Genomic DNA, 56871 nt, shown 5'->3' with positions numbered 1-56871 from the left:
GCATGCCGGTGCCAGCTGCCGGGCGGCCTATGGTGACGAGTTGCTGCGCTCGGCCAATGGCCTGGGGCCGGCATTTCGTCCGGGCTTCAACCTGGACATGTTGCTCAGCTTCCCGGCCGGCATGGCCCGGCATTGGCTGCTGCGCCGCGATGTCATCATCGAAGCCGGTGGTTTTGCTGTGGAGTACGCAGGGGCCTTGGAATTCGAGCTGATCTTGCGCTTGATCGAGCAGGGCGGTTTGACCGGCTTCGGCCATATCGACGAGCCCCTGGTCATCACCGATGCCCCTCGGCTCGAGGATCAGCCGGCGGAGCGCGCGGCCATCCTGCGGCATCTGGCCAGTCGCGGTTATCAGGCCGAGCTGCTGCCGCACTTGCCGGGTCGCTACCGCATCCGCTACGGGCATCAGACCCAGCCACTGGTCTCCATCATCATTCCGACCAAGGACCAGTTGCCGATCCTGCAACGCTGCGTGGAAAGCCTGCTGGAGAAGACCCGCTACCCGCACTACGAACTGCTGATCGTCGACAACAACAGCGAAACCCCCGAGGCGTGCGAGTGGCTGGCCGGTATCGAAAGCCTGGGCGAGGCGCAGTTGCGCGTGTTGCGCTATCCGCACCCGTTCAACTACGCGGCGATCAACAACATGGCCGTGGCCCATGCGCGCGGCGAGTACCTGGTGCTGCTCAACAACGACACCGCGATCATCCGCGAGGACTGGCTGGACGAATTGCTCAACCACGCCCAGCGCCCCGAGGTCGGCATCGTCGGTGCCAAGCTGCTCTACCCGGACGGGCGCATCCAGCACGCCGGGGTGTTGCTCGGCCTGCGCGGCCCGGCCGATCACCCTTTTATCGGCGAGCCGATGGACGCGCCCGGCTATATGCAGCGCTTGCAGATCGATCAGAACTACAGCGCGGTGACCGCCGCCTGCCTGATGATCCGCAAGTCGGTGTATGACCAGGTGGAGGGGATGGACGAGCAGGCGTTCAAGGTTTCCTACAACGATATCGATCTGTGCTTGAAGGTCGGTGCGGCGGGTTATCTCAATGTCTGGACGCCCCATGCCGTGCTGTTGCACGAGGGCAGCGTCAGCCAAAAGAAAGTCGACCCGGCCTCGTTAGAGGCCAAACGCAAACGCTTCGCCGGCGAGCAGGACGCCATGTACGCCAAGTGGTTGCCGGTGCTGGCCAGCGATCCGGCCTATAACCGCAACCTTTCATTGAATGGTAAAGGCTTTGAAATCGAGCCGGACCCCGGTCTGACCTGGCGGCCGCTGTCCTGGCGGCCGTTACCCGTGGTCCTGGCGCACCCGGCCGACCCCTGGGGTTGCGGCAACTACCGCATCATCAAACCGTTCCAGGCATTGCGCGACGCCGCGCTGGTCGATGGCATGCTCTCGGAAGGTTTGCTGCAGGTGGTCGATCTGCAGCGCTACGACCCCGATGTGATAGTGCTGCAGCGGCAGATCGGTGATGAGCGGCTGGAGGCCATGCAGCGTATCAAGCAGTTTTCCCGGGCCTTCAAGGTCTACGAGCTGGACGATTACCTGCCCAACTTGCCGATCAAGAGCTTCCACAAAATGCCCAAGGACATTATCAAGTCGATGCGCCGTGGCCTCAGCTATGTCGACCGTTTCGTGGTGTCCACCGCGCCGCTTGCCGACGCATTGTCCGGTTTTCACCCGGATATCCGGGTGATCGAGAACCGCTTGCCGGTGGAGTGGTGGCAGGGGCTTTCCAGTCGGCGTCAGCGCGGGCACAAACCCCGCGTGGGTTGGGCCGGCGGCATTGGGCACAGGGGCGACCTGGAGTTGATAACCGATGTGATTCGCGAATTGGCAGGCGAGGTCGAATGGGTGTTCTTCGGCATGTGCCCAGAAAAAATTCGTCCTTACGTGCATGAAATCCACGTAGGTGTCGATATAGATGATTACCCCGCGGCGCTGGCCGCTCTGGATCTCGATCTGGCGCTGGCACCGGTCGAACAGAACCTGTTCAACGACTGCAAGAGCAACCTGCGTCTGCTCGAATACGGTGCCTGTGGTTATCCGGTGATCTGCAGCGATGTGCTGTGCTACCGCGGTGATTTGCCGGTCACCCGGGTGAAGAACCGCTTCAAGGATTGGGTGGATGCGATTCGCATGCACATCAACGACCTGGATGCGACGGCTGGGATGGGCGATGAACTGCGCGCTCAGGTAATGGATAAGTGGCTGTTGCAGGGGCGCAATGTCGAAGCCTGGCGTGCAGCCTGGTTACCAGACTAGGTTCTGGCGGGTTTGGATGAGCCAGAATGGGCCGCAATGATTGCAAAATGCCTGTCGGAAACTCGGCAATTCCGCTTTTTTACCACTTTTCCGATGCTAACTTATTGTCGGGAAAGCAGAAAAAAACTTCAGGCAAGTTTCTAAAGCTTCCCCAAGGAGCGCCGATACAAAGTACGAATGCGAACTCAATGGGGCGTCTGAGCAAAAGCAGACCCAAAGCTCGCAGGCTCAGACAAACTAAGTAGCACGGTCCTTTGGAGGCAATACCATGGCCCTTACAGTCAATACCAACGTAGCGTCACTCAACACTCAGCGTAACCTCAACTCCTCGTCCAAAGGTCTGGATACTTCGCTGCAGCGTTTGTCCACCGGCTTCCGCATCAATAGCGCCAAAGACGATGCCGCTGGTCTGCAAATCTCCAACCGCCTGACCAGCCAGATCAATGGCCTGAACGTAGCGGTACGTAACTCCAACGACGGTATCTCCCTGTCGCAGACCGCTGAAGGTGCTCTGCAGCAGTCCACCGGTTTGCTGCAGCGTATGCGTGACCTGGCTCTGCAATCGGCCAACGGTTCCAACGGCGCAACCGAGCGTGCCGCTCTGCAAGGCGAAGTTGCCCAGCTGCAACAAGAACTGGATCGCATCGCCGACACCACCAGCTTCGGTGGCCGCAAGATTCTCGATGGTACCTTCGGCTCCCAGAGCTTCCAGGTTGGTGCAAACGCCTACGAGACCATCAACGTATCGATCGGCTCGGCCGATGCCAGCCGCATCGGTGTCAACCGTTTCGATAGCTCTGGCGTTGCTGCCGCCGCATCGGCTTCGGGCTTCAGTGACCTGAGCGCCTCCGGTCAAGGCTACCAGGGTGCCAGCGGTACCATCACCGGCAAACTGGGCACCGCGGATTTCAGCTACTCCGCAGGCTCCAGCGCTCGTGACGTTTCCCAGGCGATCAACAGCAAGTCCGACACCACCGGTGTCACCGCTAACGCCCGCACCGTAGCGCAGCTGTCCGGTGTGTCCAGTGGTACTACATCCTTCACCCTGTACGGCTCGAACAACGCCGACGCCGATTCCGGTGTGACCATCTCCGCCAACATCACCGACGCCACCGACCTTTCGGCCCTGGCTGACGCGATCAACAAGGAAACCGGCAGCACCGGTATCGCCGCACGCTCCTTGGGCGACACCATCGAGCTGGTCAGCGAGCGCGGCGACTCGATCATCATCGACGCCTTCCAGGATGGTGCCGGGGATGGCGCCACCCTGCAGTCCTACGACTTCGAAGGGACCGAGGCAGGTGACGTGATCGGTGCGGCGGCTACCATCGCAGCAGCAGGCGGTGCCCGCGCTGACGGTGTGGTTCGTCTCGAAGCGGCAGATGCCTTCTCGATGACCAACCTGGATGCCACCCTCGGTACTGATGGCTTCAGTGAGCTGAACTCGGTAGCGGATATCGATATCAGCACCGCCGAAGGCGCTCAGAACGCCCTGGGTGTGGTCAACGGTGCGATCTCCAACATCGACAGCCAGCGTGCCCAGCTCGGTGCGGTACAGAACCGCTTCGAGAACACCATCTCCAACCTGCAGAACATTGCAGAGAACGCTTCGGCTGCCCGCAGCCGGATTCGCGACACTGACTTCGCTGCGGAAACCTCGGAGCTGACCAAGAATCAGATCCTGCAGCAAGCCGGCACCGCGATTCTGGCCCAGGCCAACCAGTTGCCACAGGCTGTACTTAGCCTGCTCGGCTAAGGGCAAAAGCGCTAGACTGCGGGGAGAAGGGCTCAGCTCTTCTCCCCGTTCCCTCTTTGTGAGGAGAAATTTATGGACATCGGCTCAATACAGAAACCGCTTATTCAGGTCGCAACTCGCGAGTCTGCGCGTTTAGCACCGGACGAAGCCACACGAAACAAGGCTTCGTCATCGGGCGCAAGCGAGATTGGCGAGGAGCCGGTGACCGGCACGTTCAAGCCCGGAACAGCGGTTGAGGGCGGTAACGCCAGCCGCGAGCAGCTAGAAGACGCCGTCGCATCCATCCAGGATTTTGTGCAGTCGGTTCGCCGCAGCATCAATTTCTCGGTGGAAGAAACCAGTGGCCGAGTCGTGGTCAAGGTTACCGATGCGGGCTCTGGCGATGTGATCCGGCAAATACCTTCTGAAGAAGCCCTGCAATTGGCAGAGAATCTTTCGGAGGTCCGCAGTTTGTTGTTCAAAGCTGAAGCCTAGCGTTTCGCTGGCACGGCTTTTGACTGCGTAATACCTATTGGCATTGCGCCGTCACTATTTTGGCGAGGTGAATCATGGTCGGGATTACGGGCGTAGGCTCAGGAATCGATATCGACAGTATCGTAAAGGCTCTGGTCAATTCGGAGCGCGCTCCCAAGGAGCTGCAGCTAAACCGACTTGAAAAGACCACCACCTCGCGTATCTCTGCTCTCGGAAGTCTGCGTTCGGTTGTTGGTGAACTCAGTTCGGTGCTGCAGAGCCTCAATAAAGCTTCTGCATTTCAAAAGCAGACGGTTTCCTCCTCCAGCTCATCGGTGCTCACGGCGACCGCCAGTGGCGACGTGCCGGTCGGTAAGTTCAGCCTGCAAGTGCAGCAGCTCGCGTCCGGCAGCAAGGTGGCGTTGTCTTCGGTCACCGGCGGTTCGGCGGCCACCTTCAACTCTGGCTCGCTTACCGTTAGCGTTGGCACCAGTAGCTTCGATGTGGATATCAACGACAGCAACAACAGCCTGCTCGGTGTGCGTGATGCGATCAACACTGCAGGAGCGAGTACAGGCGTCAGCGCCAGTATCGTTACCGACGCTTCCGGCTCGCGTCTGATCCTCAGCTCTTCGAAAACTGGTGAGGGCAACGATATCCAGATTGCCGCGAGCCAGGACGGCGTCACTCAAGGTGCCAACGCGCTGAATGCATTGACCTTTTCCGCGGGCAACAGCACCGCGCAACTGCCACTGGTGGCGGGCGGAGCGGCAGCGACCTTCAAGGCCGGCACGCTGAATATCGACAGTGGAGCGGTCAACCTGGCCGTGGCCATAGGTGCGGACGATTCGCTTGATACGATCCGTCAGAAAATCAACACCGACGGGGCGGCTCAGGGTATCAGCGCCACGATCGAAACCGTCGATGGCGGCTCGCGTCTGGTCATTCAGTCGAGCAACGGCGAGGATCTCAGCGTTACGGCGACCACCGATGATTTGAGTACCGGCGATAACAGCCTGACCACCCTGGCGTCCACCGTCGACAGTGACAGCAAATCGATCGATACGGCGAAATCCGCGATGTTCACCGTCGATGGCTTGTCGGTGGTGAAGCTGAGCAACACCGTCGACGACGTGATCGAAGGCATCACCATCAATCTGGTCAGCGCACAGTCGGCCGACGACATCGCGGCGAATAAGACCATCGACATCACGGTCGCCCAGGATAAGGGTACGGTTCGTGGCAACCTGCAAAAGTTCGTCGACACCTATAACAAGCTGGTGCAAACCACCAATGAGCTGACCACAGTCGTGCCCGTTGGCGAAGGCAAGGCACCCGTGACCGGCCCGCTGCTGGGCGATACCTCGATCCGTAACCTGCTCAGCGGGATGCGCAAGGAGCTTGTGCAATTGGGCGACAGCCTGGGTGTGCAATCGCTCGCCGAGCTGGGTATTACCACCCAGAAAGATGGCAAGCTGAGTATCGACTCGGCGAAGCTGGACAGCGCGCTCGTTGGCAAGTACGACAAAGTCTCCGAATTTCTCTCGGGAGAAGGCGGTTTGATGGGCCGCCTGGAAGCCGTGGTTAAGCCTTATCTGGGGACTGATGGGGTATTCCAGCAGCGCGAAAACGGTCTGCAAACCACCATCAGTAGCATCGACAAACAACGTGAAGCGCTGACCCTGCGGATCGAGAAGGTACAGGCGCGTCTATACGCCCAATACAATGCCATGGACTCCTTGGTCGGCCGGCTGAAGCAAACCAGCGAAAGCCTGGCCAATCAACTGGCCAGTTTGCCGGGCTTCGTGAAAAAGGATAACTAATGAACAAGCACCCCATCGACACTTACAAGCAGGTCAAGACCAGCCACGATGTATCGCCGTATCGCACCGTGCAGATGCTGCTCGATGGTGCCTTGCAGCGAGTGATGTTGGCCAGGCACGCTCAGCTCGAAGGCGATACCGAGATTCGTGGTATGGCGGTGGGCAGCACCATCACCATTCTGGGTGCCTTGCAAGCAGGTTTGGATAAAAAGCTGGGCGGCGAAATTGCCGAGAACCTCGACTCTCTTTACGACTATATGACCCGCCGACTGGCCGGTGTTGCGCTGGACGACACGCCGCGCACCCTGGACGAAGTCCAGGCCTTGTTGGGGCAGATCAAGGCTGCCTGGGACGCCATCGGGCCAGAAGTGGAGCCCACTGCGGCAAACTGATTTCAGCGTTAAAGCTTTAGGCTGCAGCGCCGATACCCAAGGTATCCAGCATGCAGAATAGCGAGAGCGACAATGAACGCGATGGCGGCCCTCAAGCAATATCAAACCGTTAACACTCAAGCTCAGGCCGTTGATGCCAGCCCCCATCGTCTGATCCAGATGCTGATGGAAGGCGGTCTGACCCGTATCGCTCAGGCGCGTGGTGCCATGGAGCGTCAGCAGACGGCAATGAAGGGCGAGTTGATCGGCAAGGCCATCGGCATCATCGGCGGTCTGCGCGAAGGGCTGAATCTCGAGCAGGGTGGTGAGGTGGCTGCCAACCTGGATCGTCTGTATGAATACATGGCCAATCGCTTGCTTGAAGCCAATGTGCAGAATGACATGGCACCGCTGGACGAAGTGGCGGGCCTGTTGCGTAATGTGAAATCCGGCTGGGATGTCATTGGCCAGTAATGACGTTTCAGGTCTGAGGAGTAGGTTCATGAGTTCATCCGTCCAGCGACTGCAAGAGACCGGCACTGCCTTGCGCACTGCACTGGCTACACAGGATTGGGCTGCCATCGGCGAGCTGGATCTGCAGTGCCGGCAAGCCGTGGATGAGGCCATGGTCGAGGCGTTAAACGATGAAGGGGCATTGCGTGCGCGTATGCAGGAACTGCTGGATCTTTATCGTGAACTGGTCAGCGTATGTCAGGCCGAGCAGCAGCGGCTGTCCCGCGAGCTGCTGCAATTGAACCAGTCCCAACAGGGGGCCAAGGTTTACCAGCTGTTCGGTTAAGCGTGCCCCGGTTGCTTGAGGCGCAGCTATTCGCTGTAACAGGCACAGTTGAGCACCTGTTTTCCAGGTGGCCAGTCCTGGCTGCCTGTATCGATTGAATTCCCTTCTTTGCTAAAAGCGCCGCTTGATTATTCTTCAAGCTAAGCAAAAAAATCACGCCATAAAATTGACTAGCAACAGAAAATTGACTTAACTAGTGGCCAATTACTGGCGCTTGGCTGGGCGGCTTGAGGGTACCAGGCGCATTTTTTCACTCCAGGATTCGATAAATATTATGTGGCGTGAAACCAAGATTCTCCTGATTGACGATAACAACGAGCGCCGTCGAGACCTGACGGTGATCCTGAGTTTTCTCGGTGAAGACTATCTGGCCTGTGACAGCGCTAGCTGGCGTGAAACGGTGGCCGAGCTTGAGTCCAGCCGCAGCGTTTTGAGCGTGTTGTTGGGCGAGGTGCAGGCGAAGGGCGGCGTGCTGGAGATGCTCAAGCAGGTGGCGGCCTGGGATGAATTTCTACCGACCCTGTTGCTCAATGAGCAGGTGGCACCTGAATGGCCTGAGGAACAGCGCCGCAGCGTGCTGGCGACCCTGGATATGCCCCTGAGCTACAACAAGTTGCTCGACTCCCTGCACCGCGCCCAGGTCTACCGGGAAATGTATGACCAGGCCCGTGAACGTGGTCGTCAGCGCGAGACCAACCTGTTTCGCAGCCTGGTCGGTACCAGTCGGGCCATCCAGCAGGTGCGGCAGATGATGCAGCAGGTCGCCGATACCGAGGCCAGCGTGCTGATTCTGGGCGAGTCTGGCACTGGTAAGGAGGTGGTGGCGCGCAACCTGCACTACCACTCCAAGCGTCGCGAAGCGCCTTTTGTGCCGGTCAACTGTGGCGCGATTCCGGCCGAGTTGCTGGAGAGCGAACTATTCGGTCATGAGAAGGGGGCTTTTACCGGGGCCATTACCAGCCGCGCCGGCCGTTTCGAACTGGCCAATGGCGGCACCCTGTTTCTCGATGAAATTGGCGATATGCCGCTGCCCATGCAGGTCAAGCTGCTGCGTGTGCTGCAGGAGCGCACCTTTGAACGGGTGGGCAGCAACAAGACCCAGAGCGCCGATGTGCGCATCATTGCCGCCACCCACAAGAACCTCGAGAAGATGATCGAGGACGGCACTTTCCGCGAAGACCTCTACTATCGCCTGAATGTCTTCCCGATCGAGATGGCCCCGCTGCGCGAGCGTATAGAAGATATCCCGCTGTTGATGAACGAGCTGATCTCGCGCATGGAGTTCGAGAAGCGCGGTTCGATCCGTTTCAACTCCGCCGCCATCATGTCGCTGTGTCAGCACGACTGGGCGGGCAACGTGCGCGAGCTGGCCAACCTGGTCGAGCGCATGGCGATCATGCATCCCTATGGGGTCATCGGCGTGGGCGAGTTGCCGAAGAAGTTCCGTCATGTCGATGACGAAGACGAGGGCATGGTGGCCAGTCTGCGCGACGAGCTGGATGAGCGCGCCACCCTGATGGCCGGCTTGCCGGGTGTCGATTCGGTGGCCATGCTGCCGCCCGAAGGGCTGGACCTGAAGGACTACCTGGGCAACCTGGAGCAGGGCCTGATCCAGCAGGCACTCGATGATGCCAGTGGTGTGGTGGCGCGTGCCGCCGAGCGTCTGCGCATTCGTCGCACGACCCTGGTGGAGAAAATGCGCAAGTACGGCATGAGCCGCCGCGACGAGGATGGCCTGGACGATTAAGACCCGCATGCCGGCGAAATCGTCAGTGACTTGGCGTTTGCCACCCCGATAGAGCCGAAGGTTTGACACTGCCTTCGGCTTTGTTTTTTAAGGCATTGATATATAAGGATTATTTTTTAGGCACGGGTATTGCTATCTCTCTTGCAACTGACTGTCTGATGACGGCTCGCTGCGCGAGAGAGAATGATGAACATCCACCCTAAAACTCCCGAACAATCCGAAGCGGCTCCCGCGCCGGTCGAGCAGGCCAGCCGTGAAGGGCTTGAGCAGGCCTTTGCCCTGTTCAACCAGATGTCGACCCAGCTCAGTTCTTCCTACAGCATGCTTGAAGCCCGGGTTACCGAGCTGAAGGGGCAGCTGGCCCTGGTCAGCGCCCAGCGTATGCAGGAACTGGCCGAGAAGGAGCGCCTGGCTAACCGCTTGCAAAGCCTGCTGGATCTGCTGCCGGGCGGGGTTATCGTCATCGATGGCCAGGGAGTGGTGCGGGAAGCCAATCCGGTGGCGCGCAACCTGCTCGGACAACCCCTGGTGGGCATGCTCTGGCGTCAGGTGATTGCGCGCAACTTTGCCCCACGCGAAGACGACGGCCATGAAATCTCCCTCAAGGACGGCCGGCGTCTGTCGATTGCCACCCGCTCGTTGCGCGCCGAGCCCGGGCAGCTGGTGTTGCTTACTGACCTGACGGAAACCCGCCGCCTGCAGGATCAGTTATCCCGTCATGAGCGCCTGTCCGCCCTGGGGCGCATGGTCGCCTCCCTGGCCCATCAGATCCGTACTCCGCTGTCGGCGGCGCTGATCTATGCCAGCCATTTGACTGAGCAGGTGCTGCCGGTCGAGCAGCAGCAGCGTTTTGCCGGTCGCCTGAAAGAGCGCCTGCACGAACTCGAGCACCAGGTGCGCGACATGCTGATCTTCGCCCGGGGCGAGTTGCCCCTGCCGGATCGTATTGCCCCCGGGGCGTTGTTCGAGGCGCTGCGTGCTGCAGCCGAACCCCATGTGCAGGGCATGCAGGTACGTTGGCAGTGCGATAGCCGCGAGGGCGAGCTGCTGTGCAACCGCGACACCCTGGTCGGCAGTCTGCTCAACCTGATTGAAAATGCCATTCAGGCCGCCGGACGCGAGGCGCGGCTCAAGGTGCACCTGTACAGCCGCGGGCAAGTCCTGCGCCTGTGTATCAGCGACGATGGGCCGGGTATCGACCGCGCCACCCTGGCGCGCCTCGGCGAACCCTTCTTTACCACCAAGACCACGGGTACCGGGCTCGGCCTGGCGGTGGTCAAGGCCGTGGCGCGCGCGCACCAGGGCGATGTGCAGCTGCGCTCGCGTCCGGGACGCGGTACCTGCGCCATTCTGACGTTGCCGCTGCTTGGCGCGACGCACCCCTTGATTCAGGAGTAAACAGCCATGGCTGCCAAAGTTTTGCTGGTCGAAGACGACCGCGCCTTGCGCGAGGCGCTGGCCGATACCCTGTCGCTGGGCGGGCATGCCTTTCGCGCGGTGGATTGTGCCGAAGCAGCCCTGCTGGCGATTGCCGAGGAGCCCTTCGGCCTGGTGGTCAGCGACGTGAATATGCCGGGCATGGATGGTCATCAATTGCTTGCGCAGATCCGCCAGCGTCAACCGCAATTGCCGGTGCTGTTGATGACCGCCTATGGCGCGGTAGAGCGGGCGGTGGATGCGATGCGCCAGGGGGCGGCGGATTATCTGGTCAAGCCATTTGAGCCCAAAGCCCTGCTGACGCTGGTCGACCGACATGCGCTGGGCCGTCTGAGCGCGGCGGAGCAGGATGGCCCGGTGGCCGTTGAGCCGGCCAGCGTGCAGTTGCTCGAACTGGCCAAGCGGGTGGCGCAGAGCGATTCCACTGTATTGATCAGCGGCGAGTCCGGTACCGGCAAGGAAGTGCTGGCGCGCTACCTGCACCAGCAGTCGCCGCGGGCCAGCAAGCCCTTTATCGCGATCAACTGTGCGGCGATTCCCGACAATATGCTCGAAGCCACGCTCTTCGGTCATGAAAAGGGTGCCTTTACCGGTGCCATCGCCAGTGCCCCGGGCAAGTTCGAAATGGCCGAGGGCGGCACCATTCTGCTTGATGAGATTTCCGAAATGCCCCTGGGCTTGCAGGCCAAGTTGTTGCGGGTGCTGCAGGAGCGTGAGGTGGAGCGGGTCGGCGCGCGCAAGACGATCACCCTGGATATTCGCGTGCTGGCCACCAGCAACCGCGACCTGGCCGGCGAAGTGGCGGCGGGGCGCTTCCGTGAGGACCTCTACTATCGCCTGTCGGTATTCCCCCTGGCCTGGCGACCCCTGCGCGAGCGTCCGGCGGACATCGTGCCGCTGGCCGAGCGCTTGCTGGCCAAGTACGTGAAGAAGATGAACCATTCGCCCATCCGCCTTTCGGCCCAGGCGCAGCAGAGCCTGGTCAGCCATGCCTGGCCGGGTAACGTGCGCGAGCTGGACAACGCCATTCAGCGGGCGTTGATCCTGCAGCAGGGTGGTTTGATCCAGCCTCAGGACCTGTGCCTGTCGGCTCCCATCGGTGCGGCGCTGTCGTCGGTGCCACAGCAGCCGATGCTGGCGGTGGTGCCCAGCGCAGCCGCCGCTGTGGAGCCGCCGTCGGCCGAAGCTGGTGCCCTGGGCGACGACCTGCGTCGGCATGAATTTCAGATGATCATCGACACCCTGCGGGCCGAGCGTGGCCGGCGCAAGGAAGCCGCCGAGCGCCTGGGCATCAGCCCGCGTACCCTGAGGTACAAGCTGGCGCAGATGCGTGATGCGGGAATGGATGTGGAAGGTTATCTGTTTGCCAGCTGAGCCTGCTTACTCTCGGTGATTGTGCTTGCAGGTTGTAGGAACGGGCCATGGCCGCGAAGTCGCTATCGCGGCCATGGCCCGTTCCTACGCTTAGAACTGTGGATGATGCTCTTTTCATCCACCATAAGGTCGCTGTTGGTGGATGGGTAAAGCGTCATCCACCCTACGCCTGATCGCGAGTGCCCGTGTAGCCGGATGTAATCCGGGCTACGACTCTTATTAATCCTGCCACGGCATCGGCGCGCCCAGCAGGCGGCCCATGGCCCCGTACAAGCCCAGTTCCTTGAGCACCGCGAGCTCGCCCTCGGTTTCCACCATCTCGGCGATCAAGGGCAGGTCGATGCTGTTGGTGGCGCGAAATACCGCCTCGATAAACATGCGCTTGTCGCTTTCCTGGTCGATGGCACGGATATAGGTGCCATCGATCTTCAGGTATGCCAGGCCCAGGTGGGTCAGGTTGCCGATCAGGCTGAAGCGCCCACCGAAGTGCTGCAGGCCCAGGCTGAAGCCGGCCTCGCGGATGGCCTGGCTGAGGCTTTCCAGCTCGGTCGCCGGCGGCAAGTGGCGTTCGTCCACTTCCAGAGTCAGCAGGGGGGCCTGCTGCGGGTGCTGCCTGAGTATTTCCAGCAGGCGCTTGAGGCTGTTCGGTTCGCGCAGCGTCGCCGCCGACAGGCTCAGTGCCAGGGGTTGGGGGTGCTGGGCCAGGTGCGCCAGGCTGTGTTCGAGCATGGCCAGGTCGAAACGTGCGGTCCAGCCCAGGCGTTCGATCCAGGGCAGAAAACGCCCGGCGGCGATGGCCTCGCCCTGCGGGTCGAGCAGGCGGGCGAGGACCTTGTGGTGCAGCACTCGGCTGCGGTCGGCGCACTGGGTCACCGCCTGGAAATACAGCTGCAACTTGCCCTGGTGCAGGGCGTCGTCGATCCAGGCTCGCCATTCATGCAGCCCCTGGCTGGGCTGGGCGTTGTAGTCGTCCAGGCGTATCCAGTTGCGACTCGGGTCGTTCTGCGCCTGGGCCAGGGCCTGGTCGGCACGGCCTATCACCTGGCTGGCCTGCTCGCCAGGGCGAAAGGCGGCGATACCCATATGGGCTACCGGGGTACAGTCGCTTGCGCCAGTCTGGCGCAGGCTTTCCAGGCCGCTGTGCAGTTCGTCGGCGAGCAGGTCAGCCTCCTCGCTGCCAATGCCGGGGGCAAGCAGACTGAATTCACCGCCGCGGCTGCGCGAGGCCAGCCAGTCGGCGCGGGTGGCCTGGCCCAGCAGGCGTTTGAGCAGTTCGCCGATGGCAGCGATCAGGGCATCGGTGCGCTGGCCGCCCAGGCGTTGGTTAAGGCCGCCCAGGTCGTTGACCCGCAGCAGTAGCAGATAGCCCTCGGCGTTCTGTTCGGAAACCATCAGCTGGTTGGCCAGGCAGATGTCGAACAGGCGGCGGTTGGCCAGGCCGGTAATGCTGTCCTGGTAGGCTTCCTCGCGCAGTTTCTCGCTGCGCGCGGCTTCTTCGGCGAATAGAGTCTTGAGCTTTTCCACCATCTGGTTCATGGCGGTGACCACCCGCTTGAGTTCCGGGGTGCGCGGCACCTTGGGCAGGGTCATAAACTCACGGCGGGTAATCGCCTGGGCCTGTTGCACCATGTTGTCCAACGGGCGCAGTTGGGTGCGCAGCAGCCAGCCGCCGAGGATGGCGCTGACCAGGCCGCACAGCAGCAGCCAGAGCAGGCTGCCGATGGCGCTGTCCCAGAGTTTGGCCAGTGCGAACTGCGGGTGGCTCAGCACTTCGACCCGTGCGGCCTGTTCCCAGCCGCGCATGATCAGGGCGTCGCCGCCTTGGGGCTGCAGGTTGACCAGCTCGCTGAACCAGGCGGGTACGGTGTCCACGGTGTTACTGCTGCTGCGTTCGACCACCACCCGGTCATCGGGAATGCTCACCACGCGGATGCTGGTGAAGTAGCCGCTGTCGAAGATCGAACTGACCATCAGCTCGATCATCGCCGGGTCGTCGACATGGGGCGTCATCGACAGCCCCAGGGCGGTGGCGGCGTCCTGAGCATGGGAGCGCAGTTGGCTGATCAGCTGTTCCCGCGAGCTCTCCACCCCGGCGATAAAGCTACCGGTAAAGGCCACCACCAGAAACAGGCAGATGGCGAGAAATAGCTGCTTGAGTAAAGACATGGTGTTCCTCCTAGCCTTCGCCGATGGCGAAGCCCTCCGCGCGCATTTTTTTCAGGATGTCCTGCCAGCGCGAGAGCCTTTTGGTGTCGCTCTTCTTGCTGCTGGAACCAGGCAAATACAGCCCCTCGGCATTGAAGGCATACACCGGCAGCAGGTCTTTGCGCTGCGAGGCCGGCTTGATCTGGTTGATCAGGTTGTCGAGGACCAGGGGTTCGGCGCGGGGACTGGCGTAGTAGGTCAGCACCATGTGCGCCTGGTTGTAGTTGAGCGCCTTGACGTAGGTGATGCGCAGCTTGTCACTGGGGATGCCGAGGCGGCGCAGGGTGAAGTACTTGGCGATGGAGTAGTCCTCGCAATCGCCGGCCCCCTTGACCAGCATCTCGATGGGCGTTGCCCAGTAGTCGTTGACCTGCCACAGGCGGATGTCGTCGACAAAGCGGATCTGACGGTTGAAGAAGCGGTTGACCTCGCTGAGCTTGTCCTGCTCGCTCAGCTCGGTACCGCTCTTGATCAGCGCCTCCCAGGCCTGAATCCGCTGCTTGGCTGCGCCCAGGTTGCCGTAGCGGCTTTCGGCATTGCCCAGAATCAGGCCGAAATCCCAGTTGGCCAGGGCACTGCTCAGCCCGATAAGCAGCACCAGCCCAAGCAGCGTCCTGTGCAGGTGTTTCGGCCATCCATGGTTGGGCTGACGTGGCTGCATTTACCGCGCCTCGGTCAAAGATGGGGAAAGTCTAGGCGTTACTTGAGCATTCTGCCGGGCGCGAGGGGGTAGGCGGCAGGTTTAGCGCCTGGCCGGGTCTGCGGACCTGCTCAGGGTCTTCTGCTTGAGGATATAGATGCTCACCAGTACGGCGCTGGTCAGCATAAACAGGCGTGCCCAGAACAGCGGCACCAGATAGCTGGAGATGCCGATGCTCAGCCACATCAGGCCGATGGCGTAGACCTTGCCTTTGAGCGGGATGCCCTGACCTTCGAGGTAGTCGACTATCCAGGGGCCGAGCTGGCGGTGGTTGACCAGCCACAGGTAGAAGCGCCGCGAGCTGCGCATAAAGCAGGCGGCGGCCAGCAGCAGGAAGGGTGTGGTCGGCAGTACCGGGAGGAAAATGCCCATCACCCCGAGCGCGACACTCAGCCAGCCGATGGCCTGCAGGGCGTAGCGCGCAGCAGGGTTGCGCAGAACCTGGATATCCCGCGCCATGTTTATGGCGCGATCTTAATGATGGCGCGGCTTGAGCAGCGCCGGCTTCTCTTCCGGGGCGTGGCACAGCAGAAACAGGGCGGTCAGCAGTTCCGGAATCTGTTCGACCATGCTGTCCACCAAGTCGCGATCGCGGGCGATCTCGGCGAACTCTGGCTGCTCGTCGAACAGGCCGGAGGCGACCATGATCGGCAGCAGCAGCTCGCTGACTTCGTCTTCGGCATCGTCGAACCAGGCGGCTTCGCGCAGGAACACTCCTTCCATAAAGCCGATGCACCAGCCGCGCAGGTCGGAATCGTCCGGCTCGATACCCAGGTCGAGTTCGCAGGGCACTTCCGGGTCGTCGTCGCTGGCCAGTTGGCGGGCGATATGGCTTTGCAGCTGCACCAGCGTCGCTTCGACTTCTTCGCGCTCGGCGTCGCTGCGGTAATGCGGTGGCTCGGAGAACAGCGCGTCGATCCATTCGCGCTCCGGTACCGGGTCCGGACAGATCGACAGCGCGGTCAGGTAGCCGTGGGCGGCGATGTAATCCAGTGCCTCTTCATGCAGCTCATCGGCATCGAGGAAGGCTTGCAGGCGGGAGAGTTGCTCGGCGAAGGACATCGGGGGCTACCTTGAAGGAGTAAACGAGGATGAATTCTAGTCTAGCGCGACTTGAGCGGCCATAGCTCGCGCTAAAACCAGGGAAGTGGCCGGTCTTGAGGCTGTTACAGATGCAAATCCTGCCGGGCGAGCACTTGCGTATAATGCGCCGCTCGCTTTGGAGACCCGCCATGCTCGATCACGCACAACGCATCCTTAAAGACGTTTTCGGCTACGACAGCTTCCGTGGCCGTCAGGGGGCGATTATCGAGCGCGTGGCCGGCGGCGGCGATGCCCTGGTGCTGATGCCGACCGGTGGCGGCAAGTCGCTGTGCTTCCAGGTGCCGGCCCTGCTGCGCGAAGGCCTGGCGGTGGTGGTTTCGCCGCTGATCGCGCTGATGGACGATCAGGTCGCCACCCTGGATGAGCTGGGCGTGGCCGCGGTGGCGCTGAACTCCACCTTGAGTGCCGACGAGCAGCGGCTGATTGCCGAGCGGATCAAGCGCGGCGAGATCAAGATGCTCTACCTGGCCCCCGAGCGGCTGGTGCAGCCGCGTATGCTGAGCTTTCTGCAGAACCTCGACATTGCCCTGTTCGCCATCGATGAGGCGCACTGCGTGTCGCAGTGGGGCCATGACTTCCGCCCGGAATACCTGCAGCTGGGCCAGCTGGCTGAACTCTTCCCTCATGTGCCGCGCATCGCCCTGACCGCTACCGCGGATATGCGTACTCGCGAGGAAATCGTTCAACGTCTGCATCTGCAGGATGCCGAACGCTTCCTGTCGAGCTTCGACCGGCCGAATATCTTCTACCGCATCGTGCCCAAGGAGCAGCCGCGCAAGCAGTTGCTGAGTTTTCTTGCGGCGCGCAAGGGTGATGCCGGCATCGTCTATTGCCTGTCGCGCAAGAAGGTCGAGGAGGTGGCGAGTTTTCTCTCCGAACAAGGTTTCCCCGCGCTGCCTTACCACGCCGGCTTGGCCAATGAGCTGCGCGCCTATCATCAGAAGCGCTTTCTCAACGAGGAAGGCCTGATCATGGTGGCCACTATCGCCTTCGGCATGGGCATCGACAAACCCAACGTGCGCTTCGTCGCCCACCTCGACTTGCCGAAATCCCTGGAAGCCTATTACCAGGAAACCGGTCGCGCCGGCCGTGACGGCCTGCCGGCAGATGCCTGGATGGCCTACGGCCTGCAGGATGTGATCTTCCTCAAGCAGATGCTCAACAACTCCGAGGGCGATGAGCGGCACAAGCGGGTCGAGCAGCACAAACTCGATGCCATGCTGGCCCTGTGCGAGGAAACCCGTTGTCGGCGTCAGGCCCTGCTGGCGTATTTCGATGAGGACATGCCGCAACCCTGCGGCCATTGCGACAACTGCACCGATGGCGTGCAGACCTGGGATGCCACAGAACCGGCACGTCAGGCTCTGTCGGCGATCTACCGCAGTGGCCAGCGCTACGGTGTCGGTCATCTGGTGGACATCCTGCTGGGGCGCGATAATGAGAAGATTCGCGGCGTCGGGCATCAGCATCTCTCGGTATTCGGCGTCGGCAAGGCGTTCAGCGAGGGCGAGTGGCGTTCGTTGTTCCGCCAACTGGTGGCACGCGGCCTGGCCGATGTCGATCTCGAAGGCTTTGGCGGGCTGCGCCTTTCCGACAGTTGCCGGCCTTTGCTCAAGGGCGAGGTGAGCTTGCAGCTGCGCCGCGATCTCAAACCGCAACAGAGCGCCAAGGCCTCCAGCAGCGCCGCCAGCCAGCTGGTGCGCGGTGAGGAACGCGAGCAGTGGGAAGCTTTGCGCGCCCTGCGGCGCAAGCTGGCCGAGGAACATGGGGTGCCGCCCTATGTAATCTTCCCCGACGCCACCCTGCTGGAGATGCTGCGCAGCAAGCCCAGTACCCTGGCCGAAATGGCGCGGGTCAGCGGCGTCGGCGCGCGCAAGCTGGAGCGTTATGGCGAGGCCTTCCTTGCCGTGCTCGGTGGTGAGGCCGAAGCGCCGCGGGCGGTGGTTGATCTGCGCCACGAGCTGGTCAGCCTGGCCCGCGCCGGGATGACCCCGGCGCAGATCGCCGGCCAACTCGGCTGCAGCGAAAAGAATGTCTACGGCCTGCTGGCAGAGGCCATCGGCCGTCAGCAACTGTCCCTGGAGCAGGCCCTGGATCTGCCCGAGGAGTTGCTGGGCGAGATTCAGGATGCCTTTCTCGATGGCGAGGGCGAGTTGCCGGCGGTCGCGGTGCTCAGTGAGCGGTTTGTCGGGCGCGTCGAGCTGGGCGTGCTGCACTGCGTACGCGCCGCCCTGCAAGCCGAATTCGAGGCCTGAGAGCTGCGCTTGGACCCGGGAGCCGCTTGTGGCTGTGGTGGCGAGCAGCTAAGGTGATTTCAGTCCTTCCCCAGTAGAGGTCTAGGTTGTCGCTCTCACATGCCTGGTTGGATGATGTTCGTCCCAGTTCCTACGCCGATCAGCTCGCCTTGGGCTTTCGCTGGCTGCGTTTCTCTCCGCCGCTCGAGCGTGAGTACCGCTTAGCCCTGCGTGACGAAACCTACGACCTCAAGCGCATTGCGCTGTCAGTGGGCATGCTGATCTGGCTGGCCTTCGCCGCTTTCGACTTTGTCCTGATCGAGGCCCGCGAGGTCTGGTGGATGCTGGGCATCCGTCTGGTCGTGCTGCTGCTCCTGATCATCCTGTCCGGGTTGTTGCTCCAGCGCCGGCATCTCCATTTGCTGCAGCCCTTGAGCCTGGTGGCCATTCTGGCCCTGGGTGTGGGGGCCTCGCTGGTGGTCGGCGTGGCGCATCGGGTCGATCCTGGCTACCCCTATGAAGGCCTGTTGCTGGTGTGCATGGCCTCCTACTTTCTGGTCGGCCTGCGCCTGTTTGAGGCCCTGGTCTGCTCCCTGCTGATCCTGCTGACCTATATCGCCGCCGAACTGTTGATGGCGGATATGCCCGTGCCACGCCTGATCAATAACAGCCTGTTCCTGCTGTTCGGCAACCTGATGGGAGCCGTCGGCTGCTATCTGCTGGAGTTCAAGTCGCGCGAACATTTTCTGATCAGCCGCCTGATGCGGGTGCTGGCCGATCAGGACAGCCTTACCGGGCTGCACAACCGGCGCAGTTTCAACCGGCAGTTCGAACGCCTTTGGCGTCAGGCTCAGCGCGAGCGGCGCAGCCTGGCTCTGCTGCTGTGCGATATCGATCACTTCAAGGCCTACAACGATCACTATGGCCATCAGGCCGGCGACAGTGTCTTGCAGCGGGTCGGCAGCCTGCTCCTGGATGCGGCGCGGCGGCCGCTGGACATGGCGGTGCGTCTGGGCGGCGAGGAGTTTGCCGTGCTGCTGTACGACATCGATGTGGATCAGGCGCGGCAGCATGCCGAGGCCCTGCGCCAGACCCTGCAAACCCAGGCCATCGAACATGCCGGCTCGGACACTGCGGCGATGCTGACCATGTCGATTGGCGTGGCCTGTATCCGCCCCGATGAGAGTGGTGCGCTGGCGCAACTTTACGAGCATGCCGACCGCGCCCTTTATGAGGCCAAGGCGTTTGGTCGCAATCAGGTGGTCGCTTAGGTTGGGGCGGGCGGCGGGCGACGAAGCCCAATCGACAGAGTATTGGCCGATTTTGCCGCTGAGCTTGGCGCGCCGGGTGAATGCCCGAGCGTCAGGGCCGGTGCTAGCATGCGCAGGGTTTCCCTTGAGTGAATGCCCCCATGGACCGACTGATTCAGGCCAACGGCCATCCCCATTACGGCATCTTTGCCGCCGCTCCGGGGCTGATCAATTATCGCGACTTTGACTTCCGTTCGCCCATGGGCAGACGCCTGGGGGCGTTGGCGAAGTGGCGGCGCTTTCATCAGTTCCAGTATTTCGGCTTGATCAGCGACGAGTTGATCGGCGGCTGCGCCCTGGCCAATCTGAGCCTGGCCGGGATCGGCTTCGTCTACCTGTTCCACCCCGCCAGCGGGCGCATGATCGAGCGGCGCTTCAAGTTGCCGCTGGGCGTTGGCAGCAGTTTTTCCCAGACGCCGAACGAGGGCGTGTGTCAGTTGCGCAGCGGGCGCAACCTGCTGCGCCTGGAGAACCAGGCTGCCGGCCGGCAGAAACGCCTAGTGGTGGAGCTGGACGATGGCACCCACATCGACGCCTGTTTTTCCGAAACGGAGCCGGCGTTCCAGCCCATGTGCATCAATACCCGGGCGGGGGTCAATGGCTGGGTCTATGCGCAGAAAGTTGCGGGGGTGCGCTGCACGGGGCAGGTGCGCAGCGCCCTGGGGGATTTCGACCTGGCGCAGATCGATGCCTTTGCCCACCATGACTGGTCGGCCGGCTATATGCGCCCGGAAACCCACTGGAACTGGGCCTGTCTGTCCGGTCAGGCGGGGGCGCAGCGGGTTGGCCTGAACCTGTCCTGCGGGGTCAATGAAACCAGCTTTAGCGAGAACTGCTACTGGCTCGATGGTGAGTTGATCAAGGTCGACGGCGTGCATTTTACCTTCGACCGCGACCAACCCCTGCAGCCCTGGCGGATCAGCTCCCATGACGGCCAGGTGGAGTTGCACTTCGAGGGGCGCGGCCTGCATCGGGAGCAGACCAATCTCGGCGTGCTGGCCAGTAACTTCAAGCAGATCTTCGGCCGCTTCACGGGCGTGCTGCGCCCCATTGGTCGTGCCGAGGTGCGCATCGACAACCTCTGGGGCTTTGTCGAAGACCAGTATGTGAAATGGTGAAACAGGTGGGCGACCGGGCGGGGCTTGCCTCCGTATGGTGGTTATGGTTAGCTGGCTAATAATTAGTTTTTTGATAGATATTAGAGCCGTTATCCATGTCGCACACCGATCAGCACCGTTTTGCCATGCAAGTCGCCCAACTTTCTCGCGCCTGGCGCGCCGAACTGGACCGTCGTCTGGTCGGCCTGGGCCTGTCCCAGGCGCGTTGGCTGGTGCTGCTGCACCTGGGTCGTTTTGCCGAACTGCCCACCCAGCGTGAACTGGCGCAAAGCGTTGGCGTCGAGGGGCCGACCCTGGCGCGTCTGCTTGACAGCCTTGAGGCCCAGGGCCTGGTCAGCCGCCAGGCGGTGCCGGAAGACCGTCGCGCGAAGAAGATCGCCCTCAGCCCCCAGGCCCTGCCACTGATCGAAAAGATCGAAGCGATCTCCGCCCAGTTGCGCAAGGAAGTCTTTGCCGGAATTGATGAAGATGACCTGCGTCGTTGCCAGCAGGTCCACGCCCAGGTGTTGAGTAACCTGGAACGGCGCTGATGCAGGACGACTTGCAGGCGCTGCAGCAGCGTTTCGGCAGGCACTATCCGCAGTGGTTATTGACCCTGCTGATGATTGGCAGCATGGCCATGGTGCTGGCCTCCACCAGCATCAATGTGGCGTTGCCGGCGATCATGGCGGACTTCGTCATTGGCCGGCCGCTGGCGCAGTGGCTGTCCACCGGTTTTCTCGCGGCCATGACCGTCGGCCTGCTGCTGGCGGCCTGGGCTCAGGCGCGTTTCGGTGCGCGGCGTACGGCGCAGACAGGTTTGTTGCTGTTTATCTTCGCTTCCCTGTTGGCCCTGGTGGCGCAGACCGCCTGGCAATTGATCGCCCTGCGTATCGTGCAGGGGCTCTGTGCCGGTGTCGTACAACCCCTGGCGATGGTGCTGATCTTTCGCGTGTTCGCCGACGGTGGCCGAGGTACGGCGCTGGGGCTTTACGGCCTGGGAGTGATGCTGGCTCCTACGCTGGGACCCGGCATCGGCGGCTATCTGGTCGATCATTTCGGCTGGAGCGCGGTGTTCTGGATGCCGCTGCCGATGTGTGTGCTGGCCTTGGGCGCGGGCCAATGGCTGCTGCCCAATCAGCGCGAGCGCAGCACCCCGGCACTGGATCTCGTGGCCTTTGTCTGGCTCGCCGTGGCAATTTTCGCCGCCCTCGGCACCCTGGCCGAGGCGCAGCGGTTTGCCTGGTCGCAGCCGCGGGTCTGGGGGCCGTTGCTCCTGACGCTGCTGGCGCTCACGCTGTTTGTGCTGCGCAGCCGCCGCAGCGCCAAGCCCTTGCTGCCCCTGAGTCTGTGGCGGCATGCGGGGTTTCGCAGTGCCAGCTGGGTGGCCTTGACCCTGGGGCTGGGCCTGTACGGCTCCACCTATCTGATCCCGCTGTACCTGCAAACCGTCGAGGGTTACAGCGCCGGTCGCGCCGGCCTGTTGCTGTTGCCTGCCGGAGCCTTTATGGGCCTGGCCTCTTTTGCCGGTGGCTGGCTGAGCGATCGACTCTCGACCGCTCTGTTGTTGATCAGCGGGCTGCTGATCTTCGCCTTGTCTGCCGCAGGCTTGGCCTGGATCGGGGAGGGCGCGGCCTTTCTTATTCTGTGCTTCTGGACCTGCCTGGGGCGGGTCGGCCTGGGCCTGCTGCTGCCGGCCCTGAGCACCGGCTCGCTGGATATCCTCAGCCCCGAGGAGCTGGCCCAGGGAGCGGGAGCCATTACCTTCGTGCGACAACTGGGCGGGGCTTTTGGGGTCAACCTGCTGACCTTTTTCCTCGAGTGGCGGCACAGCGCCGAGGGCGGCCATCCCCTGGCCGAAGCGCTGGCCTTCAAGCAGAGTTTCTGGCTGGTGGCCGGGGTGTTCCTGCTGACGGTACTGGCGGCTCGCGGCGTGGTATCGGCAAAAAAATGACGAGGCCTCGTCAATATTATGTCCTTGTCGGTTTATTGACTGCTGACTTATGCTGCAGCCTGTAATGGCTATGTGCCCAGCAGCCTGCGTGCGATTGCCGAGCACCGGGTGTAATTAAAGCCATGCGTCAGCCGGGTTCGACAAGGAACGTATTTTCCCGATGCACGACTATGCTGTTCCTTAGGTTCTCTTCCTGCGCGGGATGCGTACGCTCAAGCGTATGGGGGGGAGGCTGATCGGGCAGATTCAGCGGGAGATATTCACATGGCAAGGGTTCGTCAGCTACTGATCGGTCTGGCATCTGGTTCGGTTCTCTATTCGGGCATGGCCCCGGCGCTGGGACTGGGCGAAATCACCCTGCATTCGGCCCTGAGTCAGCCGCTGGATGCCGAGATCGAATTGCTCAATATCGGCGATCTCAGCAATAGCGACCTGAAGGTGCGCCTGGCCCCTGCCGAGGTGTTCAGCCGTTCGGGCGTCGACCGTCTGTATTTTCTCAACGACCTGCGTTTTACCCCGCTTCTGCGCGGTGGCCGTAGCGTGATTCGGGTGGTATCGGCGCAGCCGGTACGCGAGCCCTATCTGAACTTTATCGTCGAAGTGGCGCGGCCCAGCGGCCAGTTGTACCGCGAGTACACCATCCTGCTCGACCCGCCGGGGTCGTCCTCCTACCGCACCCTGGCGGCGGCACCGGCGTTACCGGCCGCTGCTCCGGCCGCCCGGATGGCCGCGCCAGCACCGAGTCAGGTAAGCCCTGCTTCAGTGAGCACACCGCGTGAGTTGCCGCGTGCCGAGCAGGGTCAGCGTTATGCCGTGGTCAGCGGCGACAGCCTGTGGAAGATTGCCGCCCGCCTGCGCGCGGAGGGCAGTGCACGCGGCCAGCAGGCCTTGATGAACGATATCCTGGCGCTCAACCCCAGCGCCTTCAGCAATGGCGACAGCAACCGCCTGCTGGCCGGGGTCGAGCTGTTGCTGCCGGATGCGGCGCTTACGACTGCGGCTCCTGCCGCTGCGCCGGTCGAGGCGACTGAGGCCGCCGCGCCTACCGTCGCCCCTGCCGCCCTGGCCGCCGAGTCGAGCGAAGTGCCGGTTGAGGCGTCTGTTCCCTTGCTTGAGCTGGAGCAGAGCCGGGTCGATCAGGAACTGGCCAGTCAGCTGGCGGAAACTTCGCAGTTACAGCAGAGCCTGGCGCAGTTGAGCCTGCAGGTGCAGCAACTGCAGGAACAGATGAGTGCCCGGGATCAGCAGATCGCCGGGTTGCAGGCCGAGCTGGCGGCGCGGCAGGCGGCTGATGCGGCTGCTGCCGCCCCTGCTGTGGCGGCGCAGCCTGCAGTGGCCGACGGTTCCCGCAGCTGGCTGGCTGCCGGTGTGGCGTTGCTGGCGTTGCTGCTGGCCGCCGTGGCAGGGTTATTCTGGCGCAGCCGAACGCGCCCGCAACAGCTCCATACGCCCGTGCCACAGGCCCCAGCACCTCAGGTGGCCAAGGCCGCAGTGCCCCCAGTGGTTGCTGCACCGGCACAGGCCAAGCCTGCGGTGGCACTCAGTGCGCGTGATGTACCCAATGCCGGCCCGGTCTGGCCGGCGGCGGGCAACGACGCCCTGCAGAGTGCCAATGTCTATATCGCCTATGGTCGTTTTCCGGAAGCCGCGGCGACCTTGCGCAAGGCGATTCAGGCGCAGCCGCAGCGCAGCGATATAGCGTTTCGTCTGCTTGAGGTGCTCGCCCAGCTTGGTGATGCCGAAGCCTTTGTAGAGCAAGAAGCCAGTTTGCGCGCAGTCGGCTTTTCGCCGGTGCGCATCGATGAGCTGAAGGCGCGTCATCCCGACCTGCTCAAGACGCCCCCGGTGGACTTGCTCGACGATGCGGTGCTGCAGTTGGACGAGCCCCAGGAGCCCATGCTGGATGAGGGGCTCGACGACGGTAAACTCAACCTCGACGACCTGTCGCTGGATGCCGACTGGGATCTGGTCAGCCCGTTCTCGCCGACCGCGCAGTCCACGGTTGCCGGTGCAGCGGCCAGCAAGGCGGCCGCGGGCAAGCCGAGTAGCTCGGATATTTTCGAGCTGTCCGGCAGCCGCGATGCGCGCAGTCCTTTTGCCGAATCCATGCTGGTGGAAGAAACACCCCATGACAGCTGGCTCGAGGACGAACTGGACGAGGCCTTTATCGAGCAGCCCAAGGTGGCCAGCAGCGCGGTGATAGGCGATCTCGACCAGCTGGCGACCAACCGCGACAACCTGGCCAAACTGAACATGGCGCTGGCTTATATCGAGCAGGGCAGCCTGGACAGTGCCTGCAGCATCCTCAATGAAGTGATCAACAGCGGTGACGAGAAGCAGAAGCAGAGGGCTCGTCAGCTGCTGGCCAAGATCGCCTAGTCTGTTCTGGCTTTACAGAGCGCCCACTTGCCCCAGGCAAGCGGGCGTTTTGCTTGCTGGGTTGGGCATCGCAGGCGCTATCATGCGTGCTTCGTCATTGCCGGAGTCAGCGCATGTCCAGCCACAAAGCCGAAGTCGTCATCACCTATTGCACCCAGTGCCAGTGGTTGTTGCGCGCCGCCTGGCTGGCTCAGGAACTGCTGTCGACCTTTGCCGATGACCTCGCCCGGGTCAGCCTGGAGCCCGCTACCGGCGGGGCGTTTCGCATCACCTGCGACGGCGTGCAGATCTGGGAGCGCAAGGCCGATGGCGGCTTCCCCGAGGCCAAGGTGCTCAAGCAGCGGCTGCGCGACCAGATCGACCCGGCCCGGGATCTGGGCCATAACGACCGTCCGGCTGGTTGAGGGCTGTGGCGGCCTGCGGCTGTAGGGTGAGCCGTGAGCACCAGAAATGCTGCGCGGCACTCTATCCACAGCATGCCGCACCTGGCCATTGCATATGAGCTGCCCCTGGCTGGCGAGCAGACCCTGGATCACCTGGCCATCCGCGCCGAGAGAAAGATCGCGCTGACGATCAGCAGGCCCCCGGCGAGCATGCGCAGGGTCGGTACTTCGCTGAATAGCAGCCAGGCAAAGGTAATGCCGTAGATCGGCTCCAGGGCGAAAATCACCGCCGTGGTGCGCGCCTTGAGCACCCGCAGGCTGGCCACGAACAGGCTGTGGGCCAGGCCGGTGCAGAAGATCCCGAGCAACGCCATCCATAGCCAGTCCTGCGCCTGCACGCTGGGCAGGGTCGGCCAGGCCAGCGGCAGGAACACCAGCAGCACCGTCAGGTTCTGGTACAGCGCGGCCTGCACCGGGTCGATGCCGCGGGTGCTGGCGCGGTTGAGCAGCGACAGCAGAGCGAATAACAGGCCCGAAAACACTGCCCAGAGCAGGCCGCCGGTGGCCTGGCTGCTCAGGTCGAAGTCCGGGGTGACCAGCACCAGGCCCAGGCACACCAGCAGCACCATGGCGTATTCGGCGGGCCGGGTGCGTTCGCGGAACAGCAAACCCTCAAGCAGCACGGTAAAAGCCGGGAAGCTGGCAAAACCGAGGGTGGCAATGGCCACGCCAGAGATATGCACGGATTCGAAAAAGCTCCACCAATGGCCGCCCAGCAGCAACCCGCCGAGGGCCAGTTGGCCCAGCTGGCGCAGGCCCAGGCGTACCAGAGCGGCCTGGCTGATCAGGCGGGCGAACAGCAGCAGGGCCGCGACGGCGAAGATGGCCCGGCCGGCGGAGATCATCTGTGGGGTGGTGTTGGCCAGCTTGCCGAATATCCCGGACAGGCCGAACAGCAGGGCCCCCAGATGGATGGCCCAGAGCGCATTACGCTGGTTCATGCCAGGCGTGCGCCGTTGGGTAGCGGCTTGTCGAAGCTGGCCAGCACCACGCGGTTGTCAGCGTCGTACACGCCCGTCACCAGCACCTCGGAGCGCACCCCGGCGATGCGTTTGGCGGCAAAGTTGCACACGCAGAGCACCTGGCGGCCGAGCAGTTCGTCGCAGCTGTAGTGGGCGGTGAGTTGCGCGCTGGATTGTCTGACGCCCAGCTCGCCAAGGTCGATCTGCAGCACATAGGCCGGTTTCACGGCCTTCTCGTTGACCACAGCGGACAGCACGGTGCCGACGCGCAGTTCCACCCGTTGAAAATCGTCCCACTCGATCTGTTGCATCCCACGTCTCCCTAGTTGGCTGGTTGCAGTCTAGGGCGGTGCGTGGCGTGTGTCTGTCGCAGGGCTTGCGGCTTTTGTCGCATTACTCGCGCTGCTGGCGCAGAGCTCGGGCGGTGCAGCCGAACTGCCGTGACAGGGCCGCAGTAAAGGCGCTCTGCGAGCTATAGCCGACCCGCGTGGCAATTTCGCCAATCGGCAGTGCGCTGCTCTGCAGCAACCGGCGGCCCAGTTGCAGGCGGCGGCTGCGCACATAGTCCATGGGCGTTTGTCCGGTTTCCGCGAGGAAGCGCACATGAAAACGCGCCGCCGACAGTCCGGCCAGACGCGCCAGATCGCTGACCTGCAGAGGGTGCGCCGCATGCCGATCGATATGCGCATCGAGCGCTGCCAGCGGCAGGCGTTGGGCCATATGGACGCTGCCGTGGTCATTGGCCAGGCTGGCCAGCAACAGGGCGGCCCCCTGTCGGGCGATTACCGGGTCATTGATCGGGCTGGCGGCCAGCCAGCTGACCAACTGACTCTGTGCCGGGTTGAGGCCGACGGCAGCAGGTTTTTCCAGCAGCCGGCGCGCGGCGTCCAGGTGGCCGCCCAGCTGTTGTTGCAGCCAGTGCTCGGACGGCACATCGAGCACCAGACACTGGCTGCCCCCTCGACTACCGCAGGCATGCCGGGCGTCGCTGGGAATCACGGCCAGGGTCTGGCGGGTGACCTGGCTGGCGCAGCCGGCAATCTCGAAATCCAGCAGACCGCTGAGGCCGAATACCAACTGGGCATGGGCGTGGCTATGGCTGAGCAGTTCGTGGCTGTAGTGACGCAGCGACAGCGGCGAGGACATGGTGGGCTCCTTGTGTATTCCGGCAAGTCTAACAGGCTGTTGAAACACTACCTGCGTTGCCGATACGGCGTTAAAAACAGGCTCAAAATGCTCATGTACAACTCGTACACTCCGCTTTTTCGCCTGTTTTTGCCTTGTCTCGTCTGCCTCGCCTACGTTTTTCAACGGCCTGATAACCGCAGATCAGCGTTGTGGGCTGTCATCGAACTGCCACGGCTCCGTCATGGGCGTTTCACTCGTGCCGCGCAAGCTCAAGCAAACCCAGCCGGAGGTCGTCCATGACCAGCGCCCAGCTCGTCAAGCCCAGCCGTAAGCAACGTGTCCGTACCCTGTGGATTTCCGATGTGCACCTTGGCACCCGGGATTGCCAGGCCGAACACCTGGCGGCTTTCCTCAAGCGCTATCAGACCGACAGGATCTATCTGGTCGGCGACATCATCGACGGCTGGAAGCTGCGCAGCGGAGTCTATTGGCCGCAGTCGCACAGCAACGTGATCCGCCGCCTGCTGACCATGAGCAAGCGCGGTACCGAGGTGATCTACGTCACCGGCAACCATGACGAATTCCTGCGTCGCTATTCGAGTCTGATGCTGGGCAATATCCAGCTGGTCGACGAGGCAGAGCACATCACTGCCGACGGCCGCCGCCTGCTGGTGATTCACGGTGACCAGTTCGACGTGATCACCCGCTATCACCGCTGGCTGGCCTTTCTCGGCGACTCGGCCTATGAAATCACCCTGACCCTCAACCGCTGGCTGAATTATTGGCGCAGCCGCTATGGCTACGGCTATTGGTCGCTGTCGGCGTACCTCAAGCACAAGGTCAAGACCGCGGTGAACTTTATCAGCGACTTCGAAGAAGCCATCGTTCACGAGTGCGCCAAGCGTGGCTTCAACGGCGTGGTCTGCGGGCATATCCACCATGCCGAAATCCGCCCGATGGGGGATGTCGAGTATATGAACTGCGGCGACTGGGTGGAGTCCTGTACGGCGCTGATCGAGCATCTGGATGGCAGCATCGAGCTCTACCGCCTGGCCGACGACCAGGCGCGCCAGGCTGCGCAGCAGGCCATAACGGTGGCTGCCAGCGAGCCGGCACTATGAGGCTGCTGATCGTCTCGGATGCCTGGTCGCCCCAGGTCAACGGCGTGGTCACCAGCCTGCAGGCCCTGGTCGGCGAACTGCGCGGCCTGGGCCATCAGGTCAAGCTGCTGTCGCCTGCGGACTTTCGCACCCTGCCGTGCCCGAGTTACCCGGAAATCCCCCTGGTATGGGATCTCTGGCGGGTGGGCGCGGCGATTCGCGACTTTCGTCCCGATTGCGTTCACCTGGCCACCGAAGGTCCCCTGGGCTGGGCCGCCCGGCGCTGGCTGGTCAGGCGCGGCCTGGCGTTTTCCAGCGCCATCCACACGCGCTTTCCCGAGTACGTCAACAGCCGCTGGCCCTGGCTGCCGCTGCGCTGGGGTTATGCCTTGCTGCGGGCCTTCCATCGCCCCAGTCAGGCGGTGCTGGTGACCACCGAGCGCATGCGCGAGGAGTTTGCCGGCTGGGGCTTCAAGCACCTGGCGCTGTGGCGCAAGGGCGTGGATACCCAGCTGTTTCGCCCACCGGCGCAACCGGCGGCGGTCTCCAGTCTGGTGTTTCTGTATGTCGGGCGGATTGCTCCGGAAAAGAACGTCGAGGCCTTTCTGCGCCTCGATCTGCCCGGGGAAAAGCAGGTGGTGGGCGATGGGCCGCAGCGTGCAGATTTGCAAGCGGCTTACCCGCAGGTAAGGTTCCTTGGCTACCGGCATGGCGCGGCGCTGGCGCAGGCATTCCAGCAGGCCAGCGTGCTGGTGTTTCCCTCGCGTACCGACACCTACGGCCTGGTCATGCTCGAAGCCCTGGCCTGCGGCACGCCGGTGGCGGCGTTCCCGGTAGCCGGGCCGCTGGATGTGCTGCAGGCGGGTGTCAGCGGGGTGCTGGACGAGGACTTGCGCGCGGCCTGCCTGGCGGCCCTGAGCCTGGACCGCGGACGCTGCGCCGAGCTGGCGGCGCGGCAATCCTGGCGCGCTTCGGCGCTGGAGTTTCTGGCCCAGCAGCCGTTGCTCGATGGTGAGCTGTGTATGCCGGCCTAGGTGGGCTTAGAGCCTGTTCACGATCTCGCGAGCTAGAGTCCGGCAAGGCAGAAACCGGCGAGGACGCGGAGTGTACGAGTTGTACATGAGCATCCGAGTCGGTTTCTAACGCAGCAGGGCTGACGCGCAGCAGATCGTGAGCAGGTTCTTACATGATCACCTTGTCACGCAGCTTGTCGGCCGCCTGACTAAGGGCCTGGATGACCTTCTGCTTGTCGAAGTTCTGAATGCCGTTGGTGTCCAGGTACATGGAAAACCCCGGCAGTTCGTGCTCGACATAGCTGGAGGTGGCCCCCAGGTCGCGGCGGAAGTCCACCACCTGGTAGATCTGCACCGGACGGGTAAAGCCCTTGACCGTGATCTGGCCCTTGTCGCGGCACATGATCACGTCCTTGATCAGCGAATAGGTCTCGTGGGAGATCAGGATTTCACCGGATTCGGCGGCGCTTTCCAGGCGGCTGGCGAGGTTCACGTCGCGGCCGATGATGGTGTAGTCCATGCGCGTGTCGGCACCGAAGTTGCCCACGGTGCAGTAGCCGGTATTCAGGCCCATGCGGATTTCCAGCGGCTTGGTGATGCCCTGGGCGCGCCACTGCTGGCGCAGTACCTTCATATGCTTGCGCATGGCGATGGCCATGGACACCGCATTCACCGCATCCTTCTTTGCGCCTTTGCTGGCCGGGTCGCCGAAAAACACCATGACGCAGTCGCCGACGAACTTGTCGATGGTGCCGCCGTATTTCAGGCAGATCTTCGACATCTCGTTGAGGTAGGTGTTGAGCAGGTCGGTCAGGGCTTCGGCTTCCAGTTCTTCGGACAGCTCGGTAAAGCCCTTGATATCGGAGAAGAACACTGTGAGCTTCTTGCGCTGGGTTTCCAGGCGCACGCTCTTCTTGCCGGTGAAGATCGACTCCCACACCTGCGGTGACAGGTACTTGGCCAGGTTGCGCGCCAGGCGTGCGGCCTTTTCCTGTTCGCGCTTGATGTCGCTACGCACCTGGGCCAGACGCAGGCCCTGCTGGTGTACGAAGTAGGCGGTGATGCAGATATACAGGATGGTGAACAGGATGCTGACCAGGGCTACCACGGCCGGGGTCTCGACCTCGATCTGGGGGCCAATCAGCGCGGCGTTGAGTACGCTGCTGCTCAGGGCAACCAAGATACCCAGGGCCATATAACGCAGGCCGCCGATTACCAGGGAGCTGAAACTCAAAATCAGCAGGGCCATCAGGCTCGGTACCACCGAGAAGCCGAGCAGAGCCATTGCGGCCCCCGCGTGCAGGGCGTCGATAAACAGCAGGCTGAGGGTGGTGCCCTGGGGGTGGTCACGTTTGAACCGCAGGCTCAGCTGGTGGGCCAGATGGGGGTAGAGCAGGGCGTAGGGCACCATCCAGAGGATGTCATAGCCAAAATGCTGAACAAAGGTGCCCGCGGCAATGCTGGCGGCAATGGCGATATAGGCCAGCACGCGTGCGTAATATTCGCGCAACGGCGGTGCTGGCAGGGCGGGAAGCCGGGTCGAGGTCTGGGCGTTCATGCTTTGGCGGGGATCCCTGCTGATATGCGGCGTCTCTACTGGACGTCTACGGTCGGCAAACCTTCGTTGGGCAAGCGACGAAGGTCGGGATCATAACCAAGCGGGCAGGCATGAGCCAAGCATGGCGGCCGAATGGTGCAGTATCGGCCGCGATCGGTAGTGGGGTTCGCTCGGCCCCTAGAACTTGATCCGCCCGGTAAAGGCGTCCTTGAGCATCACCCAGTCGCCCATCAGGCTGTACAGCGGGTACTGGAAGGTCGCCGGGCGGTTCTTCTCGAAGCCGAAATGGCCGACCCAGGCGAAGCCGTAGCCAACCAGGGGAATGGCCAGCAACCAGAGCCACTGCTGGCTAAGCAGGGTGTAGGCGAGGATGCACAGCACCAGCAGGCTGCCGACATAGTGCAGGCGGCGGCAGGTGGCGTTGCTGTGTTCCTGCAGGTAATAGGGGTAGAACTCGGCGAAGCTGGTGTAGCGTGGCGGGTTTTCAGCGCTCATGGCATGCCTCCTGTTATGGCTCTGTACGCAGGGGCTGTTGCAGCCTGCGCCGGTTACTTGCAGTCTAGGACGACTGACTCGCCAGGCCACTGACATTAAGTGCCAGTTTAGTATCCTTGGGCGGCACCTCAGGTCTGTTGGGCACTCTACCGCTACAGACCCTAATGGACACGACAATAAGAAAACCCCATGCGTGAACGTACCACCTCTTCGAATTGGGCCTTGGGCATTGTCCAGGCGCTGGAAATGGGCGGCGTCGACTGCCGCGCGATCTTCCCCGAGCTGGGGCTCGATTACGCCGCCCTGGAAGACCCCGATGCGCGTTTTCCCCAGGACGGCATGACCCGCTTGTGGCAGCGCGCGGTGGAGCTGTCAGGCGACCCGGCAATCGGCCTGAACATGGCCAAGGTGGTGCGCCCGGCGTCGTTCCATGTGGTCGGCTATGCGCTGATGTCCAGCCGCACCCTGAAGGAGGGCTTTGCTCGCCTGGTGCGTTATCAGCGGATTATCGGCGAGGGCGCGGACCTGAGCTTTCGCCCGCAGGGCACTGGTTATGAGCTGACCCTGGCGATCCACGGCGACCGCCTGCCTGCGGCGCGGCAGAGCTGTGAGGCGTCGCTGGCCTATGCCCTGGCGTTCTGTCGGTGGATGACCGGTAAGCCGATTCGTCCGCAACGGGTGTTGTTTCAGGGTGACCCGCCGGCGGATCTGCAACCCTTCGAGCAGGTTTTCCAGGGGCCGCTGCAGTTCAATGCCGATCATTACGGCTTGCTGTTCGAGCGTGCCGATATGGACATGCCGCTGCCCACGGCCAACGAATCCCTGGCGCAGTTGCATGACAGGTTTGCCGGCGACTACCTGGCGCGTTTCTCGGAAAGTCGCGTCACTCACCTGACCCGCCAGGTGCTGTGCCGTCTGCTGCCCCAGGGCGAGCCCCGGCGCGAGGTGGTGGCGCAGGCCCTGCATCTGTCGCAGCGCACCCTGCAGCGGCGCTTGCAGGAGGAGGGCAGCAGTTTCCAGCAGCTGCTCGACGATACCCGCCGCGAGCTGGCCCAGCAGTACCTCGCCCAGCCCGCCCTGAGTCTGCTGGAGGTGGCCTACCTGCTGGGATTCGCCGACCCGAGCAATTTCTTCCGGGCCTTCCGTCGCTGGTTCGGGTTGACGCCCGGCGAGTACCGCGCGGGCCTGTAGCTGCGCGCGCAGAGATCGTAAATAGATTCCTAGTGTCGCCAGAAGGCCGGCAGCATCAGCACCAGCACGGTGAGGATTTCTAGGCGGCCGAGCAGCATGCCGAAGGTCAGCAGCCATTTTGCGGTGTCCGGCAGGCTGGAGAAGTTGCCTGCCGGGCCGATGATCGGGCCCATGCCTGGGCCGACGCCGGAGACGGTGCTGGCCGCGCCGCTGAGTGCGGTGATCCAGTCCAGCCCGCAGAGTGTCAGGCCCAGCGCCAGCACCGCGATGGTGATGGTGAAGAAGAACGAGAAGGTCAGGATGGAGCGGACAATGTCTTCATCCAGATGGTGGTGGTTGTATTGCTGCTTGATCACCGCGCGGGGATGGATCAGCTGCATCAGGTTGGTCCTGAGCAGCACGTAGGCCACCTGGAAGCGGAATATCTTCAAGCCGCCCGCCGTCGAGCCCGAGCAACCACCGATAAAGCCCAGGTAGAAGAACAGCATGCCGGCAAAGCCACCCCACAGTGTGTAATCGCCGAGGGCAAAGCCCGTGGTGGTCATGATCGAGGTGGTGTTGAACGCCACATGGCGGATGGCTTCGAGCCAGTGCAGTTCGGTGCTCAGGTAATACCAGGTGCCGAGCAGCAGCCAGGTACTCAGCAAAATACCGAGAAAGCCGCGCACTTGCTGGTCCTTGATCAACGCCTTGTAGTTGCCGCGCAGCATCGAGGCAAACAGTACGAACGGCACGCTGCCGAGAATCATTAGCACAATGGTGACCCAGTGCACCGCCGGCTCTGTCCATTTGCCCAGCGATTGATCCGAGGTGGAAAAACCGCCGGTGGCGATGGCCGACATGGTGTGGTTGATCGCATCGAATCCGCCCATGCCCGCCATCCACAGCGCCAGGCAGCCAAGCAGGCTGATGCCCAGGTAGGCCGCGACCATGTATTTGGCGACCATATGTGAGCGCGGCATGATCTTTTCAGAACGGTCCGATGATTCGGTCTGGAACAGGCGCATACCCCCGATCCGCAGCATCGGCAGAATCGCCACGGCCATGGCGATAAAGCCGATTCCGCCGAGCCAGTGCAGCAGCGAACGCCAGATCAGAATCCCCGGCGACATGCTGTCCAGACCGTTCAGCACCGTGGCTCCCGTAGCGGTGATGCCTGACATGCTTTCAAACACCGCGTCGGTCACACCCAGGTGTTGGGCGAACATAAAGGGCAGGGCGGCGAACAGCCCCACCAGTATCCAGCTGGACACCGTCAACAGGTACATGTCGCGTGGGCGCAGTTGCACCTCCTCGGGTCGGCCCTGGGCGATCAACACGATGCCCGCGATAAAGGTGATCAGGCTGGACCAGAGAAAGGCGTTGAGTTCGTCAGACCGTGCAAACAGGACCAGGGTAAGCATGGGGACGGCCATGCTGATCGCCAGGGTCAGAAGAAAGATGCCATTGATAAACGCGATGATCCGTAAGGTCGGCCAAGCCATCTAAGCGGGTTCCGTTCCAGTAATAGCAAGATTTTAGGTTGTCGGGCTTGCTCGCTGTCGCGCAGCCGATTTCACTCAGTGTCGCCAGAATGCCCGAGTTACCAGAACCAGTACCGTAAGAATTTCCAGGCGACCGAGCAGCATGCCGATAGTCAGCAGCCATTTAGCCGCATCCGGCAGGCTGGAGAAGTTGCCCGCCGGGCCGATGATCGGGCCCAACCCAGGGCCCACGTTGCACACTGCGGTCGCCGCGCCGGTCAGCGCGGTTACCCAGTCCAGGCCAAGCAGAGTCAGGCCGAGGGCGATCACGCCGATGGTGATGGTGAAGAAAAATGAAAAGGTGATCAGCGAGCGGACAATCTCTTCATCGAGGTTGTGGTTGTTGTATTGCTGCTTGATCACCGCGCGCGGATGCACCAGTTGCTGCAGGTTGGCCCGCAGCAGCACATAGGCTACCTGAAAACGAAAGATCTTCAGGCCGCCGGAAGTGGAACCCGAGCAGCCGCCGACAAAGGTCAGGTAGAAGAACAGCAGCACGGCGAAACTGCCCCAGGTGGTGTAATCGCCGAGGGCAAAGCCTGTGGTGGTGATCACCGAGGTGACATTCACCGCGACGATGCGAAACGCATCCAACCAGTTGTTATCCGAGTGCAGCCACAGCCAGGTGCCGAAAACCAGCCAGGTGGCCAGCAGAAAGCCAAGAAAGCCACGTACCTGATGGTCTTTGAACAGTGCTTTGCGGTTGCCGCGCAGGGTGGCGACATACAGGGTGAAGGGCAGGCCGCCGCAGATCATCAGCACCACCGCCACCCAGTGCACGGCCGGTTGGCTCCAGTTGGCCAGCGACGAGTCCGAGGTTGAGTAGCCGCCGGTGGCGATTGAGGTCATCGCATGGTTGATCGCATCGAAGGGTGTCATGCCGGCCAACCAGAAGCCGAGAAAGCCGCTCAGGGTCAGACTCAGGTAAATAAACAGGATGTATTTGGCCGCCATGTGCGAGCGCGGCATGACTTTCTCACCCCAGTCGGAGGATTCGGTCTGGAACAGGCGCATGCCGCCGACCCGCAACAGCGGCAGAATCGCCACCGCCATGCCGATAAAGCCGATACCGCCCAGCCACTGCAGCATCGAACGCCAGATCAGCAGGCCGGGGGAGGCGTGGTCCAGGCCAGATAACACGGTTGAGCCGGTGGTGGTAACGCCAGACATGGTCTCGAAGAAGGCATCGGTGTAGCTGATATGGTGAATCAACACCATCGGCAGGGCGGCAAAAATGCACACCACCAGCCAGCTGCCGGTGGTCAGCAGGTACATATCGCGCGGGCGCAGCTGCGCCTCCTTGGGGCGCCCGGGGATGACCATGGCAATGCCTGCGACGGCGGTTACCAGGCTGGACCAGAGAAAGGCGTTGAGGTCATCCGTGCGTGAATACAGCAGCAGCGTCAGCATGGGGATTAACATGCTGACGGCCAGGGTGATCAGGAAGATGCCGAGAATAAAAGCAATGATGCGCAGTGTCGGCAATGACATGGATTCGGCTCGGGCTCTGGTGGGGCAAAGGGGCGTTATTCTACGCGCGCTGCAGCCGCTGTACAGCCGCCACAATGCGCGCTTTACAAGCGCTCGGCGCTGCATAGAATAGCCGCCAGGTGCCGGCCCCTGCCGGTTTCTGAGCCCGCCAAATCATGTCCGATAGCAATCCTTGTCTTAGCTGTGGTGCCTGCTGCGCGCATTTTCGTGTGTCATTTTTCTGGGGTGAGTGCCAATCGGCGGGCGGTGTGGTGCCCGATGATCAGGTTGTGCTGATCACTCCGCATCGCGTCGCCATGCGCGGTACGGAGAGCAAGCCCGTGCGCTGCTCGGCCCTGCTCGGTGAAGTCGGCCAAGGCGTGCGCTGTACGCTGTATGAACAGCGCTCCAGCACCTGCCGCGAGTTCGAGGCCTCCTGGGGCAATGGCGAGTACAACCCGCATTGCGATGCGGCGCGCAGTGCACACGGTTTACCGCCGTTGATGCCATCGGTATTGCCGAGTCTTTCTCCCGAGCGGGTTGCCTGAGAAGCGCTACGTATTGCCCGTCCGCGTCGCCCAGGCACTAGAATGGCCAACTGACTGAATTGCCGAGGTGGCTGATGGACGCTCTTGATGCGTTGCTAAACCGTGTTTCCGCGCCGCGCTTGATTGCGCCGGCTCCCGATACTGCGCAGCGCGAGCTGCTGTTTCGCGCCGCCTTGCGTGCGCCTGACCACGGCCAGCTGCGCCCCTGGCGCTTTCTCACCATCGAGGGCGCGGCGCGTGAGCAGCTGGGCGAACTGTTGGCCCAGGCGCTGCCGGCCGATGCCAGCCCCGAAGCCCTGAGCAAGGCCCGCGCCATGCCGCTGCGGGCACCGCTACTGGTGGTGGTGATTGCCCGGGTGCAGGCCCATGCCAAGGTGCCGGCGCAGGAGCAGGTGATCGCTGCCGGCTGCGCCGCCCACGGCATTCTGCTGGCCGCCCATGCCCAGGGCATAGGCGCGGTCTGGCGTACCGGTGAACTGGCCTATAACGCCCAGGTGGCGGCCGGTCTGGGTCTGGCCGCGGACGAGCAGGTTATCGCCTTCCTGTACCTGGGCACGCCGGAGCGCGAGTTGCGCGCGGTGCCCCAGGTGCAGGTTGGTGATTTTGTCAGGGCCTGGCCTGCGGCGCAGTGAGCGGCAAGCGCAGGGTGGCGATCAAGCCACCCTGCGGATGGTTGCTCAATTCCAGCTGGCCGCCATGCCGTTCCGCCGCGCGGCGCGCGATGGCCAGGCCCAGGCCATGACCGCTGCTGGTCTGGCCGGGGGCACGGAAGAAGGGTTCGCCAAGGCGTGCCAGCAGCTCAGGGGCCGCACCAGTGCCATGGTCGCGCACGCTCAGGCATAGCTGCTCGGCGTTTCTGCTGGCGCTCAATTCGATGGGCTGGCCAACCGGGTTGAAGCGCAGGGCATTGCGCAGCAGGTTGTCCATCGCGCGTTGCAGCATATCCGGCCAGCCGTTGAGCTGCAGGCCGCTTTCCAGCTGAATCTCGATCTGCTGCTCGGGGGCGTCCAGGCGCGCCTCTTCCTGCAATTTGTGCAGCAGTTCGTCCAGATTGATCGGTTGCGCCGCGCCCGGTTCGGCATCGAGGCGGGCGAGGGCGAGGATTTCACTGATCAGCGCTTCCAGGCGGTCGCACTCCGTGCTCAGGCGCGGCCAGTACTTCTCCCGTTCGCCGGCCTCTGCCCGTTCGGTCAGCGCCAGGGCGATGCGCAGGCGTGCCAGGGGGGAGCGCAGCTCATGGGACACATCGCGCAGCAACTGGCGTTGACTGCTGATCAGGCCCTGTACCCGCTCGCCCATGCGGTTGAAGTCGGCCGCCAGTACGCCGAGTTCATCACGTCGCTGGGCCAGGCGCGCCAGGCTGTTCTGTTGATAGGCGGTTTGCCCCAGGTCATGCACCGCACCGCGCAGGCGATTCAGCGGGCGGGTGATGGAGAGCGTCAGCCAGAGGCTGAACAGGGTCAGCACCACTAGGGCGATGCCCAGTGCGCTCAGTGGCCAGAGCCGGCTTTCACGCTGCCAGGCGGCGACTTCGGGATTGGGGATGCGGTAGATAAACAGATAGGTTTCGCCACTGTGCGGGCTGGTGTAATCGACACTCAGGCGGCGCCAGGGCAGGCGTTTCTCATTGCGATGGCGGGCTTCAAAGGCTGCCGCACGGGGCGGGAAGGTGCCTTTGACCACGGCTTGGCCGCTGTCGTCGAGCACCTGTACATCGATGCGGAATTTGCGTTTGCGTTGCTCGAGCAGGGCCTGGGCCGCAGTTGGGCCTTGTTTTTCGTAGCGTTGAGTCCACTTTTCGGCGAGGTCATCCATGCCGGGGTGCTGACTGAGCAGCCAGGCGTCCTGGTTGAGCATGCGCCCAAGCAGCATGGACAGCCCGGCAACCAGGGCAATAGCCAGCCAGAAGCTGGCAAAGATGCGCCAGAACAGTGACCGCACGGTGGCTCCTTAGTCGTTAATGGCTGTGGTGAAAACGGTTACGCCCATCAGGCCTTACGGCGTGATGGGCGTACGACCGCGAGGTCGGGTTAGTTCTTCTTCGCCTGCTCGGCCTGCCAGGCTTTGAATGCCATACGCTCGGCGCGACGTTCCTGCATTTTCTTCTGGTGTTCGTCGAAGGCTTTCTGCTGCTCGGGATTGAGCAGGGCGCGGATGGCGCTGTGCTGCTTGTCCTTGGCGGCTTTCAGTTCGTCCTGCATGGCTTTCTGTTCGGCGGCCGGCAGCTTGTCCAGATAGCGCTTGGTGATGTCATGGCGGCCTTTCATCTGCTCGCCCATCAGCTTACGGATTTCGCGGTGCTGCTCCTGGCTCAGGTCGAGCTCTTTGAGCATGCGGGAGCCGGGTTCCCCATGATGGCCGCCGCCGTGACGCGGGCCGTCTTCGGGCATGGCCATGGCCAGGCTCGGCAGGGACAGGGCGAGCAGTACTGCGGTAAGGGTCTTGCGCATGATGTATCTCCTTGTCTGAAACCGGTTGATACCGGATGAGCCCAGTCTAGGGCGGTCAAGGTCAAGGGCTGTCAGGGCAAGGTAAAGCTTGGGTAAAGAGCGTTTTAAACGCTGTAGTAATAGCCGCGGCTGCGCAAGGCGAGTATGCGCGGGCGGCCATCGGCATGGGGGCCGAGTTTCTTGCGCAGGTTGCTGACATGCATGTCCAGGCTGCGGTCATACAGGGTCAGTTTGCGGCCCAGGGCCAGTTGCGCCAGTTCCTGCTTGCCCACCGGCTCCCCCGGTTGACGCAGCAGGGCCTCGAGGATGCGGCTTTCCGAGAGGGTCAGGAGCACTTCCTGCTCCCCCAGGACGACGATGCCGCGGGCCTGGCTGTACTGCAGATCGCCCAGCTCCAGCTGGCTGGAAGGGGCGGGCGGCAGGGTGCGGCGCAGTACGGCGCGCAGGCGCGCGGTCAGCTCGCGGGGGTCGCAGGGTTTGGCCAGGTAGTCATCGGCACCCAGCTCCAGGCCGAGAATCCTGTCCAGCGGTTCGCCGCGGGCAGAGAGCATCAGCACCGGCAGTTCGGGATGGTCGCTGCGCAACTGTTTGAGCAGTTCCAGGCCGCTGCCGTCGGGCAGCATGACATCCAGCACCACCGCATCCGGGGCCTGGCTGGCCAGGGCCAGGCGTGCACTGCTGCCGTCGTGACAGGCGCTGACCTGGAAGCCTTCCTGAGTCAGCCAACTGGCCAGCAACTCGCACAGTTCAATGTCGTCGTCGATTAACAGCAAGGCACTCATAAGATCAGTTCAACCACTCTCGGCGCGAACGCCGTTTGCCGCGCAGCAAAGCCCCGATGATAACCCCGAGCAGGCTGGCCCCGGCCCCTACGGCAAACCACATCTGCTGTTCGCTGAGCAGTTGTTGCGGAGCCTGGGCCTGGACCTTCTTGAGTTGCAGCTTGAGGCGCTGATTTTCCTGGCGCAGGCGTTGCAACTGCACGCTCTCGCGTTCGCCGTCGTTGGCTTGCAGTTCGGCAGCCATGGCGTCGCGCTGCTCCTCGCTGATGGCTAGGCGCTGTTCCAGGCTGTCGATCTGCACCTGGGCAGCGGACGCTGGCACCGCCGCTGGCTGCGGCGGGCTTTGCTCGGCCTGCACGGCACCAGGTAGCGACAGAGTCATTAGCAGAATCAGCGAGCCTGGACGCATCGGAACTCCTGTTGGTACTTATTGTTATGGGACATTCGGCGTGGCGGCCGGTCTCAGGGCAGGACCAGCTTGAACGGCTTGACCTGGACCGCGGCATAAACCCCGGCCGCGCGATAGGGGTCGGCATCGGCCCAGCTCTGTGCGGCGCTCAGGGAATCGAATTCGGCCACGATCAGGCTGCCGGTAAAGCCGGCCGTGCCCGGGTCGTTGCTGTCCACGGCAGGGTGCGGGCCGGCCAGTATCAGGCGGCCTTCGCTTTTCAGCTGTTCCAGCCGGGCCAGATGGGCGGGGCGGGCGCTGAGGCGGTTTTCCAGGGAGTTTTCCACATCGGTGGCAATGATGGCGTAGAGCATTTTGGTCCTTAATCGTGGGCGGCACAGGGGGCCATGTGCGGGGAGAAAAGCAGCCCGGCCAGGCAAAGTCGAGGAAATATTGGCGCAGGCCAGCATGAATCCATATCTGCCGGCATAATAACAAACATAAATTACCGGGAAAGTGCCCCTTATGGATGTCGATCTGCATTGCCACAGCACCGCTTCGGATGGCGCACTTGCGCCGGCTGTGGTGGTGGCGCGGGCGTTTGAGCGAGGGGTGCGTTTGCTGGCCCTGACCGATCACGACACCCTCGATGGCCTTGATGAGGCCGGTGCCGCAGCGCAAGAACTGGGCATGCAACTGGTCAATGGCATCGAACTGTCCTGCACCTGGGGCGGGGCGACCATCCATGTGCTGGGTTATGCTTTCAACCGCGATGCCCCTGCGCTGCAGCAGGCGATTGCCGAATTGCACGAAGGCCGCTGGTTGCGCGCCGCGGAGATCGGCAAACGCCTGGAAGCCAAGGGCATGCCGGGGGCGCTGGACGGCGCACGGGCCATGCAGCAGGAGCTGGGCGACAGCGGCAATGCCCCGGCGCGGCCGCATTTCGCCGATTTTCTGGTGCGCAGCGGTTATGTCAAAGACCGCGCCGAAGCGTTTCGCAAATGGCTGGGCTCGGGCAAGCTGGGCGATGTCAAGCAGCACTGGCCCGAGTTGGCTCAGGCCGTGGATACCCTGCGCCGTGCCGGTGCCTGGGTCAGCCTGGCGCATCCCTGGCAGTACGACTTTACTCGAAGTAAAAGACGCAAGTTGATCGCCGACTTTGTCGGTGCCGGCGGGCATTCCCTGGAGGTGGTCAACGGTATGCAGCCGGCCGAACAGGTCGGCAGCCTGGCGATTCTGGCGCGTGAATTCGGCATGTTCGTCACCGCGGGCAGTGATTTTCACGCACCGGGTCAGTGGTCAGAGTTGGGCGTATACCGCCCGGTTCCCGAGGATCTACCGCCCCTTTGGGCACGGTTCCAGCATGTCCAGCAGCCTACTGCAATCTGAACAGGGTTTTAGTGTGAGTCAGTTCTTCCAGATCCATCCGGAAAATCCGCAGTCGCGCCTGATTAAACAGGCGGTGGCGATCATCAGGGCTGGCGGTGTGGTGATCTATCCGACCGATTCCTCCTATGCGGTCGGCTGCCATATCGGCGACAAGAACGCGGTGGAGCGTATCCGCCGTCTGCGCCAGCTGGACGACAAGCACAACTTCACTCTGGTGTGTCGCGACCTGTCGCAGCTCAGCACCTTTGCCAAGGTCGATACGGCGGCCTTCCGCCTGCTCAAGACCCATACACCCGGGCCCTACACCTTTATCCTCAACGCCACCCGCGAAGTGCCACGCATGCTGTTGCATGCCAAGCGTCGCACCATCGGCCTGCGGGTACCCAGCCACCCGATCGCCATGGCGCTGCTGGAGGAGTTTGGCGAGCCGCTGATGAGCGTCAGCCTGATCCTGCCAGGCGAAGACCTGCCGATGAGCGATCCTTACGAGATGCGCCAGATTCTCGAACACCAGGTCGATCTGATCATCGATGGCGGCTTCGGCGGGTTGGCGGCTTCCACCGTGGTCAGTCTGGTGGATGACGAGCCGGAAATCATCCGGGTCGGTTGCGGCGATCCAACGCCTTTCGTCGAGGCCTGAGTGCCACGCCGCAAGGCGTTGCTCCTGTGGCGATGCATGGTTGGGCGGTGCCCGCGTCGTTTTTCCCGCAGCGACGGCGAGCCTCGCTATACTTTGCCCCCTGTCGATTCGTATAGGTAACCTGGTTTGAGTCTTGTTGATTCCGAGCGCCGTGTGCTGTCCGGCATGCGTCCCAGCGGCCGCCTGCACCTTGGTCACTACCATGGTGTGCTGAAAAACTGGGTCAAGATGCAGCACAGTTACGAGTGCTTCTTCTGCATCGTCGACCTGCATGCCCTGACCACCGACTACGATGAGGTCAGTTCGCTGTCCCAGCGGGTGATGGACATGGCGGTGGACTGGCTGGCGGCCGGCGTCAGCCCCAGCTCGGCGACCCTGTTTATCCAGTCCCAGGTGCCCGAGCACGCCGAACTGCACCTGCTGCTGTCGATGATCTGCCCGCTCAGCTGGCTGGAGCGGGTGCCGTCCTACAAGGAACAGCAGGAGCAGTTGCACGGCAAGGACCTGGGCACCTTCGGTTTTCTCGGCTATCCCCTGCTGCAGGCCGCGGACATCCTGCTCTACCGCGCCGGTGTGGTGCCCGTGGGCAGCGATCAGCTGGCGCATATCGAGTTCGCCCGCGATGTGGCACGTCGCTTCAATCACCTTTACGGGCGTGAGCCGGGTTTCGAAGACAAGGCCGAGGCGGCCATCGTCAAACTGGGCAAGAAAACTGCCACGCTCTACAACAATCTGCGCAAGGCTTATCAGGAACAGGGTGATGTCGACTCCCTGGAGACCGCCCGCGCCCTGCTCAAGGATCAGCAGAGCATGACCCTGGGCGACAAGGAGCGGCTGTTCGGGTACCTGGAAGGCGGCGGCAAGGTGCTCCTGCCCGAGCCTCAGCCCTTGCTGAGCGAGTCGCCGAAGCTGCTGGGCCTGGATGGCAGCAAGATGTCCAAGTCCAACAACAATGCGATTTTCCTGCGCGATAGCACAAACGAGGTCGAGGACAAGATCCGCCGCATGCCCACGGATCCGGCGCGGGTACACCGCGGCGACCCCGGCGAGCCGGCGCTCTGCCCGGTGTGGCCGATGCACCAGTTGTACTCCAGTGAGGCCACCTGCGCCTGGGTGCAGCAGGGTTGCAAAAGCGCCGGTATCGGCTGCCTGGAGTGCAAGGCCCCGCTGATCGAGGCCGTGCAGAACGAGTTGAAGCCCTTGCAGGCGCGAGCCCTGGATTATCAGGACAGCCCCGACCTGGTGCGTCAGATACTCGCCGAGGGGGCCGAACGGGCACGTTCCGAAGCCCGCGAAACCCTGAGCGAAGTGCGCATGGCCCTGGGGCTGAATTACCGCTAAGTCCGCCAACGAGAGCCCCATGTCCAGTCCGCCATCGCAGGAAGCCGTCGATACCCAGGCCGGTGCTCAGCAGGAGCTGCCGTTCGCCCTGGTCTATGGTCAGGCGGTGACCGAGATGCCGCTGGACCTGTATATCCCGCCCGATGCCCTGGAAGTCTTTCTGGAAGCCTTCGAAGGGCCGCTGGATCTGCTGCTCTACCTGATCCGCAAGCAGAACATCGACGTGCTGGATATCCCGGTGGCGGAAATCACCCGCCAGTACATGGGTTATGTCGAGCTGATGCAGTCGGTGCGCCTGGAGCTGGCCGCCGAGTACCTGGTGATGGCGGCCATGCTCGCCGAGATCAAGTCGCGCATGTTGCTGCCGCGTTCCAGTGAAGCCGAGGTCGAAGAGGACGATCCGCGCGCCGAGCTGATCCGTCGTCTGCAGGAATACGAACGCTACAAGGCCGCCGCCGAAGGCATCGATGGCCTCACCCGGGTTGGCCGCGACCTCACCGTGCCGCGTCTGGAGGCTCCCGAAGCTCGGGCGCGCAAGTTGCTGCCGGATGTCAGTCTGGAAGAGCTGCTGCTGTCCATGGCCGAGGTGCTGCGCCGCGCCGACATGTTCGAAAGCCACCAGGTGACCCGTGAGACGCTGTCCACTCGCGAGCGTATGAGTGAAGTGCTGGAGCGCCTAAAGGGCGGCGGTTTCGTGCCCTTTGTCGCGCTGTTCAGGGCGGAGGAAGGCAAGCTGGGGGTGGTGGTAACCTTTATGGCGGTACTCGAGCTGATCAAGGAATCCCTGGTCGAGCTGGTACAAAACGAGGCCTATGGGCCAATCCATGTGCGTGCGCGGGCTGAATAAGCATGAATCTCAATGAACCCCGTGAACTGGCCAGCCTGCTCGAAGCCTTTCTGCTGGCCTCCGGCAAACCGCAGTCGCTGGAGCGCCTGTATGAGCTGTTCGAGGAGGCCGAGCGGCCGGAACCGGCGGTCTTCAAGAAGGCGCTGGCGCACCTGGGCAAGTCCTGCGAAGGGCGCGCCTTCGAGCTTATCGAAGTGGCCTCCGGTTACCGTCTGCAGGTGCGTGAGCGTTTCGCGCCCTGGGTTGGCCGGTTGTGGGAAGAGCGCCCGCAGCGCTACTCGCGGGCCATGCTGGAGACCCTGGCGCTGATCGCCTACCGTCAGCCCATCACCCGCGGCGAGATCGAGGATGTGCGCGGTGTGGCGGTCAACAGCCATATCGTCAAGACCCTGCTGGAGCGCGAGTGGATTCGCGTGGTGGGTTATCGCGATGTGCCGGGCAAGCCTGCGATGTTCGCCACCACCCGGCTGTTTCTCGACCATTTCAACCTGAAAAGCCTCGACGAACTGCCGCCCCTGGCCGCCCTGCGTGAGCTGGAGCCCGAACCGGTATTGGCCTTCGACGATGAGCAGGAAGCCCCGCAAGGCCTGCAGGCCCGCGCCGATCTGGCCCTGGCCGATGAGCCAGCGCTGGAGGCAGGCGAGGAAACCAGCTTCAGCAGCCTGCTGGCCGAGCTGGACTCGATGGAGCAGGGCCTGAAGACCGACTTCGACGATCTGCCCGAGCAGGACGATGAGTTTGAGGATGCCGAGGCACCTCAGCAAAGCCTGGATAAAGAGCAGCTGCCTGACTGAGAGGGCCTTAGGATCAGCGGTAGCCCGGATAAGCCCTGGCGCAATCCGGGATGGCAGCTCTCCGGATTTCATCCGGGCTGCGGTAACGGGCTAGTACCTAGGCACCGATTGTCGCAAAGGCTGACGACTGTTCATCTGCAAGCTAGCCTCAAACCGTGCTAATCGGCCGGCTTTCGCGTATGCTCCGCGCCCCTTCGACGACTTGAGTCGTCCAATCACCAAAGAAAACACCGGGAGGTGCCCAGATGAGTGAATCCGAAGAATACAGCCCAGCAGGCGAAAAACTGCAGAAAGTCATGGCGCGCATGGGCCTGGCTTCACGCCGTGAAATCGAAGCCTGGATCACCGCCGGCCGCGTCAAGGTCAACGGCGCAGTCGCCAGCCTCGGCGTGCGCGTCGACCTGCATGATGCAATCGCCGTCGATGGCAAGGTGATCCGCCGCGAAGAAGCCGCCGAGAGCGTGCGCCGCGTGATCATCTATAACAAGCCCGAAGGCGAGATCTGCACCCGTGACGACCCGGAAGGCCGTCCGACCGTGTTCGACCGTCTGCCACGGCCGAAAGAAGGCCGCTGGATCAATATCGGCCGCCTCGACATCAACACCACCGGTCTGCTGATGTTCACCACCGACGGTGAGCTGGCCAACCGCCTGATGCACCCGTCTTACCAGATGGACCGCGAGTACGCCGTGCGCGTGCGTGGCGAAGTCGACGAAGAGATGATCGAGCGCCTGAAAGCTGGCGTGATGCTCGAAGACGGCCCGGCCAAGTTCACCGATATCAAGGAAGCGCCGGGCGGCGAAGGCTTCAACCACTGGTATCACTGCGTGGTGATGGAAGGCCGTAACCGTGAAGTGCGTCGCCTGTGGGAATCCCAGGGTCTGGTGGTCAGCCGTCTGAAGCGCGTGCGTTTCGGCCCGGTATTTATCACCTCGGACCTGACCATGGGCCGCTGGCGCGAAATGAGCCAGCGCGAAGTGGATATCCTCAGCGAGGAAGTCGGCCTCAAGCCGGTGGCCCTGCCGGATATGAAGGAAAAGACCCGCGACAAGATCGACCGTCTGCAGCGCAAATCGGCCAAGCCGGTGGGCCGCGCCGCGCGTCCGGAGCGGACCCTGCGTCCGGCCCATGCTGGCGCGAGCGAGGGTGACCAGGGTCGCGGGCGTGCACCCCGCGGCGAAGGCGCGGAGCGGGGCGAGCGTGTGCAGCGTACGCCGCGCGCGCCGCGTGCCGAGTCGGGGCGTGAGCCGCAGGGTCGTGGTCAGGCGGGTAAAGGCACGCCAGTGGCCGAGCGGCCGCGTGACGTCAACAAGAAGCGTCCAGCCAAGCCCGGCGCGCAGCCGCGTCCTGCGGTGGCCTTGACCGAGCGTCCGGCGCGCAAGCCGGCCGGTGCGCCGGTCAAGCGTCGTAGCCAGCCCACCAGCGAGGGCCAGCGCCCTGGTTTTGGTCGTGGTAGCCGCAAGCCCGAGTAACAACGGGTGCTGTAAAACAAAAGGCGACCCTCGGGTCGCCTTTTTGCATATCCGTGCTAGTCAGCCAGCCATGGACAGGCGGTTACGGCCTTCGCGCTTGGACACGTAAAGCGCACTGTCGGCCCGGCGCAGCAGGCTTTCCATGGACTCGCCCGGCAGTAGGCTGGCGCAGCCGAGGCTGATGGACAGGTCGATGGTGCGGTGCTCCACCAGGTACTGGATGCCCATGACCGCCATGCGCAGGCGTTCTCCGACTATGGAGGCGGCTTCGCGGCTGGTATTGGAGAGCAGCACCAGAAACTCTTCGCCGCCATAGCGGAACACCATGTCGACATTGCGCAGGCTGTCTTTCAGGGCATTGGCCACGGCCTTGAGTGCCTCATCGCCAATGCTGTGGCCGTGCTGGTCGTTGATCTGCTTGAAGTGGTCGATATCCACCATCAGTACCGACAGCGGCTGCAGGTTGCGCCGCGCCATGTCGACCTCACGCTGCAGGGTCTGGGTCATGGCCACGCGGTTGCCGGTTTCGGTCAGCGGGTCGCGCAGTGCGGTCTGCAGGGCGGTGCGGTAGAGCAGGGCGTTGCGCAGCGGGAACAACAGGCTGGCCAGCAGGGATTCGAGCTGACCGAGTTCGTCTTCGCTGAAACGGTAGCTGCGGCGGAAGGTCAGTTCACCGAGGTATTCGCCCTCGTGGTTGAGGCGGTAGCCGGCCGAGTGGTTGGCGCGTTCGCCCAGATCCAGGCGTAGATCGCAGGAGGCCAGCTGGTAGCTCAGGGCGCTGAGCGGCACCAGGCGCTGCACGGCGTCGAAAAACAGTTCGAGAATCCGCTCGGTTTCCAGGGAGGTCTGCAGCTGCAGGCTCAGTTGCTGACGCAATTGCGCCAGGCTGACCGGCTTGAGAGTCTTTTGCGCCCTGCTGGCATAGCCAAGACGCTGCAACTTGGCGGCATCGAAGTCTATGGTGTTGGATTGGTTGTGCGGGGCCATTCAGCCTACCTCTTGCGCGATTCGCGACGACTGCAAGAGGTAGAGCGAATTTCATGCCAAGCGCATTTTTATAGAAAAAATGCTTTTATTTCATGGGTTTAGTTTTATGTGGCAAACGTCAGGCGGCAAGAAATTGCCGGTTGTCTGCCGCCCTTGATGGCCATTTGCCGTCGCTGGGGTCGTGGGCGCCGGAAAACCGGCGCTAGCGGTAGGGGCTACTGGGCGTCGAACGCTTGGCCATTGACGCCCGTGCTGTCCGGGCCCATCAGGTACAGGTAGATCGGCATGATGGCTTCCGGCAGCGGGTTGTTGGCCGGGTTCTCGCCCGGGTAGGCCTGGGCGCGCATGTCGGTGCGGGTGGCACCCGGGTTGACGCTGTTGGCGCGCACATTGGCAATGCCGTCGACTTCGTCGGCCAGTACCTGCATCAGGCCCTCGGTGGCGAACTTCGATACCGCGTAGGCACCCCAGTAGGCACGGCCTTTACGGCCGACGCTGCTGGAGGTGAACACCACCGAGGCGTCGGCCGAGAGCTTCAGCAGCGGCAGCAGGGTGCTGGTGAGCATAAACATGGCGTTGACGTTGACCTGCATGACACGCATGAAATTGTCGCCGGACAGCTGCTCCAGGGGCGTGCGCGGGCCGATGATCGAGGCGTTGTGCAGCAGGCCGTCGAGGCGACCGAATTCGTTCTCGATCATCGCCGCCAGTTCGTCGTACTGGTGCGGCAGGGCGGTTTCCAGGTTGAACGGGATCACTGCCGGCTGTGGGTGGCCGGCCGCTTCGATGGCGTCATACACCCGGCTGAGGTTTTCTTCGGTCTTGCCCAGCAGTAGCACCGTGGCCCCATGGGCGGCAAAGGTCTTGGCGGCGGCCGCACCGATCCCGCGGCCGGCACCGGTCACCAGAATCACGCGGTCCTTGAGCAGGTCGGGGCGAACGGAATAGTCGAACATGGAAACTCCTTTGGAGAGCGGCAAGCCTCAAGTGGCAAGCATCGAGTTAAAAGCCCAGGCGTGGTGATGGCGGTGGGCGCAATACTGGCGTGCGGCTGCAGTCAGCAGCTGCACAGGGCTCGTTCGAGCACGGCGCGCAATTCCAGCGGATGATCCACCACTACGTCGGCACCCCAGTTGCGCGGGTTGTCTTGCGGGTGGATATAGCCGTAGGTCACCGCGGCGGTCTTGCAGCCGGCGGCGCGGCCGGCTTCGATATCGCGCTCGTCGTCGCCGACAAACAGCGCCTCGCCTGGCTGTATGCCGATCTGGCTGCAGGCCAGCAGAAGCATCTCCGGATCGGGCTTGCTGCGGCTGACGTGGTCCGGGCAGACCAGCACCGCCGAGCGCTGTGCCAGGCCGAGCTGCTGCATGATCGGCTCGGCGTAACGCACCGGCTTGTTGGTCGCCACGCCCCAGATCAGTCTGGCCTGTTCGATCTCATCGAGCAGCTCATTTATGCCGTCGAAGGGTCGGGTCAGGACCGCGCAGTGGCGCTGATAGCGTTCGAGAAACTCCAGGCGCAGGGCCTCGAAGCCTTCGGCCTCGGGGCCCATGACAAAGTTGGCGGCGACCATGGCGCGGGCACCGCCGGAAATCTGGTCGCGGATCAGTTTGTCGTCGATCGCGGGCAGGCCGCGATCGATGCGCATGGCCTGGCTGATGGCGATAAAGTCCGGCGCGCTGTCGAGCAGGGTGCCGTCCATATCGAATAGAACCGCGCGTAAACGCATGCGCCCTACGCCTCCTTGAGAGTCTGGATCATGTAGTTGACGTCGACGTCCGCTTCCAGCTTGTAGCGCTTGGTCAGCGGGTTGTAGGTCAGGCCGATGATGTCCTTGACCTCAAGGCCCGCTGCGCGGCTCCAGGCTCCCAGTTCCGAGGGGCGGATAAACTTCTTGAAGTCATGGGTGCCGCGCGGCAGCAGGCGCAGCAGGTATTCGGCCCCGATCACGGCAAACATATAGGCCTTGGGGTTGCGGTTGATGGTGGAGAAGAACACCTGGCCGCCGGGCTTGACCATGCGGTAGCAGGCGCGGATCACTGACGCTGGGTCCGGTACGTGTTCGAGCATTTCCAGGCAGGTGACCACGTCGAACTGCTCCGGCATTTCCTCGGCCAGGGCCTCGGCGGTGATCTGCCGGTATTCGACGCTGACGCCGGATTCGAGCTGGTGCAGTTGGGCCACCGCCAGCGGCGCTTCGCCCATGTCGATACCGGTCACGCTTGCACCGCGCAGGGCCATGGATTCGCTGAGAATGCCGCCGCCGCAGCCGACGTCGAGGACCTTCTTGCCGGCCAGGCCGACGCGCTCGTCGATCCAGTTGACCCGCAGCGGGTTGATGTCGTGCAGCGGCTTGAACTCGCTTTCGCGGTCCCACCAGCGATGGGCGAGGGCTTCGAATTTGGCGATTTCGGCGTGGTCGACGTTGCTCATATAGATCCCTGAATCAGGCTGCGGCGAGAGGCTCATGTTGCCAGTTTCGCCGGGTGGGTTGGGCATCTGATGTGCGCCCAATGTATGTCAGTTTGTCGCAGTGCCCGCATTCTCCGGGCTGGCTGTCACTTACCGGCGATCTTTGCTCCCCAGGCGCGAGCGTTGGCGATAATTCGCTGTTCGTCCAGGCGGGTCAGTTGACCTCCGTCGAGCAGTTGCTTGCCACCCACCCAGACATGCTCGGTGCAGGCCCGGCCGCCAGCGTAGAGTAGTTGCGATACCGGGTCGTAGACGGGTTGCTGGGCCAGGCCGTTGAGGTCGAACACCGTGAGGTCGGCGGCCTTGCCCAGCTCCAGCGAGCCGATCTGCTGGTCCAGGCCGAGGGCGCGGGCACCGTTGAGCGTGGCCATGCGCAGTGCGCTGTGGGCGTTAAGTGCCATTGCAGAGCCGGCCACGGCCTTGGCCAGCAGGGCGGCGGTACGGGTTTCGCCGAGCAGGTCGAGATCGTTGTTGCTCGCCGCGCCGTCGGTGCCGATGGCCACATTGACACCGGCCTGCCACAGCCGATCCACTGGGCAGAAGCCGCTGGCCAGCTTGAGGTTGGATTCCGGGCAGTGGATCACGCTGCTGTTGCTGGTCACCAGCAGTGCCAGATCCTCGTCGTCGATCTGGGTCATATGCACGGCCTGGAAGCGCGGGCCGAGCAGGCCCAGGCGCGCCAGGCGGGCCAGGGGCCGCTCGCCGTGCTGCTCAAGGCTCTGCTGCACCTCGAAGGCGGTCTCGTGCACATGCATATGGATGCCGGCGTCCAGCTCCTCGGCCAGTACACGGATATTTTCCAGCTTGTCGTCGCTGACCGTATAGGGCGCATGGGGGCCGAAGGCCACGCTCAGGCGCGGGTGGTGCCTGAGGTCGTCGAACAGGCCCAGGCCCTTGCGCAGCGCTTCGCTGGCGTCGCGTGCGCCGGGGATGGGGAAGTCCAGCACGGGGATGCTGATCTGCGCGCGGATACCGCTCTTGTGCACCAGTTCGCAGGCCATTTCCGGAAAGAAGTACATGTCCGAAAAGCAGCTGATGCCGCCCTTGAGTTGCTCGGCGATGGCCAGCTCGGTGCCGTCCTGGACGAACTGTTCGTTGACCCACTTGGCCTCGGCCGGCCAGATATGCTGCTCCAGCCAGATGTTCAGGGGCAGGTCGTCGGCCAAGCCGCGAAACAGGGTCATGGCGGCATGCCCGTGGGCGTTGATCAGGCCCGGCGTGAGCAGGCGGCCGGGCAGTTCGAGCACCTGCAGGGCGGCGTGCTGGAGCGCTTCGGCGCGCGGTGCGATCAGGGCGATGCGGCCACCACGGATGCCCAGGCCGTGCTCATGCAAGACCACGCCTGCGGGTTCTACCGGCACCAGCCAGGTGGGGAGCAGCAGCAGGTCGAGAGGGGCGTGGGGCATTAGGAGCGCTTCCGGCGGTCAGTAAAAGGGCGAGTTTATAGAGGAACGCCTTAGGCTTGAAGCTGAAAGCGCCTGCCTGGCCCGATTGCCCGAGCGGGCTGGCGCTGTTTGGCAGGCCTTGTGCGTATAATGGTCGGCTTTTTCCGGGAGGGGTGCGCCATGCGCGAGCAATTGCTAGCGGCAGAGCAGGTCAGGGCTATCGAGTGGCGCACTGGTGCGCTGCATCTGCTCGACCAGCGCGCCTTGCCTTTCGAGGAAACCTGGCTCAGTTACAGCACTGCAGCCGCCGTGGCCGAGGCCATCCGCGACATGGTGGTGCGCGGCGCACCGGCCATCGGCATCAGCGCGGCCTATGGGCTGGTGCTGGCCGTGCGTGCGCGGCTGGCGGCCGGTGGCGACTGGCGCGCGGCGCTGGAGGAGGACTTTGCCCTGCTGGCCGCCGCGCGACCGACCGCAGTCAACCTGGTCTGGGCGCTCAACCGCATGCGCGAGCGCCTGGAGCGTGTGAAAGGGGATGACGATGTCTTGGCGGTGCTGGAAGCCGAGGCGGTGGGCATTCATCAGAGTGATCGCGACGCCAACCTGACCATGGCCCAGCTCGGCGTCGAGCTGATCCGCAAACATCAGGGCAATCTGCAGAACCTGCTCACTCATTGCAATGCCGGAGCTCTGGCTACCGGTGGCTTCGGCACGGCCCTGGGGGTGATCCGTGCGGCCTATCTGGACGGTCTGGTCGAGCGCGTCTACGCCGACGAAACCCGGCCCTGGCTGCAGGGGTCGCGCCTGACTGCCTGGGAGCTGGCCGCCGACGGTATTCCGGTCACGGTGAATGCCGACTCGGCCGCCGCGCACCTGATGAAAACCCGCGGCATCACCTGGGTCATAGTCGGTGCCGACCGCATCGCCGCCAATGGCGATGTGGCCAACAAGATCGGCACCTACCAGCTGGCGGTCAATGCCATGCATCACGGCGTGCGCTTTATGGTGGTGGCCCCCAGCTCGACCATCGACATGAGCATGGAGCATGGCGATGACATTCCCATCGAGGAGCGGGCCGCCAGCGAGCTGCTGGAGCTGGGGGGTAAGCGGGTGGCTGGCGAGATCAGTGCGCTGAATCCGGTATTCGACGTGACCCCGGCGGATCTGATCGACTTCCTAGTGACCGAGAAAGGCGTAATCGATCGTCCGGATGCGGCGAAAATGGCGCAACTGATGTGCCGCAAGCGTTTGCATTGAGTTTTTCTGCGGTCACGCGCACCTAGTCGGCGCGCTGCCGCTGGGGATAGGTGCGTCGCGGCGATTGTGGTAAGCTCCGGCGGTTTTCAGGGGTGGCCATAGCGGGCATCTCAACTGCGCAGCTACATGGCATAACTCATTGATTTGTCGTGAGTCGCTGGAGGCCCGAAGGCGCAGCGACAGGCTCTGTTTCATTCAGGACGAATGGCGCGGAGTTTCACCAGAAAAAGGAACAAGGCTACTCATGGGCGAACTGGCCAAAGAAATCCTCCCGGTCAATATTGAAGACGAACTCAAGCAGTCCTACCTCGATTACGCGATGAGCGTGATCGTCGGGCGAGCGCTGCCGGATGCACGCGATGGCTTGAAGCCCGTGCACCGTCGGGTGCTGTTTGCCATGAGCGAGTTGGGCAACGACTGGAACAAGGCATACAAGAAGTCTGCCCGTGTGGTCGGTGACGTAATCGGTAAGTATCACCCCCACGGTGATACCGCGGTGTACGACACCATCGTACGGATGGCGCAGCCATTCTCCCTGCGTTACCTGCTGGTCGATGGTCAGGGTAACTTCGGTTCTGTGGACGGCGACAACGCCGCCGCCATGCGATACACCGAAGTGCGCATGACCAAGCTGGCCCATGAGCTGCTGGCTGATCTGCATAAAGAAACCGTGGACTGGGTGCCGAACTACGACGGCACCGAGATGATCCCGGCGGTGATGCCGACCAAGATCCCCAACCTGCTGGTCAACGGCTCCAGCGGCATCGCCGTGGGCATGGCCACCAATATTCCGCCACACAACCTGACCGAAGTGATCAACGGTTGTCTGGCGCTGATCGACAACGGCGAGCTGACGGTCGATGAGCTGATGCAGTACATCCCCGGTCCGGACTTCCCGACCGCGGCGATCATCAACGGTCGTGCCGGCATCATCGAGGCCTACCGCACCGGTCGCGGGCGCATCTACATGCGTGCCCGGGCGATTATCGAGGACATCGACAAGGTCGGTGGCCGTCAGCAGATCATCGTCAGCGAGCTGCCGTATCAGCTGAACAAGGCGCGTCTGATCGAGAAGATCGCCGAGCTGGTTAAAGAGAAGAAGCTCGAAGGCATCACCGAGCTGCGCGATGAGTCCGACAAGGACGGCATGCGTATCGTCATCGAGCTGCGCCGCGGCGAAGTACCGGAAGTGGTGCTGAACAACCTCTACGCCCAGACCCAGATGCAGAGCGTGTTCGGCATCAACGTGGTGGCGCTGATCGACGGCCAGCCGAAGGTCCTTAACCTCAAGGACATGCTTGAAGCCTTTATTCTGCACCGCCGTGAAGTGGTCACCCGCCGCACCGTATTCGAGCTGCGCAAGGCTCGTGAGCGTGGCCATATCCTTGAAGGTCAGGCGGTTGCCCTGTCCAACATCGACCCGGTTATCGCCCTGATCAAGGCCTCGCCGACCCCGGCCGAAGCCAAGCTGGCGCTGATTGCCACTGCCTGGGAATCCAGCGCGGTAGAAACCATGGTCGAGCGCGCCGGTGCCGACGCCTGCCGTCCGGATGATCTCGATCCGCAGTACGGCCTGCGCGACGGCAAGTACTTTCTCTCGCCGGAACAGGCCCAGGCCATCCTCGAGCTGCGTCTGCACCGTCTGACCGGTCTTGAGCATGAAAAACTGCTGGCCGAGTACCAGGAAATTCTTACCCAGATCGGCGAGCTGATCCGCATTCTCACCAGTGCCACACGCCTGATGGAAGTGATTCGCGAAGAGCTGGAAGCGGTCAAGGCCGAGTTCGGCGATGCCCGCCGTACCGAGATTCTCGACAACCGTCTGGATCTGACCCTGGCCGATCTGATCACCGAAGAAGAGCGGGTGGTCACCATCTCTCACAGTGGTTATGCCAAGAGTCAGCCGTTGCATGCCTACCAGGCGCAGCGTCGTGGCGGCAAGGGCAAGTCGGCCACCGGCGTGAAGGATGAGGACTATATCGAGCATCTGCTGGTCGCCAACAGTCACGCCACCCTGTTGCTGTTCTCCAGCAAGGGCAAGGTGTACTGGCTGAAGACCTACGAAATTCCCGAAGCCTCGCGTGCCGCCCGTGGTCGCCCGCTGGTCAACCTGTTACCGCTGGACGAAGGCGAACGGATCACCGCCATGCTGCAGATCGACCTCGAAGCCCTGCGTCAGCAGGCTCCGGAAGGCGAAGAGCAGGACGATATCGAAAGCGTGGTGGTTGAGGCCGAAGAAGTCGAAGACCTGGCCGAAGGCGATGACGCCGACGACGAAACCCCGGATGAGCCGACCGGTGCCTACATCTTTATGGCCACGGCCAAAGGCACTGTGAAGAAGACCCCGCTGGTGCAGTTCAGCCGTCCGCGCAGCTCGGGCCTGATCGCCCTCAGGCTGGACGAAGATGACACCCTGATCTCCGCTGCCGTAACCGACGGTGCCCGCGAAGTGATGATGTTCTCCGACGGCGGCAAGGTGATTCGCTTCAAGGAAAGCAAGGTCCGCACCATGGGCCGTACCGCTCGCGGTGTGCGTGGCATGCGCCTGCCGGAAGGCCAGGAAATCATCTCCATGCTGATCCCTGAAGCCGAAGCGCAGATTCTCACCGCCTCCGAGCGTGGCTACGGCAAGCGCACGGCGATGGCCGAGTTCCCGCGTCGTGGTCGTGGCGGCCAGGGCGTGATCGCCATGGTCAGCAACGAGCGTAACGGCAAGCTGGTGGGGGCGGTACAGGTGCTCGATGGCGAGGAAATCATGCTGATTTCCGACCAGGGCACCCTGGTACGTACCCGCGTCAGCGAAGTCTCCAGCCTGGGTCGTAACACCCAGGGTGTGACCCTGATCAAGCTGGCCAAGGACGAGAAGCTGGTTGGCCTTGAGCGGGTGCAGGAACCTTCCGCCGAGGACGACGAGGAGCTGCAGGAAGGCGAAGAGGGCGTTGAAGTGATTGTCGACGAAACCCTGGAAGCCTCCGACGGCGTTGTCGAAGAAGGCCCCGTCGGCGAAGAGTGATCTGCTCGGGCGGGGTGACTCGTCCGTGACAGCGTAGGATTCGGCGGTTGACGGCCAAGTCAGCCGCCCAACATTTGAGCGAGAGTGGATGTGAGCAAGCGAGCCTATAACTTCTGCGCCGGCCCAGCCGCGCTTCCTGAAGCTGTTCTGCAACGCGCCCAGGCGGAGCTCCTCGATTGGCAGGGTAAAGGCCTGTCGGTGATGGAAATGAGCCATCGCAGCGACGAGTACACCGCCATTGCCGAGAAGGCCGAGCAGGATCTGCGCGATCTGCTGGTCATCCCCAATGACTACAAAGTGCTGTTCCTGCAGGGCGGCGCGAGCCAGCAGTTCGCCGAGATTCCGCTCAATCTGCTGCCTGAAGACGGTGTCGCCGACTATATCGACACCGGCATATGGTCGAAGAAGAGCATCGAGGAAGCCAGCCGCTACGGCCGTATCAATGTCGCTGCCAGCGCCAAGGCCTATGACTATTTCGCCATTCCCGGGCAGAACGAGTGGCAGCTGTCGAAAGACGCCGCCTACCTGCACTACGCCAGCAATGAAACCATCGGTGGCCTGCAGTTCGACTGGATTCCCGAGGTCGGCGACGTACCGCTGGTGGCGGATATGTCTTCCGACATCCTTTCGCGTCCGCTCGATGTGTCGAAGTTCGGCCTGATCTACGCCGGCGCGCAGAAGAATATCGGCCCCAGCGGCCTGGTGGTGACCATCGTTCGTGAAGACCTGCTCGGCCGTGCCCGCAGCGTCTGCCCGACCATGCTCAATTACAAGGTCGCAGCCGATAACGGCTCGATGTACAACACTCCGGCGACCTTCTCCTGGTACCTCTCGGGCCTGGTGTTCGAGTGGCTGAAAGAGCAGGGCGGGGTCGAGGCCATGGAGCGGATCAACCGCGCCAAGAAAGACCTGCTGTACAAGGCCATCGATACCAGCGATTTCTACAGCAACCCGATTACGCCCAATGCTCGCTCCTGGATGAACGTGCCGTTCCGTCTGGCCGACGAGAAGCTGGATAAAGCCTTCCTCGCCGGTGCCGACGCCCGCGGCCTGCTCAACCTCAAGGGTCACCGCTCGGTCGGCGGCATGCGTGCCTCCATCTATAACGCCGTGGGCCTGGATGCCGTCGAGGCGCTGGTGGCCTATATGGCGGAATTCGAGAAGGAACACGGCTGATGACGGATCCAATCTCCGAGCAGGAACTGCAGGCC

52 protein-coding genes and 1 pseudogene (2 of these 53 running past the window's edge) are annotated in these 56871 nt (G+C 62.9%); 32 read left to right on the top strand and 21 right to left on the bottom strand.

Annotated features, from left to right (window positions below):
- From WMW70_RS06735 to fleR, 10 genes are all read left to right on the top strand, one after another.
- Positions 1-2269: the 3' portion of a glycosyltransferase gene (locus WMW70_RS06735; RefSeq protein WP_341436752.1), read on the top strand. The gene continues 1364 nt to the left of window position 1, outside the view; the window shows 2269 of its 3633 coding nt (coding positions 1365-3633); the start codon falls outside the window, past its left edge; its stop codon occupies positions 2267-2269.
- Positions 2270-2537: 268 nt separating this feature from the next.
- Positions 2538-4025, top strand: coding sequence for a flagellin (locus WMW70_RS06730; RefSeq protein WP_341436751.1), 1488 nt, complete (start codon positions 2538-2540; stop codon positions 4023-4025).
- A gap of 72 nt (positions 4026-4097) precedes the next feature.
- Entirely contained in the window at positions 4098-4499 is a 402-nt protein-coding gene (locus WMW70_RS06725; protein WP_341436750.1) for a flagellar protein FlaG, read from the top strand.
- A 74-nt stretch (positions 4500-4573) separates the two neighbouring features.
- Complete coding sequence (fliD, locus tag WMW70_RS06720; protein ID WP_341436749.1) at positions 4574-6301, top strand: flagellar filament capping protein FliD; 1728 nt, start codon at positions 4574-4576, stop codon at positions 6299-6301.
- The gene (gene fliS, locus WMW70_RS06715; RefSeq protein ID WP_341436748.1) at positions 6301-6693 is read left to right on the top strand and encodes a flagellar export chaperone FliS; all 393 of its coding nucleotides are present in this window, start codon (positions 6301-6303) and stop codon (positions 6691-6693) included. Before fliD ends, fliS (WMW70_RS06715) begins: the two co-directional genes overlap by 1 nt.
- 72 nt (positions 6694-6765) lie before the next feature.
- Positions 6766-7146 carry a flagellar export chaperone FliS gene (gene fliS, locus WMW70_RS06710; protein WP_341436747.1) on the top strand — a complete coding sequence of 127 codons (381 nt, stop codon included), beginning with the start codon at positions 6766-6768 and terminating at the stop codon, positions 7144-7146.
- A 28-nt stretch (positions 7147-7174) separates the two neighbouring features.
- Positions 7175-7471: a flagellar protein FliT gene (gene fliT / locus WMW70_RS06705; RefSeq protein ID WP_341436746.1), complete on the top strand. Its 297-nt coding sequence runs from the start codon at positions 7175-7177 to the stop codon at positions 7469-7471.
- A gap of 274 nt (positions 7472-7745) precedes the next feature.
- Positions 7746-9218, top strand: a complete 1473-nt coding sequence (locus WMW70_RS06700; protein ID WP_341436745.1) for a sigma-54 dependent transcriptional regulator — start codon at positions 7746-7748, stop codon at positions 9216-9218.
- Between the two features lie 186 nt (positions 9219-9404).
- Positions 9405-10616: a sensor histidine kinase gene (locus tag WMW70_RS06695; RefSeq protein WP_445942115.1), complete on the top strand. Its 1212-nt coding sequence runs from the start codon at positions 9405-9407 to the stop codon at positions 10614-10616.
- 6 nt (positions 10617-10622) lie between these two features.
- Entirely contained in the window at positions 10623-12029 is a 1407-nt protein-coding gene (gene fleR, locus WMW70_RS06690; RefSeq protein ID WP_341436743.1) for a sigma-54-dependent response regulator transcription factor FleR, read from the top strand.
- 219 nt (positions 12030-12248) lie between these two features.
- On the opposite strand, the gene lapD is transcribed toward fleR, so the two are convergent.
- The 4 genes from lapD to WMW70_RS06670 form a co-directional block, all read right to left on the bottom strand.
- Positions 12249-14195, bottom strand: coding sequence for a cyclic di-GMP receptor LapD (lapD, locus tag WMW70_RS06685; protein WP_341436742.1), 1947 nt, complete (start codon positions 14193-14195; stop codon positions 12249-12251).
- A gap of 10 nt (positions 14196-14205) precedes the next feature.
- The gene (lapG, locus tag WMW70_RS06680; RefSeq protein WP_341436741.1) at positions 14206-14895 is read right to left on the bottom strand and encodes a cysteine protease LapG; all 690 of its coding nucleotides are present in this window, start codon (positions 14893-14895) and stop codon (positions 14206-14208) included.
- An 81-nt stretch (positions 14896-14976) separates the two neighbouring features.
- A complete protein-coding gene (locus tag WMW70_RS06675; RefSeq protein ID WP_341436740.1) occupies positions 14977-15393 on the bottom strand; it encodes a YbaN family protein in 417 nt (138 codons plus the stop codon).
- A gap of 15 nt (positions 15394-15408) precedes the next feature.
- Positions 15409-15996, bottom strand: a complete 588-nt coding sequence (locus tag WMW70_RS06670) for a YecA family protein (RefSeq protein WP_341436739.1) — start codon at positions 15994-15996, stop codon at positions 15409-15411.
- Positions 15997-16166: 170 nt separating this feature from the next.
- Here WMW70_RS06670 and recQ point away from each other — a divergent pair, with 170 nt between their 5' ends.
- From recQ to WMW70_RS06635, 7 genes are all read left to right on the top strand, one after another.
- On the top strand, positions 16167-18293 hold the full coding sequence (gene recQ, locus WMW70_RS06665; protein WP_341436738.1) for a DNA helicase RecQ: 2127 nt from the start codon (positions 16167-16169) through the stop codon (positions 18291-18293).
- 86 nt (positions 18294-18379) lie between these two features.
- Entirely contained in the window at positions 18380-19543 is a 1164-nt protein-coding gene (locus WMW70_RS06660) for a GGDEF domain-containing protein (RefSeq protein ID WP_341436736.1), read from the top strand.
- Positions 19544-19683: 140 nt separating this feature from the next.
- Positions 19684-20700, top strand: coding sequence for a DUF2804 domain-containing protein (locus WMW70_RS06655; RefSeq protein ID WP_341436735.1), 1017 nt, complete (start codon positions 19684-19686; stop codon positions 20698-20700).
- 95 nt (positions 20701-20795) lie between these two features.
- A complete protein-coding gene (locus WMW70_RS06650; protein ID WP_339462000.1) occupies positions 20796-21230 on the top strand; it encodes a MarR family transcriptional regulator in 435 nt (144 codons plus the stop codon).
- Positions 21230-22633 carry a DHA2 family efflux MFS transporter permease subunit gene (locus tag WMW70_RS06645; protein WP_341436734.1) on the top strand — a complete coding sequence of 468 codons (1404 nt, stop codon included), beginning with the start codon at positions 21230-21232 and terminating at the stop codon, positions 22631-22633. The genes WMW70_RS06650 and WMW70_RS06645 overlap by 1 nt, the downstream gene beginning before the upstream one ends.
- 264 nt (positions 22634-22897) lie before the next feature.
- Positions 22898-25012 (top strand): FimV/HubP family polar landmark protein, encoded by a 2115-nt coding sequence (locus WMW70_RS06640; protein WP_341436733.1) that lies wholly within the window; start codon positions 22898-22900, stop codon positions 25010-25012.
- A 113-nt stretch (positions 25013-25125) separates the two neighbouring features.
- Positions 25126-25416, top strand: coding sequence for a SelT/SelW/SelH family protein (locus WMW70_RS06635; protein ID WP_341436732.1), 291 nt, complete (start codon positions 25126-25128; stop codon positions 25414-25416).
- Between the two features lie 128 nt (positions 25417-25544).
- Here the strand turns inward: WMW70_RS06635 and WMW70_RS06630 are convergent, their stop codons facing one another.
- The 3 genes from WMW70_RS06630 to WMW70_RS06620 form a co-directional block, all read right to left on the bottom strand.
- Positions 25545-26396 carry a DMT family transporter gene (locus WMW70_RS06630; RefSeq protein WP_341436731.1) on the bottom strand — a complete coding sequence of 284 codons (852 nt, stop codon included), beginning with the start codon at positions 26394-26396 and terminating at the stop codon, positions 25545-25547.
- The gene (locus WMW70_RS06625) at positions 26393-26728 is read right to left on the bottom strand and encodes a tRNA-binding protein (RefSeq protein WP_341436728.1); all 336 of its coding nucleotides are present in this window, start codon (positions 26726-26728) and stop codon (positions 26393-26395) included. Before WMW70_RS06625 ends, WMW70_RS06630 begins: the two co-directional genes overlap by 4 nt.
- An 82-nt stretch (positions 26729-26810) precedes the next feature.
- Positions 26811-27563 (bottom strand): AraC family transcriptional regulator, encoded by a 753-nt coding sequence (locus WMW70_RS06620; protein WP_341436726.1) that lies wholly within the window; start codon positions 27561-27563, stop codon positions 26811-26813.
- Positions 27564-27841: 278 nt separating this feature from the next.
- On the opposite strand from WMW70_RS06620, the gene WMW70_RS06615 reads away from it, so the two are divergent.
- Together WMW70_RS06615 and WMW70_RS06610 are read left to right on the top strand one after the other, a co-directional pair.
- A complete protein-coding gene (locus WMW70_RS06615) occupies positions 27842-28666 on the top strand; it encodes a UDP-2,3-diacylglucosamine diphosphatase (protein WP_341436724.1) in 825 nt (274 codons plus the stop codon).
- Positions 28663-29679, top strand: a complete 1017-nt coding sequence (locus WMW70_RS06610) for a glycosyltransferase family 4 protein (protein WP_341436723.1) — start codon at positions 28663-28665, stop codon at positions 29677-29679. Before WMW70_RS06615 ends, WMW70_RS06610 begins: the two co-directional genes overlap by 4 nt.
- A gap of 148 nt (positions 29680-29827) precedes the next feature.
- Here WMW70_RS06610 and WMW70_RS06605 read toward each other — a convergent pair.
- Together WMW70_RS06605 and WMW70_RS06600 are read right to left on the bottom strand one after the other, a co-directional pair.
- Positions 29828-31208, bottom strand: a pseudogene (locus WMW70_RS06605) (adenylate/guanylate cyclase domain-containing protein); the annotation flags it as partial.
- Between the two features lie 185 nt (positions 31209-31393).
- Positions 31394-31711 (bottom strand): Mpo1-like protein, encoded by a 318-nt coding sequence (locus tag WMW70_RS06600; protein WP_341436721.1) that lies wholly within the window; start codon positions 31709-31711, stop codon positions 31394-31396.
- Between the two features lie 189 nt (positions 31712-31900).
- Here WMW70_RS06600 and WMW70_RS06595 point away from each other — a divergent pair, with 189 nt between their 5' ends.
- Positions 31901-32902, top strand: coding sequence for an AraC family transcriptional regulator (locus tag WMW70_RS06595; protein ID WP_341436720.1), 1002 nt, complete (start codon positions 31901-31903; stop codon positions 32900-32902).
- Positions 32903-32931: 29 nt separating this feature from the next.
- Here the strand turns inward: WMW70_RS06595 and WMW70_RS06590 are convergent, their stop codons facing one another.
- Positions 32932-34386: a TrkH family potassium uptake protein gene (locus WMW70_RS06590; protein WP_341436719.1), complete on the bottom strand. Its 1455-nt coding sequence runs from the start codon at positions 34384-34386 to the stop codon at positions 32932-32934.
- Between the two features lie 75 nt (positions 34387-34461).
- Entirely contained in the window at positions 34462-35916 is a 1455-nt protein-coding gene (locus tag WMW70_RS06585) for a TrkH family potassium uptake protein (RefSeq protein ID WP_341436718.1), read from the bottom strand.
- Positions 35917-36071: 155 nt separating this feature from the next.
- Between WMW70_RS06585 and WMW70_RS06580 the strand changes: the two genes are divergently transcribed.
- Both WMW70_RS06580 and WMW70_RS06575 read left to right on the top strand, forming a co-directional pair.
- Positions 36072-36443: a YkgJ family cysteine cluster protein gene (locus WMW70_RS06580; protein ID WP_341436717.1), complete on the top strand. Its 372-nt coding sequence runs from the start codon at positions 36072-36074 to the stop codon at positions 36441-36443.
- A gap of 74 nt (positions 36444-36517) precedes the next feature.
- A complete protein-coding gene (locus tag WMW70_RS06575) occupies positions 36518-37075 on the top strand; it encodes a nitroreductase family protein (RefSeq protein WP_341436716.1) in 558 nt (185 codons plus the stop codon).
- Here WMW70_RS06575 and WMW70_RS06570 read toward each other — a convergent pair.
- From WMW70_RS06570 to WMW70_RS06550, 5 genes are all read right to left on the bottom strand, one after another.
- Positions 37050-38384, bottom strand: coding sequence for a sensor histidine kinase (locus tag WMW70_RS06570; protein ID WP_341436715.1), 1335 nt, complete (start codon positions 38382-38384; stop codon positions 37050-37052). The two genes, WMW70_RS06575 and WMW70_RS06570, sit on opposite strands and share 26 nt — an antisense overlap.
- Before the next feature lie 89 nt (positions 38385-38473).
- Positions 38474-38893, bottom strand: coding sequence for a Spy/CpxP family protein refolding chaperone (locus WMW70_RS06565; RefSeq protein WP_341436714.1), 420 nt, complete (start codon positions 38891-38893; stop codon positions 38474-38476).
- Between the two features lie 104 nt (positions 38894-38997).
- The gene (locus WMW70_RS06560; RefSeq protein WP_341436713.1) at positions 38998-39675 is read right to left on the bottom strand and encodes a response regulator transcription factor; all 678 of its coding nucleotides are present in this window, start codon (positions 39673-39675) and stop codon (positions 38998-39000) included.
- Between the two features lie 4 nt (positions 39676-39679).
- Positions 39680-40084 carry a translation initiation factor 2 gene (locus WMW70_RS06555; protein WP_341436712.1) on the bottom strand — a complete coding sequence of 135 codons (405 nt, stop codon included), beginning with the start codon at positions 40082-40084 and terminating at the stop codon, positions 39680-39682.
- A gap of 53 nt (positions 40085-40137) precedes the next feature.
- Positions 40138-40437, bottom strand: coding sequence for a YciI family protein (locus WMW70_RS06550; protein WP_341436711.1), 300 nt, complete (start codon positions 40435-40437; stop codon positions 40138-40140).
- Between the two features lie 151 nt (positions 40438-40588).
- Here WMW70_RS06550 and WMW70_RS06545 point away from each other — a divergent pair, with 151 nt between their 5' ends.
- The 6 genes from WMW70_RS06545 (at position 40589) to rluB (ending at position 46546) form a co-directional block, all read left to right on the top strand.
- Entirely contained in the window at positions 40589-41452 is an 864-nt protein-coding gene (locus tag WMW70_RS06545) for a PHP domain-containing protein (protein ID WP_341436710.1), read from the top strand.
- Between the two features lie 13 nt (positions 41453-41465).
- Complete coding sequence (locus tag WMW70_RS06540) at positions 41466-42092, top strand: L-threonylcarbamoyladenylate synthase (RefSeq protein ID WP_341436709.1); 627 nt, start codon at positions 41466-41468, stop codon at positions 42090-42092.
- 126 nt (positions 42093-42218) lie between these two features.
- Positions 42219-43433 carry a tryptophan--tRNA ligase gene (locus WMW70_RS06535; protein WP_341436708.1) on the top strand — a complete coding sequence of 405 codons (1215 nt, stop codon included), beginning with the start codon at positions 42219-42221 and terminating at the stop codon, positions 43431-43433.
- A gap of 148 nt (positions 43434-43581) precedes the next feature.
- Positions 43582-44280 carry a segregation and condensation protein A gene (locus tag WMW70_RS06530; protein WP_341437042.1) on the top strand — a complete coding sequence of 233 codons (699 nt, stop codon included), beginning with the start codon at positions 43582-43584 and terminating at the stop codon, positions 44278-44280.
- A gap of 2 nt (positions 44281-44282) precedes the next feature.
- Entirely contained in the window at positions 44283-45074 is a 792-nt protein-coding gene (gene scpB, locus WMW70_RS06525; RefSeq protein WP_341436707.1) for an SMC-Scp complex subunit ScpB, read from the top strand.
- 245 nt (positions 45075-45319) lie between these two features.
- Entirely contained in the window at positions 45320-46546 is a 1227-nt protein-coding gene (gene rluB, locus WMW70_RS06520) for a 23S rRNA pseudouridine(2605) synthase RluB (protein WP_341436706.1), read from the top strand.
- A 60-nt stretch (positions 46547-46606) separates the two neighbouring features.
- On the opposite strand, the gene WMW70_RS06515 is transcribed toward rluB, so the two are convergent.
- From WMW70_RS06515 to WMW70_RS06495, 5 genes are all read right to left on the bottom strand, one after another.
- Complete coding sequence (locus tag WMW70_RS06515; protein ID WP_341436705.1) at positions 46607-47533, bottom strand: GGDEF domain-containing protein; 927 nt, start codon at positions 47531-47533, stop codon at positions 46607-46609.
- A 215-nt stretch (positions 47534-47748) separates the two neighbouring features.
- A complete protein-coding gene (locus WMW70_RS06510) occupies positions 47749-48489 on the bottom strand; it encodes a YciK family oxidoreductase (protein WP_341436704.1) in 741 nt (246 codons plus the stop codon).
- A 101-nt stretch (positions 48490-48590) separates the two neighbouring features.
- The gene (gene mupP / locus WMW70_RS06505; RefSeq protein ID WP_341436703.1) at positions 48591-49262 is read right to left on the bottom strand and encodes an N-acetylmuramic acid 6-phosphate phosphatase MupP; all 672 of its coding nucleotides are present in this window, start codon (positions 49260-49262) and stop codon (positions 48591-48593) included.
- A gap of 5 nt (positions 49263-49267) precedes the next feature.
- Positions 49268-49966 (bottom strand): bifunctional 2-polyprenyl-6-hydroxyphenol methylase/3-demethylubiquinol 3-O-methyltransferase UbiG, encoded by a 699-nt coding sequence (ubiG, locus tag WMW70_RS06500; RefSeq protein ID WP_341436702.1) that lies wholly within the window; start codon positions 49964-49966, stop codon positions 49268-49270.
- 125 nt (positions 49967-50091) lie between these two features.
- A complete protein-coding gene (locus tag WMW70_RS06495) occupies positions 50092-51411 on the bottom strand; it encodes a TRZ/ATZ family hydrolase (RefSeq protein ID WP_341436701.1) in 1320 nt (439 codons plus the stop codon).
- A gap of 159 nt (positions 51412-51570) precedes the next feature.
- Here WMW70_RS06495 and mtnA point away from each other — a divergent pair, with 159 nt between their 5' ends.
- The 4 genes from mtnA to pheA form a co-directional block, all read left to right on the top strand.
- Positions 51571-52647, top strand: a complete 1077-nt coding sequence (mtnA, locus tag WMW70_RS06490) for an S-methyl-5-thioribose-1-phosphate isomerase (RefSeq protein WP_341436700.1) — start codon at positions 51571-51573, stop codon at positions 52645-52647.
- Positions 52648-52891: 244 nt separating this feature from the next.
- Entirely contained in the window at positions 52892-55660 is a 2769-nt protein-coding gene (gene gyrA, locus WMW70_RS06485) for a DNA gyrase subunit A (protein WP_341436699.1), read from the top strand.
- Between the two features lie 90 nt (positions 55661-55750).
- Entirely contained in the window at positions 55751-56836 is a 1086-nt protein-coding gene (serC, locus tag WMW70_RS06480; RefSeq protein WP_341436698.1) for a 3-phosphoserine/phosphohydroxythreonine transaminase, read from the top strand.
- Positions 56836-56871, top strand: partial view of a prephenate dehydratase gene (pheA, locus tag WMW70_RS06475; protein WP_341436697.1) — the 5' portion only. 1071 nt of this gene lie beyond the right edge of the window; the window shows 36 of its 1107 coding nt (coding positions 1-36); its start codon is at positions 56836-56838; its stop codon lies beyond the right edge, outside the window. The genes serC and pheA overlap by 1 nt, the downstream gene beginning before the upstream one ends.

The sequence above is a fragment of the Pseudomonas sp. XK-1 genome (genome assembly GCF_038069885.1).
Classification (GTDB): domain Bacteria; phylum Pseudomonadota; class Gammaproteobacteria; order Pseudomonadales; family Pseudomonadaceae; genus Aquipseudomonas.
Note: the sequence above shows the minus strand (reverse complement) of the source record. Positions and strands in the feature narration are given on the sequence as shown.

What these genes read in the sequence shown, in the direction of transcription:
- WMW70_RS06730 (WP_341436751.1), top strand. Translation starts at nt 2,538, where the DNA reads ATGGCCCTTACAGTCAATACCAACGTAGCGTCACTCAACACTCAGCGT.
- WMW70_RS06725 (WP_341436750.1), top strand. Translation starts at nt 4,098, where the DNA reads ATGGACATCGGCTCAATACAGAAACCGCTTATTCAGGTCGCAACTCGC.
- fliD (WP_341436749.1), top strand. Translation starts at nt 4,574, where the DNA reads ATGGTCGGGATTACGGGCGTAGGCTCAGGAATCGATATCGACAGTATC.
- fliS (WP_341436748.1), top strand. Translation starts at nt 6,301, where the DNA reads ATGAACAAGCACCCCATCGACACTTACAAGCAGGTCAAGACCAGCCAC.
- fliS (WP_341436747.1), top strand. Translation starts at nt 6,766, where the DNA reads ATGAACGCGATGGCGGCCCTCAAGCAATATCAAACCGTTAACACTCAA.
- fliT (WP_341436746.1), top strand. Translation starts at nt 7,175, where the DNA reads ATGAGTTCATCCGTCCAGCGACTGCAAGAGACCGGCACTGCCTTGCGC.
- WMW70_RS06700 (WP_341436745.1), top strand. Translation starts at nt 7,746, where the DNA reads ATGTGGCGTGAAACCAAGATTCTCCTGATTGACGATAACAACGAGCGC.
- WMW70_RS06695 (WP_445942115.1), top strand. Translation starts at nt 9,405, where the DNA reads ATGAACATCCACCCTAAAACTCCCGAACAATCCGAAGCGGCTCCCGCG.
- fleR (WP_341436743.1), top strand. Translation starts at nt 10,623, where the DNA reads ATGGCTGCCAAAGTTTTGCTGGTCGAAGACGACCGCGCCTTGCGCGAG.
- lapD (WP_341436742.1), bottom strand. Translation starts at nt 14,195, where the DNA reads ATGTCTTTACTCAAGCAGCTATTTCTCGCCATCTGCCTGTTTCTGGTG.
- lapG (WP_341436741.1), bottom strand. Translation starts at nt 14,895, where the DNA reads ATGCAGCCACGTCAGCCCAACCATGGATGGCCGAAACACCTGCACAGG.
- WMW70_RS06675 (WP_341436740.1), bottom strand. Translation starts at nt 15,393, where the DNA reads ATGGCGCGGGATATCCAGGTTCTGCGCAACCCTGCTGCGCGCTACGCC.
- WMW70_RS06670 (WP_341436739.1), bottom strand. Translation starts at nt 15,996, where the DNA reads ATGTCCTTCGCCGAGCAACTCTCCCGCCTGCAAGCCTTCCTCGATGCC.
- recQ (WP_341436738.1), top strand. Translation starts at nt 16,167, where the DNA reads ATGCTCGATCACGCACAACGCATCCTTAAAGACGTTTTCGGCTACGAC.
- WMW70_RS06655 (WP_341436735.1), top strand. Translation starts at nt 19,684, where the DNA reads ATGGACCGACTGATTCAGGCCAACGGCCATCCCCATTACGGCATCTTT.
- WMW70_RS06650 (WP_339462000.1), top strand. Translation starts at nt 20,796, where the DNA reads ATGTCGCACACCGATCAGCACCGTTTTGCCATGCAAGTCGCCCAACTT.
- WMW70_RS06645 (WP_341436734.1), top strand. Translation starts at nt 21,230, where the DNA reads ATGCAGGACGACTTGCAGGCGCTGCAGCAGCGTTTCGGCAGGCACTAT.
- WMW70_RS06640 (WP_341436733.1), top strand. Translation starts at nt 22,898, where the DNA reads ATGGCAAGGGTTCGTCAGCTACTGATCGGTCTGGCATCTGGTTCGGTT.
- WMW70_RS06635 (WP_341436732.1), top strand. Translation starts at nt 25,126, where the DNA reads ATGTCCAGCCACAAAGCCGAAGTCGTCATCACCTATTGCACCCAGTGC.
- WMW70_RS06630 (WP_341436731.1), bottom strand. Translation starts at nt 26,396, where the DNA reads ATGAACCAGCGTAATGCGCTCTGGGCCATCCATCTGGGGGCCCTGCTG.
- WMW70_RS06625 (WP_341436728.1), bottom strand. Translation starts at nt 26,728, where the DNA reads ATGCAACAGATCGAGTGGGACGATTTTCAACGGGTGGAACTGCGCGTC.
- WMW70_RS06620 (WP_341436726.1), bottom strand. Translation starts at nt 27,563, where the DNA reads ATGTCCTCGCCGCTGTCGCTGCGTCACTACAGCCACGAACTGCTCAGC.
- WMW70_RS06615 (WP_341436724.1), top strand. Translation starts at nt 27,842, where the DNA reads ATGACCAGCGCCCAGCTCGTCAAGCCCAGCCGTAAGCAACGTGTCCGT.
- WMW70_RS06610 (WP_341436723.1), top strand. Translation starts at nt 28,663, where the DNA reads ATGAGGCTGCTGATCGTCTCGGATGCCTGGTCGCCCCAGGTCAACGGC.
- WMW70_RS06600 (WP_341436721.1), bottom strand. Translation starts at nt 31,711, where the DNA reads ATGAGCGCTGAAAACCCGCCACGCTACACCAGCTTCGCCGAGTTCTAC.
- WMW70_RS06595 (WP_341436720.1), top strand. Translation starts at nt 31,901, where the DNA reads ATGCGTGAACGTACCACCTCTTCGAATTGGGCCTTGGGCATTGTCCAG.
- WMW70_RS06590 (WP_341436719.1), bottom strand. Translation starts at nt 34,386, where the DNA reads ATGGCTTGGCCGACCTTACGGATCATCGCGTTTATCAATGGCATCTTT.
- WMW70_RS06585 (WP_341436718.1), bottom strand. Translation starts at nt 35,916, where the DNA reads ATGTCATTGCCGACACTGCGCATCATTGCTTTTATTCTCGGCATCTTC.
- WMW70_RS06580 (WP_341436717.1), top strand. Translation starts at nt 36,072, where the DNA reads ATGTCCGATAGCAATCCTTGTCTTAGCTGTGGTGCCTGCTGCGCGCAT.
- WMW70_RS06575 (WP_341436716.1), top strand. Translation starts at nt 36,518, where the DNA reads ATGGACGCTCTTGATGCGTTGCTAAACCGTGTTTCCGCGCCGCGCTTG.
- WMW70_RS06565 (WP_341436714.1), bottom strand. Translation starts at nt 38,893, where the DNA reads ATGCGCAAGACCCTTACCGCAGTACTGCTCGCCCTGTCCCTGCCGAGC.
- WMW70_RS06560 (WP_341436713.1), bottom strand. Translation starts at nt 39,675, where the DNA reads ATGAGTGCCTTGCTGTTAATCGACGACGACATTGAACTGTGCGAGTTG.
- WMW70_RS06555 (WP_341436712.1), bottom strand. Translation starts at nt 40,084, where the DNA reads ATGCGTCCAGGCTCGCTGATTCTGCTAATGACTCTGTCGCTACCTGGT.
- WMW70_RS06550 (WP_341436711.1), bottom strand. Translation starts at nt 40,437, where the DNA reads ATGCTCTACGCCATCATTGCCACCGATGTGGAAAACTCCCTGGAAAAC.
- WMW70_RS06545 (WP_341436710.1), top strand. Translation starts at nt 40,589, where the DNA reads ATGGATGTCGATCTGCATTGCCACAGCACCGCTTCGGATGGCGCACTT.
- scpB (WP_341436707.1), top strand. Translation starts at nt 44,283, where the DNA reads ATGAATCTCAATGAACCCCGTGAACTGGCCAGCCTGCTCGAAGCCTTT.
- rluB (WP_341436706.1), top strand. Translation starts at nt 45,320, where the DNA reads ATGAGTGAATCCGAAGAATACAGCCCAGCAGGCGAAAAACTGCAGAAA.
- WMW70_RS06515 (WP_341436705.1), bottom strand. Translation starts at nt 47,533, where the DNA reads ATGGCCCCGCACAACCAATCCAACACCATAGACTTCGATGCCGCCAAG.
- WMW70_RS06510 (WP_341436704.1), bottom strand. Translation starts at nt 48,489, where the DNA reads ATGTTCGACTATTCCGTTCGCCCCGACCTGCTCAAGGACCGCGTGATT.
- mupP (WP_341436703.1), bottom strand. Translation starts at nt 49,262, where the DNA reads ATGCGTTTACGCGCGGTTCTATTCGATATGGACGGCACCCTGCTCGAC.
- ubiG (WP_341436702.1), bottom strand. Translation starts at nt 49,966, where the DNA reads ATGAGCAACGTCGACCACGCCGAAATCGCCAAATTCGAAGCCCTCGCC.
- WMW70_RS06495 (WP_341436701.1), bottom strand. Translation starts at nt 51,411, where the DNA reads ATGCCCCACGCCCCTCTCGACCTGCTGCTGCTCCCCACCTGGCTGGTG.
- mtnA (WP_341436700.1), top strand. Translation starts at nt 51,571, where the DNA reads ATGCGCGAGCAATTGCTAGCGGCAGAGCAGGTCAGGGCTATCGAGTGG.
- gyrA (WP_341436699.1), top strand. Translation starts at nt 52,892, where the DNA reads ATGGGCGAACTGGCCAAAGAAATCCTCCCGGTCAATATTGAAGACGAA.